Raw genomic sequence first — 57,671 nt, 5'->3', positions numbered from 1 at the left:
GCGAGCGCAGGCCGCTCTTGAGCACCGCACGATCGTCGAGGTGCCGGCCCGTGAGGGTGCCGCTGCTGCGCAGCCCCTCCACCGTGCCCTCGAAACAGACCGTACCTCCGGCGGTGCCGGCACCCGGCCCGAGGTCGACCGCATGATCGGCGATCCCGATCAGCTCGGGTTTGTGCTCCACCACGAGCACGGTGTTGCCCTTGTCGCGAAGCCGCAGCAGGAGGTAGTTCATGCGTTGGATGTCGTGCGGGTGCAGACCGATCGTCGGCTCGTCGAACACGTAGGTGATGTCGGTGAGCGAGGAGCCGAGGTGGCGGATCATCTTGGTCCGCTGCGACTCACCGCCGGACAGGGTCCCGGACGGCCGGTCGAGGCTGAGGTAGCCCAGTCCGATCTCGACGAAGGAGTCGAGGGTCTCCCCCAGTGCCGTCAGGAGGGGCGCGACGGACGGCTCGGCCAGGCCGCGCACCCAGGTGGCGAGGTCGCTGATCTGCATCCGGCACGCGTCGGCGATGCTCACGCCGTCGATTTTGGAGGACCGTGCCGCGTCGCTGAGGCGGGTGCCGTCGCACTCCGGGCAGGTGGTGAACGTGACGGCGCGGTCCACGAACGCCCGGATGTGTGGCTGCATGGACTCGCGGTCCTTTGCTAGCATCGACTTCTGGATCTTGGGGACGAGGCCCTCGTAGGTGATGTTGATGCCGTCGACCTTGATCTTGGTCGGTTCCTTGTAGAGGAGGTCCTGCAGTTCGCGCTCCGTGAAGTCCCGGATCGGCGTGTCCGCGTCGAAGTATCCGCACCCGCCGAAAATCCGCCCGTACCAGCCCTCCATGCTGTAGCCGGGGATGGTGAGCGCACCCGCGTTGAGGGACTTCGTCTCGTCGTAGAGCTGGGTGAGGTCGATGTCGGTCACCGAGCCCATGCCCTCGCACCGCGGGCACATGCCGCCGGTGATCATGAAGCTGCGACGTTCCTTGACCGTGGTGCCGCCGCGCTCGATGGTCACCGCTCCCGCACCGCTGATGGACGCCACGTTGAAGGAGAAGGCCTGCGGCGACCCGATGTGCGGCCTGCCGAGGCGGGAGAAGACGATCCTCAGCATCGCGTTGACGTCGGTCGCCGTGCCGACGGTGGAGCGGGGATTGGCTCCCATGCGCTCCTGGTCCACGATGATCGCCGTCGTCAGCCCCTCCAGCACGTCGACGTCGGGCCGCGCGAGTGTGGGCATGAAGCCCTGCAGGAAGGCGCTGTAGGTCTCGTTGATCATGCGCTGGGACTCCGCGGCGATGGTGTCGAAGACGAGAGAGCTCTTGCCCGACCCGGAGACTCCCGTGAAGACCGTCAGCCTTCGCTTGGGGATGTCGATCGTGACGTCCTTCAGATTGTTCTCCCGCGCGCCCCGCACCCTGATGAGATCGTGGTGGTCGGCGGCGTGCCCGCGCGTCCGGCCCGCCTCCTGCTGGTCGTTCGCCGTGGCCGTGCTCATCGCGTCTCCCTCGTGACTGTCGCTCGGCGGCCCGTCCCGCCCGTTCCCTGCCCTCACGTCATCGACCCGTCCAGGATCGGCTCGTCCGATTGTCCAGCGTCGCGGGCCCACCGGCAATGGCGCCGCACCCGGACCTGTCCGCGATTGTGGTTGTGTGGAGGCATGAGCATCTCGGATCACCACCCCCGACACGGCAGCGCGCGACTGTCCGCCGATGCGATGGTCGACCTCGTCGAGACCGTCATCGCGGGGGACCTGCCGCCGATCGTGACGGCAGGACACCCGGTCCTGCGGACCCCCGCGCAGGAGTTCGACGGACAGCTCGACGACGACCTCCTCGGGCGGCTGATCGCCTGTATGCGGAGCGTGATGCATGCTGCTCCCGGCGTCGGACTGGCGGGGCCGCAGATCGCCGTCCCCCTGAGGATCGCGGTCCTCGAGGACCAGGGGGCCGGGGACGACGCCGTGGCCGCTGCGCGCTCCCGCCGCCCCCTCCCCTTCACGGCGCTCGTCAATCCGAGCTACCGGGCCTCCGGCGATGCGATGGCTGCCTTCTACGAGGGCTGCCTCTCCGTGCCGGGCTATCAGGCCGTCGTCGAGCGACATCACGCCGTCGAGGCCACCTACACGCAGCCGGACGGCGTCAGCGCCACACGGATCTTCGAGGGCTGGCCGGCGCGCATCGTCCAGCACGAGACCGATCACCTGAACGGGCGCCTCTACCTGGACCGGGCGCTGCTGCGCTCCCTGTCCGCCGACCGGGAGCACGGGCGCTGGGCCCAGCCGACCGTCGAGGAGGCGCGGCGCGGCCTGGGCTTCTGATCCGCCGCGCCTCCCGGCCGCACGCCTGCTACCGGACCGACGGGTCCGACGGGTTGGCCGCCGTCGGCAGGTACCGCGCCCACCAGCGCAGGATGTGCTCGAACCGCTGCCTGCGGTGCCAGGGGGAGCCGGAGCGTGAGAGCTCGTGCGTCTCGCCCGGGAAGACCAGCAGCTCGGTCTCGACGCCCTGCTTCTTGAGCGCCGTGTAGTACCGCTGGGCCTGCTCGATGGGGCAGCGCAGATCCTCCTCCGAATGGATCACGAAGGCCGGCGTGCGTACGTCGCCGATCTTCGCGAACGGGTTCTGTGCCTGAACATGTGCAGGGTCGGTGCCGGTGTACTCCTCAGAGAAGAACCAGCCGATGTCGGAGGAACCCACGAAGGACGGCGGATCGAGGTACCCGCGCTCCACGATGGCCGCCCGGAAGCGGTGGTCGTGCGCGATGGTCCACGCCGTCAGGTAGCCGCCGTAGGAACCACCCATGACGCCCAGCCGGTCGCCGTCCATGGCGTCGAACTCGGCGACGGCGCCGTCCAGGTAGGCCAGCACGTCGTCGAGGTCCACCGTGCCCATCGCCTCCTTGATGACCCGCCCGTGGGCCTGGCCGTACCCGGCGGCGCCACGGGGATTGCACAGCAGCACGGCGTAGCCCGCGGCAGCGTACACCTGGGCCTCGTCGAAGTAGCCCCAGCCGTACTGTGCGAAGGGCCCACCGTGGATGACCAGCAGGACAGGGTGCGGTCCCTCTCCCTCGGGCAGGACGACCCAGCCGTGGACGGGGGTGCCGTCCGGTGCCGGATAGGTGCGCTCCTGGGGCTCCCCGACGCGGGTCTCCGCGCGGAGGCCGGCCGAGAAGTCGGAGAGAGTCCGGAGCCCGGCATCCTCGACCACGGCGATGTCGCCCGAGGTCGAGGGGCCGGTGTAGGACACCACGACGGCGTCACCGGCCGTGTCCGCCCCGGTGACGACCGTGGCGCCCGTGACCAGGACCTCGGTCTCCCCCGTGGACGAGATCCTCAGCAGCTCGCCCGCGCCGCGGGTCCGGTTGAAGGCGAGGACCGCGTCCGGTCCGGCCGCCACGAGGTCCTGCACGTCACCGAAGTCCACCGTCTCGGGGTCGCTGAGCCTGCGCACAGTGGTCGGGTCGTGGAGATCCAGCACGTAGAGGGCCGTGTTGCGTGCTACGAAGTCGAGCCCGGACGCCGAGAGATCGGAGGCGAGGAAGAAGACGGAGGTTCCGTCGGTGCTCGGGCGGGGTGACCCGCAACCGAGCAGCGTGGTCCCGCCCTGGTTCGTGAGCTGTCGGTGGCCGCCGCCGTCCAGCGCGATCGAGTGGATATCGGAGACCAGCGTCACATCGGCGTCCTCGCCCAGCGCCGCCGTGAAGAGGATGCGCTGTCCGTCGGCGGAGAAGGTCGGCTCCAGGTGGTCGGCGTCCGCCGCCGTCACCTGCGTGGCGCGTGGGACGGCTCCCTGCTCCTCGAGCTCACCCGGCCCCGCGACGGATGTCTCCTTCATACGGCCCACCGGGCTGATGAAGGGCTCGTCGTCGAGATCCGGGATCGCGACGGTGAAGACCTGCGACCTTTTGTCCGTCGTGTACCCGAGCCCGTTCATGCGGTACTTGTACTGGGTGACGAGCCGGGGATCCTCGAGCCCGGGGCCCACGCCGTCGATGGTCCCGTACCGCCCGTGCTCGGGTACGCGGGCCGCGAAGACGACGGTGGAGGAATCCGGCGAGATATCGAAGTGGGCGACGCCGAGGGGTTGGTCCGTGAGCTGGACCGGCTCCCCGCCCGTGGCACGCATGGCGAAGAGCTGTGGCTTTCCGGCCGGCGCGGCGCGCAGGAACACGAGGAGGCTGCCGTCGGGCGCGAAGCGGGGCGAGGTGTCCCGGAAGCCGCGCGTGAGCCGCCGCCGTCCGCCGTCGAGCGTCAGCTCCCACAGCTGGCCGACATAGCTGTCGGCACGGAGATCGGGACGGGTGGCGGCGACGACGAGACGGGAACCGTCCGGATGGAGGGTCGGTGCGCCCGTGGTGGTCAGGAGTTCGATCTGGTCTGGTTTCACCCTCCCGATCAGACCCGAAACAGTGGCCTGAGTCAACGGTGGGCGGAGGGACGATCGCCAGGGATCCCTAGGATGGGACGATGCCCGCCCTTCCCCGCGCCGCCCTCACCTGCCCCGTCTGCTCGGCGACCCTGGGACTGGAGGGGCGCAACCTCGCCTGCGGGCGGGGGCATCGCTTCGATGCGGCGCGCCAGGGCTACGTGAACCTGCTGACAGGTAAGGGCTCCCCGTTCGACGGCGATACACCGGAGATGGTCGAGGCCCGCGAGGAGTTCCTCGGATCCGGTCAGTACGCGCCACTGCGCGAGGCGGTCGTCGCCGCGGCCGTCCGCCACGCACCGCAGCGCGGCCTCGTCCTCGACGCCGGTGCGGGTACGGGCTACTACCTCGCGGGCCTGGCGGCGGAGCTGCCGGACCTCTTCCCGATCGCCCTCGACGTCTCGAAGGTCGCCCTGAGACGTGCTGCACGGCGCCTACCCGAGGGTGTCAGCGTGGTGTGGGACATCTGGCGCCCACTGCCGCTGGCCGATGCCACGGTGGATGTCCTCCTGAACATCTTCGCGCCGCGTAACGCCGCGGAGTTTGTGCGGGTACTCGCGCCGGGCGGTTGCATCATCGTGGTGACGCCCCGGCCGGGACACCTCGCGGGACTCGACGCCGTGGGACCCCTGCTGTCCGTGCCGCCGCAGAAGGCCGACGACGTTCTCGCGGCCTTCGACGGCCGCCTCACGGAGCTCGAGCGGACGGACATCGACTACACCATGTCCCTGCCGTTCGCGCTGGCGCGGTCGGCGCTCGTGATGGGTCCGGCGGCGCGGCACACGGCGGCGACCGGTGTCGGCGTCGACCTCGACCATGGAGGAGACACGCCGCTCGAGGTCGACGCCCGCTTCACTCTCCAGGTCCTCACGCGGATGTGACGGGAGCGGGCCGTTTCCTGCCGGTACGCCCACCCGCGGCCGGCTGCGCAACCACCCTGCAGCCAGCCCGCAACCACTCCGCAGCCACCTGTATACTTAGGTGTTTACCCGGTGCTCTGCAGGAACATTCCTGCGACCCTGGGTGTTGTACAGACGACTTCCCCCGCGCCCGGTCGCGGGAGGCACAGCACAAGAGCGGCAAGAAACCCTCGTTCGTCGAGGGTCACGGTGACAAGGAGAACAACATGAGCGATCGCAGCCTGCGCGGCATGCGCCTCGGAGCACAATCGATGGAAACCGAATCCGGCGTCGAGCCCGCTCCCCGCCAGCGGGTCGAGTACCGCTGCGAGGACGGCGAGCGGGTCTTCGTGACGTTCTCGTCCGAGGCCGACATCCCCGCGACCTGGGTCTCGAAGACCGGTAAGGAAGCGCTCCTCGTCGACGGCGAGAAGCCCGACACCTCGAACGACAAGCCGGTGCGGACCCACTGGGACATGCTCCTCGAGCGCCGTTCCGTCGAGGAGCTTGAGCAGATCCTCCAGGATCGCCTGACGATCCTCCGGGAGCGTCGCGGAGAGCGCCGCTCCGCCTGAACTACGAGGCCCGCAGTGACAGAAGGCACCCGCCGACGGCGGGTGCCTTCTGTCGTCGAGAGCGGTCAGGAACGGCCGGTGAGGGTTCTCCAGCGAGCCGACAGTCCCCAGCGGGTGACATTGGCGATGGCCTCGAGAACGATGTTGCCGCTCATTTTCGAGGCGCCCAGTTCGCGCTCCACGAACGTGATGGGAACTTCCACGATCGTGAGGCCGAGGCGTGCCACCCGGAAGGTCATGTCCACCTGGAAGCCGTAGCCGACGGACTCGACGGCGGAGAGGTCCAGCGTCTCGAGCGTGGATCGGCGGAAGGCGCGGAAGCCGGCCGTGATGTCGCGGACGGGCAGCCCCAGCATGAGTCGGGAGTAGGTGCTGCCGGCTCGGGACAGGAGCTTCCGGTGCGCAGGCCAGTTCACCACGCTCCCCCCGCTGACCCAACGGCTGCCGATCACGAGGTCCGCACGGTCCACGGCGTCGAGGAGGCTCTGCAGCTGCTCCGGTTTGTGCGATCCGTCGGCGTCCATCTCCACGAGCACCTCGTAGTCGCGCTCGAGCCCCCAGCGGAACCCGGCGATGTACGCCGCCCCGAGGCCCTCCTTGCCGGTCCGGTGGAGGACATGCACCTGAGGATCCGCCGCCGCGGCGCGGTCGGCCAGGTCCCCGGTACCGTCCGGGCTGTTGTCGTCGACGATCAGGACATCGGACGCGGGGACAGCCGCGCGCAGCCGCGCCAGGGTCAGCGGGAGCGACTCGATCTCGTTGTACGTGGGGATGATCGTGACGACTCGCACGCAGGTGGGCCTTTCCATCGGGAATGCGCATCGCGCAGGGACTGCCCCGCACGCGGAGCCAGTTTGCAAGTATAGGCGAAGGGCCTGATCGCGGTCCGGCCGTCGGCCGCCCGGGCCGTGCCCCGACGGGCCTCAGGCAGGTCCACGCACCTTCGTACCGGTGCCGGCACGGATGCAGACACCGTTTTCTACTGATGCGCGGACCTGCCCTTGTGAGTGCCGGCCCCACCGTGACGGGCAACGCGCGCCATTGAAGAAGGCCGATGCGCTGCGCTTGTGGAGACCAGCCAGGTTCCCTCCCGCGGGAGTTCCTCTAACCCGTAGGGCAAAAGCTTACGTGCTGTGGAGTGGGTGTCAACGGGCCCCTGACCTGCACAAACGCCCTTCGGTGCAGGTCAGCGGGTGGTTTGTTCGCCCACAGAACTTAACCTGTCCGGCGTCGCCCCGCGGTCTCCACCCGGTCCGGATTCTCCTGCTGCTCAGGCAGCCGCGAACCCCTCCGCCGCGAACAGCTGCACCCCACCGTGCACGGTCTGGAGGCATCGCGGAGCGTTCTCGGTGTCGAGCGCGGGGAGCAGTGGCGTGCCCGCCCGCGGGTCGGTGCTCCACGACTGCACCCGGTTGTCCGGTGTCTGCACCATCAGCTCGTCGACCTGCCACACGGCGAACGACGCCGGGGTCCCCGGAGCCAGCTGACCCATCATCGGGCTGCCGCCGGACAACCGCCAACTCGCCCGAGTGTGGGCGATGAACGCTGCCCGGGCCGAGATGTTCTCCGCCCCGCTGCTGTGCTGCAGGCAGGCCCGGACCGATGCCCAGGGGTCCAGCGGCGTGACGGGGCTGTCCGACCCGAGTGCCACCAGGACGCCCGCCGAGAGGAGGGAGGCGAAGCGGTTCATCCCCGCGCGCCGCTCCCCCAACCGCTGCTCGTACAGTCCTCCCTCGACACCCCACAGAGCATCGAACACGGGCTGGCCGCTGACGGCCACCCCGAAGTGCACGAGCGCTGCGATCGCGGCGTCGTCGGCCATCTCGACGTGCTCCAGCCGGTGGCGCGCCCGGCGCACCTCCTCGATCCCCAACTCCCGGGCAGTTCGCTCCAAGCCCCGCAACACGACGTCGAGTCCGGCGTCACCGATGACGTGGAAGCCCGCCTGCACGGTCTCGGCGGTCGCGGCCATCAGATGGGCCGCGACGTCCTCCTCGGTCAGGTACAGCGTGCCGCGCGACTCCTGGTCGTCCGCATAGGGCTCCCGCAGGGCGGCTGTGCGGGAGCCGATCGAGCCGTCGACGTTGAGATCTCCGGCGAGCCCGGCGAGTCTGCCGTCGAATCCCTGCATGAGCGCTCCGACCTCCGCCCTCGTGGACGTCAGCTCGGCCCAGTAGGGAATCACCTCCGGCAGCGGGAGTGCCCCGCCGGGTCCATCGACCGAGAGCAGCGTCTCGAGGTCCTCGCGTGGCGCGATGTGGGGCGCAGCCATCTCGGTGACCGCGACATATCCGCGCGACGCGGCGTGCAGCAGGGCGGCCTGCTGATAGGAACGGCGCTGCTCCGCGTCGAGGCGCCGGGTGGCCTGGCGTGCCGCGACGTGTGCGGCGCGCACCACGAAGCCGTCCGTCCAGCCGTCCACCGCGGCCAGGCCCAGTCCCGCCGCCAGGGTTCCCGAGACGACCGCCGAATGGATGTCCGCGCGCACGAGGTACACGAGCGCGCCCCGACTGGCGCGATCGAGCTCCGCCGCCGTCGGGATCCGCTTCCCGGGCCACTGCGACTCGTCCCAGCCGAAACCGAGGATCGTCGTCGCCCCGGCGTCGGCCGCCGCGGCCACGGCGTCCAGGAGGTCCCCCAGCGACCGGCAGGACGTCAGGTCGAGCGAGCCGAGCGCTATCCCGGTCTCCGTCACGTGGGCGTGTGCGTCGACGAACCCGGGGGTGACGAGTGCACCGTCGAGATCCACGCTTCGGACGTCGGGGCCCGCGAGATTCGTGGCGGCATGCTCGGTGCCGACCCAGGCAAGGGTGTCGCCGTCGACCAGCATGGCGGTCGCGAAGGGATCCGCCGGACTGTAGACCGAGCCGTTGCGGTAGAGGACGGGGCGCTGTGGAGTGGGCATCGCGATGCTGGAGGGCTTTCCGTAGGGGATGGTCGGAGGGGTGCTGGGAGGGCGTGCGGCAGGCCTGAATCGGCCGCTATTCACTGATGTTCGAGTATGCCACCACGCCCCGGCGAACCAGCCTGATGGCACGCACGCACGACTGCTGCAGACCCGCGGGCAGGTCCGGGACCTTCGCCAGCTGATCGAGGAGATCGATCACCTGCTTCGTCCAGCGCACGAAATCTCCTGCCGCGAGTTCCGTGCCGCTGAGCGCCGCCTGCAGGGAACGGCCCTGCGCCCACTTGAACATCGGCCAGACGAGGGAGAGTTCCGGCTCCCCCGTGACAGGAAGCCGGTGCTGCTCCTCCACGTCGTTGAGCTGCGACCACTGGCGGACGATGGTCTCGACGGAGCCCTCCAGGGCGATGCTCGGCATCACCGGCCGCACTCCACGCTCCTCGCGCTTGGCCTGGTAGACCAGCACCGTGGTGAGCGCCGCGAGCTCGGCGGCGTCGAGCTCGGTGAAGGCCCCCGCCTCGATGCACAGGGCGATCAGGAGGTCCTTCTCACCATAGATCCTGCGCAGTTTCTGGCCGGCCGCGCTGACCACCACGGCATCCTCCCGGCGCTCGAGGTAGCCGTAGTGCGCCAGGACCTCGGACACCCGGTCGAAGGTCTTGGCGATGGTGTTGGTGCGGCCGCGGATCTGGCCTGCGAGCTTGTCAGTCTCGCGGCGCAGCTTCCACCATCGTTCGGCCCATCGGGCGTGCTGTTCGCGTTCGCTGCACCCGTGGCAGGGGTGGGCCCGCAGGCGACGGCGGAGTTCGGTGATGGCCCGCTCCTCCGCGGCGGCGGATGCCGAGTAGCCTGCCGCGATCCGGTCCGCGCCGTTGCGGGGCGGCCGGTTGTCGCGCAGTGCGTCGCGGAGGGACGAGGTGAGGTCCCGCCGGTCCTTCGGGCTCCGCGCGCTGAAGTGCTTCGGGATGCGGATCCTCGACAGCACCTGGACCGGTCCGTCGAGGTCCTGCACACCGACGCGCCGAATCTGCGTCTCGAGCGTCAGGACCGTGGGCCGGGGCTCGCGCGACGTGTCGCTGTCCAGGACCACGGCGAATCCCTGGCTCCGCCCGCCCGGAACGTCGATGACGTCTCCCGGCCGCAACGACTCGAGGGATGCCTCTGCCGCGGACCGAAGGGTCCGGGAGCGATCGCGGGACGCATTCGACTCGAGGTCGGAGAGCTCCCTCCGCAGATTCGCGTACTCGCGGAAGTCGCCGAGGTGGCAGGTCATCGACTTCTCGTAGCCCCGGAGGGACTCCTCGCGGCTGCGCACCTGCTTCGCGAGCCCGACGACGGAGCGGTCCGCCTGGAACTGCGCGAAGGAGGTCTCGAGGATCTCCCGCGATCGGGCCTGCCCGAACTGCCCCACGAGGTTGATGCTCATGTTGTAGGTGGGGCGGAAACTCGAGTTCAGCGGGTACGTCCGGCGTGATGCCAGGCCCGCGACGGCACCGGGATCCGTGCCGGGCGGCCAGAGCACGACGGCGTGGCCCTCGACGTCGATACCCCGTCGTCCGGCCCTGCCTGTCAGCTGCGTGTACTCCCCCGCCGTCACGTTGACGTGCGCCTCGCCGTTGAACTTGTCGAGCTTCTCGAGGACGACGGTGCGGGCGGGCATGTTCACACCGAGAGCGAGCGTCTCGGTCGCGAAGACCGCCTTCACGAGTCCCGCCGCGAACAGGCGCTCCACGATCTCCTTGAAGGTGGGCAGCATCCCGGCGTGGTGGGCCGTGAAGCCCCGGATGAGGCCCTCCCGCCAGGTCCAGAAACCGAGGATCTCGAGGTCGTCCCGTGGGATGTCCATCGTCGCGGCATCGATCGTCGCGCTGATCTCGTCCCGCTCGTCCTCCGTGGTCAGCCAGAGCCCGGCGTGCAGGCACTGGGACACGGCGCCCTCGCACCCGGCGCGGGAGAAGATGAAGGTGATCGCGGGGAGCAGATCCGCGCGGTCCAGCACGCTGATCACCTGCGGTCTCGTGGCGCGCCGCACGACGGTCTGCTGCGGCGGCCCGCCGCGGCCGCCGTTCCGCGACTTGCCGCGACGTCCACCGGCACCCCAGTTGGCACGCTGGTTGAGTCTGATCTCGTTGCTCGCGAGGTCGAGCAGTTCGGGATTGACGTCGTACTGGTCGCGGGCTCCGGCCTCGGCGCCCGCCGGTGCGGCCTCGTCGAACGCGATGTCGCCGGCGAAGAGATCGATCAGGTTCTGGCCGACCATGACGTGCTGCCAGAGGGGAACGGGACGGTGTTCGGACACGACGACGTCCGTATCGCCCCGGACCGTGTCGAGCCACGCACCGAACTCCTCCGCGTTGGAGACGGTCGCACTGAGCGACACGAGCTTCACCTCGGTGGGGAGGTGGATGATGACCTCCTCCCACACGGCACCGCGGAAGCGGTCGGCGAGGTAGTGCACCTCGTCCATGACGACGTACCCGAGGTTGTCGAGGGCGTCGGAGTCCGCGTACAGCATGTTGCGCAGCACCTCGGTGGTCATGACGATGACGTCTGCGTCCGCGTTGATGCTCGTGTCGCCGGTCAACAGACCGACCCGTTCGCTGCCGTGGACCGCGGCGAGCTCCGAGTACTTCTGGTTGCTGAGGGCCTTGATGGGTGTGGTGTAGAACGCCTTGAGGCCGCGCTGCAGTGCCATGAAGACGGCGAACTCACCGACAACCGTCTTGCCCGCGCCGGTCGGAGCCGCGACGAGCACTCCCCTGCCGTTCTCGAGCGACGTGCAGGCTTCCGTCTGGAACGGGTCGAGCTCGAAGTCGACTGTCTGCTCGAACCTGGACAGCTGGGTCCGGGAGTGCGTCGAACGGGCCTTCGCAGCTGCATATCTCTCCGCGGGGGTGCTCATTTCTCCACCCTAGACGCATCGCGGGGCCGGGTATGCCGTGTACGCGCAGAGCGTGGGGACTGCCCGTGGGAGGCCGTCCGCGTTACAGGTCCTCGAGCCTGGTGGCCCGGTCCGCACCCGCCTCGACGGCTTCTTCCCGTGCGGCGTTCCGGCGGGCGCGCCGCCTGTCGTTGAGCAGGCACAGGCCGATCGCGACGAAGAACAATAGGAGCAGGGGCACAGCCAGGTAGAACATGCTCAGCGCATCGCCGCCGGGGGCCGCCATCGCGGCGAACAGGCACACGAGGAACACCGTGATCCGCCACGCTTTCAGGATCTGTCGTCCGGAGAGGAGTCCCACCAGATTGAGACCGAACAGGATCACGGGCAACAGGAACGCGATCCCGAACGCCAGCATCAGTCGCAGCACGAACGCGAAATAGACGGTGACGCTGATCAGGTTGGAGAACTGGTCGGGGGTGAAATCCGTCAGGACCCGCACCGCGTTGGGCAGGATCAGCCAGGCGAGGTAGATACCGGCGAGGAACAGCGGGACGGCGACGGCGATGAACCCGAGCGCGGTGCGGCGTTCCTTGGTTCTCAGCCCCGGGGTGATGAACGCCCACAGCTGGTAGAGCCAGACCGGGCTGGAGATCACGACACCCAGGAAGATGGACACCTGGATGAGCAGGTCGAAGGGGGAGGCCGCCGTGTCGAAGTTCAGGGACGCGGTCCGGCCGTCCTGCCGGTCGATCGCCACGATCGGAGCCCCGAGGGCTTCCAGGACCGGGTCATAGAGGAAGAAGCCGGCCACCGTGCCGACGAGCACGGCCAGGGCGGACTTGAACAGACGGTTGCGGGCCTCGCGCAGGTGCTCCTTGAGGGCCATCCTGCCCTCCGGGTTCGCCTTCCTGCCGCGTGCGCCTGCTTGTGCGGGTGACACGGGAACGGACTCCGGCTACTGGTTGGTGTGCGACGAACCGCTCTGCTGGGACGGACCCGGCTGCGACGGACCGGGCTGGGACGTCGGGCTGTCGGCTCGTCCGTCGCCCTGATAGCGCGGAGGCTCCTGGTGGGCGGGTTGCCCGGGCGCCGGGGACGTCGGCGTATACGTCTGCGGTGCGGGGTTGGAGACCACACGGCCCTCGACGGGGTCCGTGCCGGTCTCGCCGGTGTTGTTCTCGTCCTTCATCTGCTTCACCTCGGACTTGAAGATCCGCAGCGACTGGCCGACGCTGCGGGCGAGGCCCGGGAGCTTCGGCGCTCCGAAGAGAACGATCGCAAGAACGATGATGATGACGATGTGCCAGCCTTCGAGCCTCATGCCCAATTCCTCTCGTTGATCCCCTGCACAGTTTAGGTCACAGGTGGGGCATGTCCTGCAGGAGCTGTGGCTGTCCGAGCCTGTCACGCGTCCGGACGCGCCTGCTGCGGCGATCGTCCCTGCGGCGCGTCGCGGCCAGCTCGCGCGCGCCACGCACGTCCTCGGGCGCGGAGAAGACTGCGGGAATCGGGATGCCGGTCAGCGTGGACGGGGTACGCGCAGCCCCCGCCGATGGTGGGACGTTCACCTCCAGGCGATCCATGGCTTCCCCGAATTCACCGAGTGTTCGCATCCCGCGTCGGAACACGCGGTAGCCCACCACCACCAGGAAAATGGCACTTACGGCCACCACCGCGACCCAGAGTACGATCCACATCCACCACAGCATGGGATCAGTCTAGGCCAGCCTCTGGTGCGCCCGGGCTGCCTGCAGCCACCGGAGGGTCTCCTCGCGGAGGTCCTCCGGGCCGACGACGGCGGCTCCACCGCCCAGCCCTGCCACCAGGCCGGGGATCCAGGAGGTCGAGGCGACCCTCAACCGTGCCGCCAGCCGGTCCTCACCCAGTTCCTCGACAGCGTCCGCGTTGTACTGGTCCGCGATCCAGCGGGCCCTCGGCTCGAGGACCAGCGTCACCGCATGGTCCGAGGAACCTGAGCGGTAGGGCGACGCCGACCGGCGGCCGCGCGCCAGCGACGCCTCGTCCACGTTCGCCGTCGCCGGCTGGTCCGTCAGCGAGGCACTCTGGATTCGGTCGAGACGGAAGTTGCGCAGCCCGTCCGAGTCGACGCACCAGGCCTCGAGGTACCACGTGTCCTGGTGCAGGAAGATCCTGATCGGTTCCAGCAGACGGTGCGTGATCTCGTCACGCGTCGGGACGAAGTAGTCCACTTCGACGCGGACGCCGGTCTGCAGCGCAGCCTGCAGGACCTCGAGCGTCGGGTCGATGTCGTCCTCGGTCAGCTTGGTCGCCACGGCCGTGCCGATGTGGGCGGCGTCCCCGGCTGCCGCCGTGAGCTTCGTCTGGGCACTGACGATTGCCTCGTTGTTCCGCATGCCGGGGAGTTCCCGGAGCGCCTGCAGACCGACGATCAGTGAGCAGGCCTCGTCCATGCTCAGCTTGACCGGCTCCGCGAGATCGCGTGCGTTGGTCAGGTAGATCCTGCCGTCCTCGATGTTCACGTCCATGAGGGCGTCGGGGTAGTGCCGCGGCCCACTGACGAACAGGAGGTCGAGGTCCTTGGTGAGCTGGCTCTCCGTGACGTCGAACTTCCGTGCGGTCTCCCCCACTTCGGACCCTGGGTGGGCCAGCAGATAGGGCACGAGGTCGAGCAGGCGCAGCAGATGGTCCTGGGAGGACGACTTCCGCCGCGGAACCGGTCGGATCCCCTCCGTGATCTCGAGCCCGTGCGGCGCGGCGAGGGCTGCCTCGTAGGCGCTCTCCAGCAGGCGTGCCACCTGGGCCGCGAGGTCCTGGGGCTCCTCGACCCGGGCGTTGACGCCGAGGCCCGCGATGGTCGCCGCCATCGGACTCGATGCGGCGTACGGCACGCGGAGGGTGTCCCACTCCTCGCCCGTCTGCAGGACCTCCGCGTCCTTGCGGACCCTCAGCACCTGGCAGGAGCCGGGACGCAGGGCGACGACGGCGGTGCGGTCCGGCTCGCTGCGTGACAGGGAGGAGAGCGTCGCGTTCATGTCGAAGGACGCCGGGACGTCGAAGGTCCCCTTCAGTACTGCCGGTTCGCCCGTCATGCGCGACAGCCGGAAGAATCGCTCGGCCTCGCGGAGGGTGTCGTACCCCACCACGTACCAGTGGCCGAACCGCGCGCCCATGCCCCAGGGGTGGATGGTCCGCACCTCCTCACGGCCCGTGCTCGCCGCCCGGTAGGGGAAGCGCAGGGGGCTGCGCGACGTCAGGGCGAGCCACACGACGTCCCAGTAGGGAGCGTCCGTGGTGATGCGCGGCTGGATGAGCGGCGTGAGTTCCGTTCCGCCGTCGGAGCTGCGGGAGCTGAGCTTCCGCAGCGCCCGGGAGGCCGCCGAGTCGAGCGATCCCTGATCCCAGACACCGGCGGCCAGGTTGAGGACGGCGTACTCCTCCGGGAGGAACGTCACTCCGCCGAGCCGGTAGTCCTCGGCGCTGATGCGGTAGCGCTGGACCGTGTTGTCGTTGTCGAAGAGGGTGTCCTCGCTGAAGGCTTCGAGGGGGATCCCCTGCTCCCGGAGTGCGGCCTTGTCCCGGTCGAAGAGCTTCTCCCGGGCCGCGACGGACGTTGCCTCCCGGTACAGATCGATCTCCTCGAACAATTCCTCCTTGGTAAACCCGCGGCGGCTCGACAGGAGCATGATCACGAGGGTGAGCAGGCGTTCGGTACGTTTTGCAGACACGGGGAAACCCTACCCTCGCCGACGTGGCGGAAGGGACGCGGGCCGGGCAGCCCGCGTCCCTTCCGGAAATGTCCAGGGCAGGACCTGCCCTGGTGCGGATTCGTCCTAGCGGACGCCCAGCAGATCCACGACGAAGATCAGCGCCTCGTTCGGGCCGATCGCCGACCCTGCTCCGGCGGCGCCGTAGGCGAGGTTCGACGGGATCTCCAGCCGACGCCGACCGCCGACCTTCATCCCGAGCAGACCCTGGTCCCAGCCCTGGATGACCTGGCCCACGCCCACCTTGAAATCGAGCGGGGTGCCCCGGTTCCAGGACGCGTCGAACTCCTCGCCGGTGGAGAAGGCGACGCCCACATAGTGGGTCGAGACGGTCTGACCCGCCTTGGCCTCCTCACCCTTGCCCTCGATCAGGTCCTCGATCACGAGATCGGTGGGGGCGTCGTGGCCGGGGAAGTCGATCTCCGGCTTCTGGCGGTCGAAATCGCGCTGACCGAATGACATGGGTTCTCCTCTGGTGCGGTGGATGGAACTGCTGGTGTGCGCCCTACTGGGCGGGGTCGACCTTCTCGGTGATCTCGACGAAGAAGACGAGCGTGCCGGAGGGGCGGCCCTCTTGCGCGGGGTCCCCGTAGGCCCACGGCGCGGGGATGACGAGGAGCACCTGCGAGCCCACCTTCAGGCCGCTCAGGCCCTTCGTCCAGCCCTCGATCACGCCGGTGAGCGGGAACTCGGAGGCTTCTCCGCGCTCGAAGCTCGAATCGAACTGCTCGCCGTCCTCCCAGCGCCAGCCACTGTAGTTCGCCTTGATGGTGTCGGCCTCGGTGATCACCTCGCCGGTGCCCTCCTTGAGGACCTTGACCACGAGGTCGTCCGACGGCTCGTTGTCCGGGATGCTGACCTCGGGTGCGCCGTCCTCGGTGAAGGTGAACGTGGGCAGGCGGCCTTCGTCGTCGAGCGTCTGCACGTCCTCGGGTGAGAGGACCTCCGGCTCGGGCGGCGGCTGCTCGGCCGAGAGGACCTTGAGGACGAGGATCTGCTCGGGTGTGTCCGCTGCTCCCTCGGCGGCCTCGGGGGCCGGGGAGGAGAAGGCGACCTGGGCCCCGACCTTGGAACCGATGAGGACCTCGAACAGCTCGGGGAACTCCTGCTTGAACGTGTCGTCGAGGGGCAGGACCTGTGGTTCGCCCTGGCTGTAGGTCTCGCCGAGGACCGAGCCGTCCTCCGCGTTCAGCGCGACCAGCTTGACGCCGATCTGCTGCCCGGCTTCGATCTCGTCGCCGTCGCCCTCGGCGACGGTCTTGGCGGCGGCTTCTCTGGTGTCGATGGGCGCGTCGAACTCGACGGTGGGTGCCTCGTCGTCGGACCCGCCGCTGACGGTCACCGAGTCGAAGATCTCGCCTGCACCTGCTGCGTTGCCGGCGTCGCGGCCGGTCAGGTTGTCCGTCGTGGGCCCGCCACAGGCGGTGAGGACCACCAGCAGCGGAAGGAGGATTGTGAGTACTTTTCGCACGGGACTACTTTCGGGTTGGTATCCGGTCCGGACCGCCTGCAGAGCAATGGGCCTCGACAAGCCTAACGGGTGCGGCCGCGCTGGTGCTCCCGGGAAGAAGGGGTTGCACGGCGGGGACGTTCAGAGGGCACCTGCCGGTCACAGCTGCTGCAACAACGCCTCGACGCGCTCGTCGACGGACGTGAACGGGTCCTTGCAGAGGATGGTCTGCTGGGCGCGGTCGTTGAGCTTGAGGTGCACCCAGTCGACCGTGTAGTCGCGGTTCGCTTCCTTGGCCCGTCGGACGAACTCGCCCCGCAGCCTGGCGCGCGTGGTCTGCGGTGGGAGGTCGACGGCCTCCTTGACGGTGGTCTCCTCGACCACCCGCGCGGCCTCCCCGCGCGCCTGCAACAGGAAGAAGAGACCTCGGGATCGCGAGATGTCGTGGTAGGTCAGGTCCAGCTGCGCTGCCTTGGCGGAATCGAGGTCCCCGCCCGAGCGCAGCAGGTAGCGGTCGATCAGCTTCTTCTTGATGGCCCAGTCGATCTCGGTGTCGACGGCCGAGGTGTTGCCGGTCTCCACCGCATCCAGGACCCGCTGCCAGAGGTCCAGGACCGCGGGCACGTGCTCGTTGTGGACGCCGTTCTGCTCGACGAAGGCGGAGACCCGGGCCAGGTACTCGCGCTGCATCTCGAGCGCCGTCATCTGCCGCCCGTTCGCCAGCTTCAGCAGCTGGCGACCGCTGAGGTCGTGGGAGATCTCCCGGATGCTCCGGATCGGGTTCTCCAGCCGGAAGTCGCGCATCAGCTCCCCGGCCTCGACCATGCGCAGCAGCAGGTCCACCGAGCCGATCTTCAGCAGCGTGGTGGTCTCGGACATGTTCGAGTCGCCGGCGATCACGTGGAGGCGCCGGTAGTGCTCTGCGTCAGCGTGCGGTTCATCCCGGGTGTTGATGATGGGACGGGAGCGGGTGGTGGCCGAGGAGATTCCCTCCCACAGGTGGTCGGCACGCTGGGAGAAGGCGTAGAGGGCGCCGGTCTGTGTCTTCAGCACCTTGCCGGCGCCGACGAGCAGCTGGCGCGTGACGAGGAACGGGATCAGGATGTCTGCGAGCCGCGCGAATTCGAGCTTGCGCGGGATCAGATAGTTCTCATGGCTCCCGTAGGAGTTACCCGCGGAGTCCGTGTTGTTCTTGAACAGGTAGATCCGGCCGTCGTAACCCTCCTGGGCGAGCTTCCGCTGCGCCTCCCCGACGAGATCCTCCAGGATCAGCTCCCCGGCGCGGTCGTGGGCGATGAGCTGCGCGAGGTCGTCGCACTCCGCCGTCGCGTACTCGGGATGGGAGCCGACGTCCAGGTAGAGGCGGGAGCCGTTCGTGAGGAAGACGTTGGACGACCGGCCCCAGCTGACCACCTTGCGGAAGAGGTAGCGTGCGACCTCCTCGGGGGACAGCGGGCGCGAGTTGGGCCCCGAGTAGGAGATCCCGAACTCGGTCTCGACACCGAAGATGCGGCGTTCCATCAGGCGTCCTCCCCCTGCTCGAGCAGGTGCTCCAGCTCCGGGCCGCCGATCCGGCGGAAGGCTCGGCGGCTCCCACGCAGGGTGTCCGGGTCGCGTTCGAGGAAGGCGACCTCGAGGAGCGTCGGGTCCACGGGCTGCGAGGAGGGCTGCGGGTCACCCGCGCCCGGCGTGGCCAGGCCGTCGTGGCGCAGTGACCGGGCTGCGGCACGGACCGCCTCCGGGAGGCTGAGCTCCGCGCTCCAGTTTTCCCGCAGACCGTCCACGACGGCGTCCGCGGCACCCCCCATGACCACGAAGCCCGTCTCGTCGGCGATGGAGCCGTCGAACGTGAGGCGGTACAGGTGGTCGCTGTTCTGGGTGCGTCCCACCTCCGCCACCACGAGTTCCACCTCGAAGGGCTTGCTCTCGGCCGTGAAGACGGCGCCCAGGCTCTGCGCGTAGACGCTCGCGAGGCCGCGGGCCGTGACGTCCTCACGCGCGTAGGAGTATCCGCGGACGTCGGCGTAGCGCACCCCGGCCTGCCGGAGGCTCTCGAACTCGTTGTACTTGCCGACCGCGGCGAAGGCGATGCGGTCGTAGATCTCGCCGAGCTTGTGCAGGGACGGCGACGGATTCTCGGCGACGAGGGCGATACCGTCGCGGCAGCTCATCACCACCACGGACCGGCCCCGCCCGATGCCCTTCCGCGCGAAGTCCGCGCGGTCCTTCATCAGCTGTTCGGGCGAGACGTAGAACTGCTGGGTCATGACCTATGCCTCTCTTCCCGCGGACGACCGCGCCCCGATGATGGCGTGCGCCACGAGTTCCAGGTCGCGCTCCGGGATACGCCGTGCTCCTGCGCCGTCGACGACATAGACCACAGGCCAGAGACCACGCACGGTGTCGGGTCCGCCGGTCGCGGAATCGTCGTCGGCCGCGTCGTAGAGCGCCTCGACCGCGACGCGCACCGCCGAGGCCTCGTCCAGGCGCGGACTCCACAGTTTCTTCAGGGCACCCCTGGCGAACACCGAGCCGGAGCCCACCGAGTGATGCTCGTGCTCCTCGTACCGCCCACCCGTGACGTCGAAGGAGAAGAGACGGCCCACGTGACGGTCGGTGTCGAACCCTGCGAAGAGGGGGACGACGGCGAGTCCCTGCATGGCCATGGGCAGATTCTGCCGGACCATGGCCGCGAGGCGGTTCGCCTTGCCGTCGAGACTCATCATGGTGGCCTCGATCTTCTCGTAGTGCTCGAGCTCCACCTGGAAGAGGCGTGTCAGGTCCAGGCCGATACCGGCGCTACCGGCGATGCCGAGGACGGAGAAGTGGTCGGCGGGGAACACCTTCTCGATGTGCCGGCTCGCGATCACATTGCCCATCGTCGCCCGGCGGTCGCCGGCCATCAGCACTCCCCCGGGGAACGTCAGTGACACGATCGTGGTGGCATGCGGGGCGAGATGGGAGGCATCGGTGGAGGCCGTCACGGGGCCGAGCGTCCGATTGGTCGGCAGCAGGCCCGGATGGTGCTCACCGAGGTAGGCGGTGAAGGAGGCCGAGGCGGCCCGGGGAACCGCAGCCGCTGCATCGTCCGGGAGCATCCGCTACTGGCCGCCCTTCTGCACGAACCCGCGCACGAACTCCTCGGCATTGGACTCGAGGACGCCGTCGATCTCATCGAGCAGATCGTCCACGCCCTGCGTCTGGGCGGACTCCTGGGCGGCGGGCGCGGCCGGCGCGGGTTCGGGGAGTTCCTCCGCCGATTCCGAGGACGAGCCGCCGGTGGAGATGCGGTCCTGTGAAGCCATGATGGCCACCCTTTCGTGGTCGCGATGCGTGCGCTGACGTGCTTCGTGCGGTGCTTCCTGCTGCGCTTCCTATGGTGCCACGCGTCGATCCGGGCCGCTCAGTAATCGGGCCAGGAAGTCCTCGGCATCGGCAGCTGCGTCGAACAACTCCGCGGTGAGCTCCGCCGTGCCCCGCAGCGGCTCGCGGGTCTGCACCCGCTGCAACCGGCGCTCGCCTGCCAGCTCGAAGATGAGCGAATCCCAACTGGCGCCGACCACCTGCGCGGGATACTCGGCGATACAGCGCCCCCGGAAGTAGGCGCGTGTGTCGCGGGGAGGTTCGACGGCGGCCCGGGCGACGTCCGCGGCAGCGACGAGCAGTTCGACGTCGCCGCGCCGGGCCAGGCGCTGGTAGATCCCCTTCTCGGGGCGCAGATCCGCGTACTGCAGGTCGACGAGCGCGAGCCGGGCATCGGTCCAGGCGAGCCCGTCCCGCTGCCGGTAGGCCTCGAGGACCTTCAGTTTCGCGATCCAGTCGACCTGCCGGGCCGCGTCCATCGGATCCCGCCGGAGCGTCGTGAGCAGGGACTGCCAGCGCTCGACGACGTCGCGCGTCTGCTCGTCGGCGTCCGGGGGAAGCGCAGCCGTCACCGCCTCGCAGTACACCTCCTGCAGATCGAGCCCGCTCAGGGACCTGCCGTCCATCAGCCTGACGGTCGCCCTGAGGGACGGGTCGTGACTGATCGCCTGCAGGGCCCCCACGGGATCCTCGAGGGCGGGGACCGGGGCGAGCCCCTGCTCGATCAGCGCGAGGACCAGCGCCGTGGTTCCCGTCTTCAGGTAGTTGGACACCTCGTGGAGATTCGCGTCGCCGATGATGACGTGCAGCCGACGGTACTTCTCCGCAACGGCATGCGGCTCGTCCCGTGTGTTGATGATGGGGCGCCGCACCGTGGTCTCCAGGCCTATCTCGTTCTCGAAGAAGTCGGCGCGCTGGCTGATCTGGAAGCCCGGTTCCTGGTTGAGGGGCCCGATTCCCACCCGGCCGGCGCCGCAGATGACTTGCCGTGACACGAAGAACGGGATGAGTCCCTCCGCGAGCCCGGAGAACGGCACGCTCCGCGGGACGAGGTAGTTCTCGTGGGATCCGTAGGAGACGCTCTTGTTGTCCGTGTTGTTCTTGTAGAGGATCACCGGTGAGAATCCGGGTGTCGCGGCGATCCGCTCCATCGCGGCCACGGCGACACTGTCTCCCGCCCGGTCCCACAGGACGGCGTCGAGCGGGTTGGTCACCTCGGGAGAGGAGTACTCGGGGTGCGCGTGGTCGACGTAGAGCCGCGCACCGTTGTTCAGGACGAGATTCATGAGGACCGCCGCCTCGGTGGGCTCGCCGCGTTCTAGGGCGATCTGCTCGGCGGTCAGTTCCACCGGCTCGTCGGTCAGCTGGCTGGGGTGCGCCCGGTCCCGGTCCATCCTGAAACCCCGCGCGTCGGTCAGCGGGGTCTCGTCGGTGTAGTCCCAGCGGGTGCCCGCGAGATTGCCCAGGCCTTCACGCAGCGTCGCGGCGTAGGCGTTGACCACCTGCGAGGCGAGCAGGGTGGGATTGGCGGACGGGGCGCCGGGCGCGATGATCCCGTATTCGGTCTCCGTCCCCATGACCCGATGGACGGAGATGCCTTCACCGACGGGCGGGAGCCCGGCCCGGGAGCCCTCGCGCCGTCCACCCGTGTCCATCACAGATACTGGCCCGTATTCGCCGTGGTCTCGATGGACTTGCCCGGCTCCTGCCCGGCCTTGCCCTGCACGATGGTCCTGATGTAAGTGATCCGCTCGCCCTTCTTGCCGGAGATCCGGGCCCAGTCGTCCGGGTTGGTGGTGTTCGGCATGTCCTCGTGCTCGCGGAACTCGTCCACCACGGCACGCATCAGGTGCTCGATCCGCAGCCCCTTGCTCCCGTCCAGCAGCAGGTCCTTGATCGCGTACTTCTTCGCACGGTCCACGACGTTCTGGATGACGGCCCCGGAGTTGAAATCCTTGAAGTAGAGCATCTCGGTGTCGCCGTTGGCGTAGGTCACCTCGAGGTACTCGTTGGACTTGTCCGTCGAGTACATCTGCTCCACGGTGCGTCGGATCATCTCGGAGATGGTCGTCCGCGTGTCTCCCCCGTTCTCGGCGAGGTCGTCCGCGTGCAGCGGGAGGTCCGGGGTGATGTACTTCGCGAAGATCTCGGCCGCGCCCTCGGCATCGGGCCGCTGGATCTTGATCTTCACGTCCAGGCGACCGGGGCGCAGGATGGCGGGGTCGATCATGTCCTCGCGGTTCGAGGCGCCGATGACGATCACGTTCTCGAGCTTCTCGACGCCGTCGATCTCGCTCAGTAGCTGCGGCACGATCGTGGTCTCCACGTCGGAGGACACACCGGTGCCGCGCGTGCGGAACAGCGAGTCCATCTCGTCGAAGAACACGACGACCGGACTCCCGTCCGAGGCCTTCTCACGCGCACGGGCGAAGATGAGGCGGATGTGGCGCTCGGTCTCGCCGACGTACTTGTCCAGCAGCTCCGGCCCCTTGATGTTGAGGAAGTAGCTGCGGATCTGCTCGAGGCCGGCGCGTTCTGCGGCACGTGCGGCGAGGGAGTTGGCCACGGCCTTCGCGATCAGGGTCTTCCCGCAGCCGGGAGGGCCGTAGAGGAGGATCCCCTTGGGTGGTTTGAGGCCGTGTTCGCGGTACAGGTCCGGGTGCAGGAAGGGCAGTTCGACGGCGTCGCGGATCTGTTCGATCTGCGGACCCAGGCCGCCGATGTCGCCGTACGCGATGTCCGGCACCTCCTCCAGCACGAGGTTCTCGACCTCGCTGCGGGGCACCTTCTCGAGTCCGTAGCCTGATTTCGTGTCGACCGCGAGGGCGTCGCCCACGCGGATTTTCGCGGCCTGCAACGGTCCGCTGAGCCTGATGACGCGCTCGTCGTCGGTCCGTCCCACCACGAGGGCGCGGTCCGTCCCCATGAGCTCCTTGACCGTGACCAGTTCACCCGCCCGCTCGTAGCCGAGTGCCGCCACGATCGTGAGGGACTCGTTCAGGAGGACTTCCTGGCCGGCGGCGAGCTGCCGCACGCTGATGAGGGGACTGACCGTCACACGGAGCTTGCGTCCGGACTGGAGGATGTCCGCCGTGTCCTGCACCGTCGCCTCGGTGGTGGTGCCCGGTTCGCTGGGCCGCTTCGGATTGACCTGCATCACGGTCGCGAAACTGAAGGGTGCCGCCCCCTCCTTCTCGAGCGCCGCCTTCAGCCGGACGATCTCCGTCCGTGCGGCCTCGAGGGCGCTGACGAGTTTCCCGTTGTTCTGGGTGGCCGCGGCCAGTTGCCGATCGATGTGGCGCAGCTTGTCGCGCAGGACGTTCAGCTGACGCTGGGCCATCGCCGCGTCGGCTGACGCCGCCGGCGTGGTGCCCCGCTGGTCAGCGGCGGACGTGTTGTCGTCGGATTCCGGCATTGCTGCTCGCCACCTCTTGATCGTTCCGTCGGCTGTCTTTCGACCTTAGCGCAGACCCCACCCCACGGAGCCCACGGGCAGCCCGCGTGACGTCCGGGGGTTGACGACGCCGCCCGCCGCCCCTCCGGCGACAGCCACAGCACGCGTCGCCGCTACTCGACCGTGCCGCCCTCCGCAAGGGCGTCGCGTCGCGCCTGTGCCTCCTCAGGAGGAAGCGAGCCGCGCTGGATGGTCGAGGCGGCGTCGCGTGCCACCCGGCGGAGACGCTTGTCGGAGACCTCGCGCTCGCCGACGGCCTGCGGCGTCCACGCGTTGAGGTCCTCCTCGCTGAAGCCGGTCTTGGAGGGACGGCGCTTCGGGGTGAACCCGACCGCACCGTCGGCGAGCCGCCGCGTGGTCAGCAGGAAGCCCGTGTGGGCGACCATCCGGTGGTCCGGGCGGACCGCGAGCCCCTCCAGGTGCCAGCCGCGCACCATGGACTCCCAGCCCTCCGGCTCGGTGAACCGTCCGTCGGCTCGGATGGCCTCCGCTGTCCTCGAGAGCTGAGTGACGGTCGCGACGTAACTGATCCAGACCCCACCCGGGGCGAGGACGGTGGCTACGGCGTCGAGGCACTCCCAGGGCGCGAGCATGTCGAGGACCACGCGGTCCACCGATCCGGGCTCCTCGTGCTCCACGACCTGCTCCTGGAAGTCGCCGAGGGTGATCTGCCAGGCCGGGTGCGGACCGCCGAAGATGGTCTCGACGTTGCCGCGGGCGATGTCGGCGAACTCCTCGCGGCGCTCGAAGGAGTGGAGGTAGCCGGAGTCGCCGACGGCGCGCAGCAGCGAGATCGACAACGCGCCGGACCCGACGCCTGCCTCGACCACGCGCGAGCCGGGATAGATGTCTGCCATCGTGACGATCTGGCCGGCATCCTTGGGGTAGACGACTGCGGCTCCGCGCGGCATGGACAGCACGAAGTCGGACAGCAGCGGTCGGAGGGCCTGGTACAGCTGACCGCTCGTGTTCTCGAGGATGGTCCCCTCGGCCGTGCCGATGATGGCGTCGTGCTGCAGGAAGCCCTTGTGGGTGTGGAACGCTCCTCCAGGCGTGAGGGTGACGGTGTTCATCCGGCCCTTCTCGTCCGTGAGCTGCACGCGCTCGCCGGGTCGGAAGGGCCCGCGACGGGCCGCTGCTCCGTGCGGAGCCGGTCCGGCAGCGGGGGTCGGGATCGGTCGGGTGGTCGGCGTATCGCTCATGGGGATCCTTCGGCAGGCGCCGGGCGAACCGGCATGGATGAGACAGGTGTGTGAGGCAGGTGTATGAGGTGGTGGAGGTTCAGCGGATGGAGAGGTCGGAGGGCCGGTCGCGCCTGGGTGCTACCAGCGACATCAGGCGCCCGGGGCGTTCTTCCCGGTGATGGCCCGGACCACCGTGCGCTGATGCAGCACACCGGTGACGACGCCCCGCCGATCGACCACGGCGTACTCGTTCCCTTCGAGGCGGGCGAGGAACTGGACCAGTTCCTGGCCCTCCGCCGACTCCGGAACGTAGGCGCCCGCGGCGAGTCGACGGGCAGCAGCGTCGACGGACGTGGAGCCCGCGACCTCCTCGGGGACGGCGCGGAGGGCAGGCTCGTCGACGACGGCCTCGGGAATCCCCGATGGTCCGGTGAGCACGACGGCCGCGCCCGGCTGCTCACGCAGCAGCCGCCGCGCCGCGAGGACCGTCGTCCCTGCGGGCAGCCCGACGGCGCGCTGCTGCAGCCGCCCGGCGCTGATCCTCGGCAGGCGCAGTCGCATCTTCGCATTCTCGATCGCGGCCGTGGCTCCCATCCAGAGGAAGGCTCCCATGACCACGGCAAGGAGGATCACGGTGAGATCCGGACCACGGCCCTGGGCCAGTGGGAGCCCGATCACCAGTCCGAGGAGCAGGATCACGATGATCCGGCCGGCCCATCCCGCCGCAACCGTCCCCTTCTCCTGGCTGCCCGTCGCCTTCCACACGGCGCTCTCCACGAGGCGGCCACCGTCGAGGGGCAGCCCCGGGAGGACGTTGAAGACCGCGACGAGCAGATTGGCCCACACCAGGATCGTGGCGAGGAGGTAGGTGACGGTTCCCGGGGTCATGGTCTGCAGGAGTCCCCACCCGAGGGCAGCGAGCACGAAGTTGGCGGCCGGCCCGGCCAGCGCCACCAGGAGGGACCGCCCGGGCGAGGCGTTGAAACTGGCGAACTGCGTGTGGCCGCCCCACAGGTTCAGGACGATCCTCGTGGTCGGCCACCCGAACGAGCGCGCCGTGAGTGCGTGGGCGAGTTCGTGGATGAGCACGGACGCGGCGAGCAGGAGCGCATACCCCAGCGCGACGGCGTAGGCACCCAGGCCGATCCCGGGGAAGGCATTGGTGACGCGGGGACCGAAGACCAGCACGATGAACACCGTGACGACGAACCAGGACCAGGCGAGGACCACGGGGATCCCGGCGATCCGGCCCAGTGACAGTCCCGGGCTCCGCTCGGCCCTGGCCGGAGGGGTGGCGGTCACGCGCGCCGCTCCAGCAGGGCGGCGAGGTCCAGCGCCGTCCGGCCCTGCAGGGTCTCCCAGTCGGTGCGGCGTTCATCGGCCGGCAGAGCGACGAAATGGGGCACCGCGAGGGTCACCAGACCGGCTCCCAGGGCCGACGTCACGCCCGGCAGGGAGTCCTCGATGGCGATCACGCGGTCCTTCCGGAGACCGGGTACCTCCGACGCCAGCAGGTCGAATCCCAGCTGGTAGGCCTCAGGGTCCGGCTTGCCCGAGCGCACGCGATCCCCGGTGACGAGGTGCGAGAACGTGCCCTCCGGGAGTCGCGACGCGACGGCGGTGGCGAGCAGGGGCTCGGACATCGTGACCATCGCGCAGGGCACCTCCCTGCGTCGCAGGTCGGCGAGCAGCTCGCGGGCTCCCGGGCGCCAGGGGACGGCCTGCGCGACGGCGGCTGCCACGCGGCCCGTCAGGTGTTCGATGATCGAACGGATCCCGAGGTCCACCCCCGCCTCCTGGAGCAGCCCTGCGGAGAAGTCGAGCGCCTGACCCACGAGGGCCGTGGCCTGCTCGGTGCTCCAGGTACCGCCGTGCTCCTCCACGAGATCCTTCTCCGCCCGGATCCAGTACGGCTCCGTGTCCACGATCGTGCCGTCCATGTCCCACAGCACGCCCTGCAGTCCGTGAAGGTTCCCGCCGGTCGGATCGGTGGCGGGGAGCGGCGCCGTTCGGGCAAGAGTCTGGACGCTTCCGAGAGGGTGGTTGGCCATATCCCCAAGTCTACGTTCCCCCCTTGACAGGGGATGGACGACAAGGGATGGACGCCCGTTCTGCCCTGTCGGTGGAGCGGGCGCCGGCAGGGCAGCCGTGCATCGCATCAGCTCTCCGCGTAGCCGGCCAAGCCTTCCTGACATGCCCGAGCGGCGGGGTCTAGGGTGAGAACGTGGACAGCTTCGAGGAACAGCAGCCGACCGGCGTTCAGGATCTCTTCCAGGACGCGGCCGAGCCAGAGCGGCGGATCACCGTCATGCTCGCAGCCTTCGAGGGCTGGAACGACGCCGGCGAGGCTGCGAGTGACGCCCTGAAGTACATGGGCCGGTTCTTCGGCAGCGAACGCATCTCCACGATCGATGCGGACGAGTTCTACGACTTCCAGTTCACGCGTCCCATGATCAAGCGGAACTCCTCGGGGCAGCGCCGCATCAAGTGGCCCAACACCAGGATCAGCAAGGCCGTGGTGCCGGGTTCCACCGTCGACCTGATCCTCGTCAACGGCGTGGAACCCTCGTACAAGTGGCGCGCGTACACCGCGGAGCTGGTGGCACTCGCGAAGGAGCTCAGTGTCGACTGCATCGTGCTGGTCGGCGCACTCCTTGCAGACGTGCCGCATTCGAGGCCCATCCCGGTGACCGTGACATCGGACGACGACCTGGTGCGGGAGAGCCTCGACGTCGAGCCCTCCACGTACGAGGGCCCGATCGGGATCGTGGGCGTCCTGGCGGAGATGGGACTGCTCGCGGACATCCCGACCATGTCGCTGTGGGCCGCGGTCCCGCATTACGTGGGGCAGTCGCCGTCGCCGAAGGCGCAGCTCGCGCTCCTCAACCGACTCGAGGAACTCCTGCAGATCTCCGTGGAAACTCACGTCCTGACCGAGGAATCGGAGGCCTGGGAGCGCGGCGTCGACGAACTCGCCACCGAGGACCCCGAGGTGGCCGCCTATGTGCGGCAGCTGGAGGAGGCGAAGGACACGGTGGACCTTCCCGAAGCCAGCGGCGAGTCGATCGCGCGCGAGTTCGAGCGGTACCTCAAGAAACGGCGGCGCGAGCAGTAGCAGCCTTGCCGCGTCACCCCGCGTAGCGGCCCCGGGCTCAGGAGCTGCCTTGCCCTGTACGGGCCCGGTCTCCACGCAGGCGCAGGGGCTCCGCCCTCGGACGGGGGCGGGCTCCGCTACAGCCGGACGCCGAGCAGTGCGTCCAGGGCGTCCGCCACGGCCCGCGTGTGAGTGCCCGTGCCGCCACGTGCAGCGGCGCCCTCCGCCCAGGTGTCGACCGCCGCGAGTGCGGACGGTGCGTCGAGGTCGGCACCGAGGTGGTCCCGCACCCCCTGCACGACGACGGCGGCGTCGCTCTCCCCCGCGCACGCGGCGGCCGCACGCCACGCGGCGAGTCTCGTCGTCGCGCGCTCCAGGGCGTCGTCCGTCCAGGACCAGTCCGAACGGTAGTGGTGGGCGAGGATCGCGAGCCGGATCGCCGCAGGATCCACGCCTGACCGCCGCAGCGTCGAGACGAGGACGAGGTTCCCCCGCGACTTGCTCATCTTCCCGCCGTCATACCCCACCATCCCCGCATGGGCGTAGTGCTGGGCGAGGGGCGTGCCGCCTGCCGCCCAGGCGTGCGACGCGCTCATCTCGTGGTGGGGGAAGACGAGGTCCGATCCCCCGCCCTGCACGGTGAACGGCGCCGGGAGGAAACGCCGGGCTATCACGGCGCATTCGATGTGCCACCCGGGCCGGCCGTCGCCGAGGGATGCTCCCGACCAGCTGGGCTCGCCCTCCCGGGCCGTCCGCCAGAGCAGTGGATCGAGCGCGTTACGCTTGTGCGGGCGCGTCGGATCGCCCCCGCGTTCGGCGGACAGGGCGAGCATGGTCTGCGCCTCGAGGTGGGAGACCTGCCCCAGGAACCACCGTGCGTCGTCGCCCTCGTCGAGCCGGGCGACCGCATCGAGGGAGAAGTAGATGTCGCCGTCGGGTTCGCTCCCCGCACCGGGGACCGGGTACGCAAGACCGCGCGCCACCAGCGCCTCGACCGCCGGGACGATCCAGTCGATGGCCTCGACGGCTCCGATGTAGTGATCCGGCGGCAGGACGTTCAGCGCTTCCATGTCCTCGCGGAACAGGGCGATCTGGTGGGCGGCGAGCTCCTGCCACGGAACGCCGGTCGCCGTCGCCCGTTCCAGCAGCGGATCGTCGACGTCGGTGACGTTCTGAACGTAGGCAACCGTGGCACCGGCATCACGCCAGGTGCGGTTCAGGAGGTCGAAGGCGACGTAGGTGGCAGCGTGGCCGAGATGCGTGGCGTCATAGGGGGTGATGCCGCACACATAGAGGCTGCGCTGCCCGCCCGGCTCGAACCGGACCGTGTCCTGCCGGGCGGTGTCGAAGAGGCTGACGCCCGAACGGGTGCCGACGAGGTCCGGCACAGGGGCTGCATTCCAGGAAATCACACGTTCCAGCTTACGGCGCGGCGTCAGGCGCTGATGACACCCAATCCGAGGAGCACGTAGAGAGCCAGCCCGAGGGCTATCCGGTACCCCACGAAGAGGCCGTAGCCGCGCGTGGTCACGAATTTGAGGAACCACCCGATGATCGCGAAGCCGACCACGAAGGCCACGACGGTGGCGAGCGCCGTCTCGGGTAGGGCGTAGGGGCCGGGTTCGTCGTAGCTCTTGACGAGCTGGAACACGCCGCTGCCGAACACGGCCGGGATCGCCAGGAGGAACGAATAGCGAGCCGCTGCTTCGCGGGTGTAGCCCATGAGCAGGCCGGCCGTGATGGTTCCACCGGAGCGCGACACGCCCGGGACGAGCGCCAGCGCCTGCGCGAATCCGTACAGGATGCCGTGGCGGTAGGTGAGACTGCGGAGGTCGCGCGTCTGCCGTCCGACGTGGTCCGCGACCCCGAGGATCAGCCCGAACACGATCAGCATGGTCGCCACGATCCACATGCTGCGGAACGTGCTCTCGATCTGGTCCTGGAAGAGGAGGCCCAGCACCACGATCGGGATACTGCCGAGGATCACCAGCCACCCCATGCGGGCATCGGGATCATCGCGGGGCACCGTCCCCCGCAGGGCCCCGAACCAGGCCCTGATGATGCGCACGATATCCCGCCAGAAGAAGACGACGACGGCGGTCTCCGTACCCAGCTGGGTGATCGCGGTGAAGGCCGCACCAGGATCCTGGGCGTTCGGCAGGAGTTCGCCGACGATCCGCAGATGCGCGCTCGACGAGATGGGGAGGAACTCCGTGAGGCCCTGGACGAGTCCCAGGATGATCGCTTCTATCCAATGCACGCTCTCGACCCTAAGGCATCCGGCCGGGGACAGGCCCTAGGCTTGGCACCATGCAACGGCGAAATGTGGGAGAGAGCGGCCTGTCCGTCTCCGCTCTGGGACTCGGGACCATGAACTGGGGCCAGGAGGTCAACGAGGAGGCAGCCCGGGAGCAGCTGCGCCTCTTCGTCGAGGCCGGCGGCACCCTCGTCGAGAGCGCTGCACGCTACGGCGAGGGCCAGGCCGAAGCTCTGCTCGGCGGCTTCATCAATGACACCGTCGCGCGGTCCGAGCTGGTACTCGTGGTGCAGGGCGGGACCACCCGATCCGGAAGCAGGCGCCTGGACGGGTCACGCCGTGGACTCCTCGACTCCCTGGATGCGTCGCTGTCCCTGCTGGGGACGGACCACGTCGACGTCTGGCTCGCCCCTTCGCCCGATCCGATCGTTCCGCTGCACGAGACCCTGAGCGCCCTCGAGGCCGCGTACTCGAGCGGGCGCGCGCGGTACGTGGGCGTCTCCAACTACTCCGGGTGGGAATTCGCGCGCGCTGCAGCGACGGCCGGCTTCCCCCTGGTGGTCAACGACGTCGAGTACTCCCTCCTGAACCGGGGTGCCGAGCGCGAGGTGGTTCCAGCCGCGGCTGCCTCGGGTGCCGCCATCCTGGCGTGGGGTGCACTGGGCCGGGGTGTGCTCACCGGGAAGTACCGCGGGCGGATTCCCTCCGAATCCCGGGGCGCGTCCGACGTCTGGTCCCCGTACATCGAGCCGTACCTGAGCGGCAAGCCGCAGCGCATCACGGAAGCAGTCTGCACGGCCTCGCGGGGGCTGGATCTGCAGCCGCACGAACTGGCGCTGCGCTGGATGCTGCACCGACCCGGGGTGGCGTCGGCCATCGTCGGCGCCCGGACGCCGCAGCAGCTCAAGGAGATCCTCCAGTCGGGCAGCGCGCCCATGGCCGGACCCATCGCCGAGGTCCTCGACGAGGTGTCGGCGATCGCGCCCTGACAGCCGGTCCCACCCCTCGCGTCGGGGCAGCGTCGGGGAAACGTGCCGCTCGAAGGCGCCTAGTGCTCGACCTCCGCGTCGACGAGGTCCGACGCGTAATCCGCGTCGTCATTATCGTCGTCATCGTCGTCGCCGTCCGTCTCTTCGTAGATCTCGAGCGGAGTGACCTCGCCGAAGGCGTCGTACAGGGCTTCTTCGTAGACTTCGAAGGCATCGACGATCCCGACGTAGGCCGCCTCGACCGCGGGGTCGTCCTCCCGGCGTCGCGACGCCGAGGCTGCGAGATGCTCCTCGAGGGCTGTCACGAGGGACTGGAGCGCGACACGCGGATCTATGCTCATGGCCTAGACGTTATCGGTAAAGTGATCCGAATTGGAGGGAAATGCGAGAACAATTTCTGAATGCGACTGCCGTCCGGAAGCGCGACTACGGGCGCCAGTACGAGTACCTGGTCCTCACGGTCAATGCCGGTGAACCCCTACCCGCAGCGCGGAAACTCGTCACCGAGCACGCCGAGTACGGCAAGTGGGAACTCGAGCGGAGCTGCATCTATCTGGGGGGCAGCAGGCGCTACTGGCTGCGTCGGAAGGTGCTGCGCGTGGAGCGCACCGCCTAGCGTCGTTCCGCCTTCTTCACCGGCCGCGCTTCGTCGCCTGCCGGTGCTCCGGCCTCCTCAGGAGGACGGCGCACCCAGGAGGGACGTGGCCACAGAGGCTCGTGCGGATTCCTCGGTCGAGGGGTGGAACTGACCGGCAAGCGCGTCCCTCGAGAGGCGCACCGCCTCCGAAGACGCCGAGAAGCCCGATCCTCCCCCGACGTGCAGCGCGATGTTCGTCGCTTCCACCGCCGCCTCGACCGCGTGGGTCTTCAGCGTGACGAGGCGCGGGAACCACGCCGACCCCGCCTCGATACCTCCGTCGAGGTCGCGCACGACCCCGGAGAGTTCTGCCTCCGCGCCCGTCCGGCGCATCGCTGCCGCCGCCAGCCGGTTGCGCAGCACCGGGTCGTCGGCCAGCGGACGGCCCGCGGTGTGGCTCCGCCGACGCAGGAGAGCCTCGGCGGCGAGCTCGAGCGCACGGTCGGCGATCCCCAGGTAGACCGAGGCGATCAGGGTCTCGAACGCCGCGAAGATGCCGAACACCAGGAGATCCCTGTTCGGTCCGACCGGGAGGCTGCGGAAGACGGCGTCGGGGGGAACCCGGACGTCCGTGAGCCGCGTGGTGTTGGACTGCGTGGCCCGCATGCCGTGAGGGTTCCAGTCGGTGAGCGTCTCCACGCCGGCCGTGCCTCGCGGGACGAAGGCGTGGAGGATGGCGTCGTCGGCGCCGTCGTCCGCCTGCAGTTTGCCGAAGATCCCCAGGCGCGTCCAGACCGGTGAGAGGCTGGTGAACACCTTCGTGCCGGTGTAGCTGTAGCCTCCGCCCGGGATCTGCTCCACGCGGGTCAGCGAATCGAACAGGACGGCGTCGTTCCCGGGCTCGGAGACCCCGAAGGCGAAGACCTCCCCCCGCTCCGCCTCGTCGAGCACGAAGCCCAGGGAAGGGTCGCCGCGCTGCGCCAGCAGCCCTGCCACCGCCGTCCACACGAGGTGCATGGAGCTGCCCAGCGCCGTCGCCGGTGCAGCCGATGCCAGGCGCCGCTGCGACGCGGCAGCCCGGGCCATACCGCCGGCGTCGCCGGGCGGGCACTCTACGAGCATGCGCAGGTAGGAACCCGCCTGCAGCTCGTCGAAATCCTCGGTGAAGAAGATGTTCGCGGCGTCGTACTCGGCAGCCCGGCTCCGGAAGCGCCCGAGCAGGTCGTCCGTCAAAAGCGGGTGTGCGGCCCACGGCGTCGTCGTCATCTCGCCTCTCCCGTGACCGGTGCGCCGCGTCAGTACGTGGTGAGGAGACGGGCGAGCACCTTGGCGCCGAAGCGGAGCGAGTCCGTCGGCACCCGCTCGTCGACACCGTGGAACATGCCGGTGAAGTCGAGCTCGTCCGGAAGCTGCAGGGGTGCGAAGCCGTAGCCGGTGATGCCGAGCCTGCTCAGCGACTTGTTGTCCGTGCCACCGGAAAGCGTATAGGGCAGCACCTTCGCCCCGGGGTCCTCCGCGTGCAGAGCGTCGATCATCGAGTCCACGAGGTTGCCGGAGAACGGTACCTCGAGCGAGGTGTCCTTGTGTTCGTACGTCACGTCGACGCCGTCGCCCGCGAGTCCCCGGATGATCTCGAGGACCTGGTCCTGCTGGCCGGGCAGCGTCCGTACGTCGATCAGCGCCTCGGCGGTGCCGGGAATGACGTTGTGCTTGTACCCGCTCTTGAGGACCGTCGGGTTCGCGGTGTTCTGCAGGGTGGCTCCCACGAACCGGGAGACGGTGCCGAGCTCCCTGAGCAGGACGTCGGGGTTGTCGGGGTCGAACTCGACGCCGGTGAGCTCCGTGACGCCGTCCAGGAACTGCCGCGTGGTCGGTGTGAGTTCGATCGGCCACGCGTGGTCGCCGATCCTTGTGACGGCCCGTGCGAGCGCGGTCACGGCGTTGTCCGTGTTGATCTGCGACCCGTGCCCGGCGCGTCCGTGGGCCACCAGGCGGAGCCAGGAGATCCCCTTCTCGGCCGTCTGCAGCAGGTAGGTGCGCTGCCCGCCGATGGTCGCGGAGAACCCGCCCACCTCGGAGATGGCCTCGGTGGCCCCCTCGAAGATCTCCGGCTTGTTGTCCACGAGCCAGGACGCACCGTAGGAGCCTCCTGCCTCCTCGTCGGCGAAGAAGCCGAAGATGAGGTCCCGCCGGGGCTTGACACCGTCTCGCTGCATCGAGCGCAGGACCGACAGGATCATGGCATCCATGTCCTTCATGTCCACGGCGCCGCGGCCCCAGATCAGGCCGTCCTTCTCCTCGCCGCCGAACGGGTCGACGGTCCAGTCCTCCTTCTGGGCGGGGACGACATCGAGGTGGCCGTGCACCACGAGCGCGGGGAGGGAGGAATCGGTACCCTCCATCCGGGCGACGACGGAGGTTCGCCCGGGCGCGGCCTCGAACAGGCGAGTGGTGAGGCCCACCTCCTCGATGAGCCCGGCGGTGTACTCGGCGGCGGTCCGCTCCCCGGGGCCGGCGTTATCCCCGAAGTTCGAGGTGTCGATCCGGATCAGTTCCTGGCAGATCCTGACGACTTCATCTTCGGGTGTGATGCCCACGTGGTCCTCCTGGGTAGTGGTTGCTTCCCCAGCCTACTCAGAGCGGCCGGGTGCCGCCCGCACCGACGTGGTCACCGCTTGCGGAGGAGCGCGACGAGGCGGTCGATCCCGACGACGACCACGAGGGCTGCGCCCACGACGAACATCAGCGCGAGCCAGAGTTCCGGGGGGCCGTCGGAACTGACGCCCACTCCGAGGCGGCGGGCGGCGATGACCAGGGCGAGCAGGGATGCTCCGATGATGAACATGATGATTCGTCGGTCCCGTCGCATAGGACGAGGGTAGTCGACCCGACCAGACGGGTCAGGCGACGGCGGACGGGCCGGGCGACCCGTTCCAGCATGGCGGGTGCGCTTGCGCCCGTTAGACCCGAGCGTTCGGGCCGGATCAGCGGGAGACCCGTGGAACGGCGGGTCTCCCGGAACTCCCAGGTGGAGCGCCTAGGTAACCGGTGGCCCGATCGTCCGGCTGCCCGGAGCAAGCCGCAGCAGCCCCGCGACCCGATCCGTGAGCGGCTGGGCAGCAGCTGCAGCCCGCGCGCCGGCGGTCACCTGCAAGGTTGCAGGGTCGACGACGGCACCGCCGATCAGCTCCGTGTCGGCTTTTCCTTGCCCGGTCGCGTTCCGGAAACCTTCCAGTGCGGTGAAGACGGCCGGGTTCCCGGTTCCGCGTGACCAGACGACGAGCCAGGTCGGGGAGGACGGTGTGGCCCGGTGGAAGACGTTCCCCGCCGACGTGACGCCCATCGCTTCCGCCGAGAAGGTGCCCGAATAGTCCTCGACGCACAGCAGGCAATTCCCCGTGGTGCCGGAGATGACGTTGTTGCGAACGGCCACCGGCCCGTTGATCCAGGTCATGGACGCATCGGGGAAGGATTGCCGCGGATCGTGACCCGGCGTGCTGCGATCCGAGGCTCGTCGAGCGTCCTGCACGATGTTGATCGGACGCCCGTTGCCGATGAACGAGTTGTTCCAGACCTCGACGTCGCTCGTGTCGTTGATCTTCAACCCGTTTCCCCTGTTCCCGGCGATCACATTGCCGGCGATCAGGGCGCGGGCGGAGATCTCGACCGAGATCCCGTGACTGCTGTTCCCGGTGATCCTGTTACCGGTGGCAGTTGCGTCGTGGACCGATTCGTCGAACCACAGTCCGGTGCCGCTGTTCCCCGCGAACGTGCTGTCATGCACCAGTACAGTCCGGGTTCGGCCGATCTTGAAGCCGCCTGCCACCGGGGCACTGTTGAAGCCCTCGGTGTTGTTGTCCGCCACCTTGAGGTTGACGGCGGTCAGACGGTCCGCATAGGTGGCCGACGCGCCGAGCATGCCGTTGCGGGTGAGGGTGATGTCCGCCAACCTCACGTCGGTCCCGGAGACGGCGAGTCCTGTCGTCGAGGTCTGATCGATGACGACGTTCTCGACCGTGATGTTGCTGCTCTCGAGCGTCACGGCGCCCATATGGGGTACCGACGGGGAGAAGCGGCGGACACCGATACCTCTGATCGTCGATCCGGCGGACTGCACGGAGATGGCTTTCGCGATGGAACTGGCTCTCACCTGCCTACCCGCCGGGTCCGATCCGAGGAAGAGTCTGTCACTGCTGTAGTCGACGAAGAAGGAGCCCGCCACCAACTCGCCGACGGATCCCACCTGCCGTTGGGCAACGCCGTCGACCCACACCTGGTCGGGGTGCGATGCCAGGGGGCGGCTCGCATTGACAAAGGACCACCCTGGTTCGGTTCCGTCCGCCTTCCCCCACGAATACGTCGGGCTGGCGTCGAACTCCGCCGTCCATCCGTTGACGACGAAGGCACCTGCCTCAGGCGTGAAGCCCGAGACCGCGACACTCCCGTCGAGCCACACCTCCTCCCTGGGGAAGGACTGGAGCGTGATGCGCTTCGTCGCAGGAATTCGTACCGCCTCGAGGTAGGAGCCACCCCGGAGCACGACCGTCTGCCCGCTGCTGGCCTTCGCGATGGCCGCCTTGATCGTTCTCAGCGGGGAGTCACTGGTCCCGCGGCCGGTATCGCTTCCGTTCCCTGCGACGAAGAGGGCATCCGAGGGTACGGGATAGGACGTCGTGCCGATCGGCGCGGAACCGCCCGACCGGGCAGCGGGAACCGCCACGGGAGGCGTGGGAACGGCAGGAGCCGGCATGGGTGGCGCGCTGACGGTGGGAGCCGGCGCCGGCGTCGTCGGAGCAGTGGTCGGTGTCGGCGCCACTACCGGGGCGGTCGTGGGCTTCGGCGCGGCCACAGCTGTCGTCGGTGTCGGTGCAGGCGCGGCAGTGGTCGGCGTCGGTATCGGAGCAGCGGTTGGCTTCGGCGCAGGCGGCGCGATCGTCGGCGTCGGAGCAGCGGTCGGCTTCGGCGCAGGCGCCGCGGTCGTCGGCGTCGGAGCAGCGGTCGGCTTCGGCGCAGGCGCCGCAGTGCTGGGGGTGGGCGCCGGTACCGCTACCGGCGCGACAGGGGCCCGGGCCCAGAACTTCGCGCCCTCGTCCTGCCAGCCGGCGGCCTTGAGTTTCGCCTGATCGCTCGGGGATGCTGAGAAGCGGTGCATCGACCCTTTCAGGTAACGGCGCACCTCGAGCCCGCAGCTGATCTTCGTCGCTGAGGCGTAGAACTCGACCTTTTCGCTGGCGTATCCGTAGCGGCTCTTCGCGTTCTCGTATTCCCCGATGCCCGTGGTGTCGGGGACGAACAGGAAGTCGCCCTTCTTGTACATCCGGTACACGGGAACAAGTCCCGCTTTGGCTGTCGCGGACGCCGAGAGAACTGCACCGCGCCTGTCGGTGAAGCCGTGCTTGGTGGCGGCACTGACCACTTCGGTCGTCGACGCGGTCAGCAGGGACGCGCCGGACGTCGGATTGACACTCTGCAGGATCGGCCGGGTCATCGAGTCGCAGGGGGTCGCCGCCGAAGCCGGTAGCGCGGTACCCACGAGGAGCGGGCCGACGGCTGCGGCGACAGCGGCGGAGGCCAGGGTGCGGCGGAGCTGCTTGGTGAACACTCTCGGTCCTTCGAACGGGCAGGTGATCTGCGTTCCGGGTGCTACTGAGGCCGGGCTGTCCCTGGTCTCTAAAGTACCCGTGTGCGGCTCACTGTCGGAAGGTGGAGTGGAGCCGTTAGTATTCCGACGCCGCCATTCTCACGTACGCCGTCAGCCTCAGGCGGGCGGGTGTGCCACCGATCCGTCCGAAGGGTGCGCGCCGGCTCGAGGGACCACGTGGTCGAGGGCACAAAAAAACCCCGGCGAACCGGGGTTTTCTTTGTGCGCGGAGGGGGACTTGAACCCCCACCCTCAATAAGAGGACTAGCACCTCAAGCTAGCGCGTCTGCCATTCCGCCACCCGCGCGGGTGGTATTTTCGCGGTCGAAACCGGCGAAAGCAACGAGAAAGACTCTAACACGACTTCGCCCCGCTCCGTGAATCGGCGTCCTCCCCTGCGACCCGTTCCGCGCGGCAGGCTCTCTACAGGGCATCCGGAATGCGAGGCAAGCGCGGCAGGTGCATCCGACGGAATGCGGGTTCTGCGTATGCTGATTTGACCGCCACACAGCGCCGGACCAGCGCCGTGTGTCTCGAGTGCATGGAAGGCATGACGTGGACGAGCCGGACCCCGATCAGCAGCAGTTCGCCCTGACGTTCGATGCGATGAAGCGCGTCAACATCTCCGTGGGTGACCTGTGGCTGCACTACTTCAGCATGGGCGGGGGTGTGGACGAGTACGAGGTCAATGCCTATCTCCACGGGCTGATCGACCTCCCCGACTACGAGCGGGACTGCGTCGCGCAGGCTGTGAACGAACTCTACGACGATCTGTGCCGCCAGCGCGGCGCTCCCTACAGTTCGGGCCGCGCGCGGCACGGCGAGAGCTGACCTCCGGACGGAGCGGCCGCGTACGCCGCGCCTAGACGACGACGAGCGAGATGAGGGGGCGGAGGGACAGGACCAGCGCCAATGAGATGACGACGGCGAACAGCGCCAGCCAGACGGCCGCCGGGACCCCTGTGGAGGTTGCCAGGAGGTGGGCGTCGGAGGAGTCGAGCCGTCGCCCACGCGTGTGGACCCGAGTCACCTTCACCCAGTCGCGGCAGGCTCCGACCAGCAGGGCGATCCCGAGGACCACGCATGCGTAGCAAGCCGGTTCCTCTCCCCCGAACCAGACCAGTCCCAGGGCGACGGCGGCACTGCCACCGAGAATGAGCACACCCTGTCCGTTGCGGATCAGGAGCAGCGCCGCGACCAGGACCAGGGCGCCGACGGACAGGGCCGCACCCGCCCAGCCGTGGGCCGCGCTCCACGGGAGGGCCGCGCCGACGACGGCAGGGGCCGGATAGCCCGAGAAGGTCGTCACCCGGGAGCGCCAGTCACGGCGCCCCATGCTCGTGGTCGTCCCGGAATGATCGAGCCGGAGGGTAAGCCCGGTGACGCGCTGGAGTGTCAGCAGTGACGCCGCCACGTGTCCGAGCTCGTGCACCACCGTGACGAAGAGCCCGAAGTACCGCCACGAGCGCCGCGGTATCGACAGGGCGACGGCGGCCACGACGATGCCGATGAGGCCGGGGAGGCCGATCACCGGCGGAACGCCCTGCGCGAGACCGTCGACGATGCGCTCCCACAGCTCAGCGGTGAAGGACTGCACGGATTCCTGCCGCACTCCGCTCAGGTCGTCACGGCGCCCGTGGACGAGGGCGCCCCTGCTGCGGCGGCGAGCCGACGGGCGATCGCATCGACCGCCAGCGCGACCTCCCCGAAGGAGGTGGTCAGGGGTGAGAGGCCCAGGCGGATACCGTTCGGGTTCCGGTAGTCGGGGATGACCCCGTCGGCCCAGAGCTCGGGCACCATGCGGGCGAACCCGTGATGGTCGATCGTGATGTGCCCACCGCGCTCGGCGGGCGTCCGCGGCGAGGCGACCACCACTCCGTACTGCGCCAGCTGCTCGTCGACGGCTTCGACGGCGAACGCGGTCAGCTGCTCCGACTTCTGGCGTACGGCGGGCATACCCACTTCCTCGAGGAGGTCCAGCATGTCCCGCATCGCCAGCATGCCGAGGATGGGTGGCGTGCCGGATACGAGCCGGCGGATACCGTCCGCGGGCCGGTACGCGCCACCCATCGCGAAGGGGTCGGCGCTGCCCAGCCAGCCCGGGATGGGCTGGTCGAGCGTCGGCAGGTGGCGCTCGGCCACGTACGCCCAGGCCGGGGCGCCGGGGCCCCCGTTGAGGTACTTGTAGCTGCAGCCCGCAGCGAAGTCGACTCCCCACGCATCGAGCTCCGCCGGGACGGACCCCACCGAATGGCTGAGGTCCCACAGGACAAGTGCCCCCGCCTCGTGGGCGGCGCGGGTGATGCCGGGGACATCGGCGATGTGGGCGGAGCGGTAGGCCACGTGACTGAGCAGCACCAGGGCGGTCTGCGGTCCGAGGACAGCGGTGACGTCGGCGGTCGTCGCACCGGCGTCGTACGCCACGTCGAGCCACCGCACGGTGAGGTTCCGCTCGCGCGCTATGCCCTCGACGATGAACCTGTCCGTGGGGAAGTTGTCGCGGTCGATCACGATCTCGGTGCGCTCGGGACGGGCGGCCACGGCGGCCCGCGCCAGCTTGTACAGGAGGACGCTCGTCGAGTCGGCGACGATGCACTGCCCCGCCGCCGCACCGAGGGCCACCCGCCCGATCCGGTCGCCGATCTGCTGGGGTAGCTCCAGCCAGCCCTCGTCCCAGCCCCGGATGAGCCTCCCCGCCCACTGGCCCTCGACGAACGACGTGAGGCTGCCCAGCGTCGTCGTGAGCGGCCGGCCGAGCGAATTGCCGTCCAGGTAGGAGAGCACGGAATCGTCCCCGGTCCCGAGGAAGAGCGTGCGATAGCGCGCGAGCGGGTCGGCGGCGTCGAGCTCGGCCGCCCTGTCAGCGATGGTGGTGCCGGTCATCGCCCCAGTCTAGGACCGCGGGTGCGCCGCGCCGGCCGTCCGGCGGGGACGGCAGGAGAGGGCTGGTCTCCGTAGGGAACAGCCTCTCCTGCCCACCGGCTCTCTGGGCAGGGCCCTTCCTGTACACGACTATTCCGCGCGGACCCAGCCCGTGAAGTGCGGCCGGCGGCGTTTCGCGTCCCACCCGACGACGTCGGTCCGGGGTCCCGCGGCCCCGCCGCCGTCCAGCCCGCCGCCGTCCATCCCGCCGGGCACGGCGAGGAACGCCGTCGTCACGGATCCGGGCAGGAGCACCGGTGTTGCGAAGTCGATCCGCCAGGACAGGGCACCCGTCGGAGCGGGCACGGCCTCGTCCACCATGCGCGCGGCGAGATACATGCCGTGGGCGATCGCCCCTTTCATGCCCAACGCCCTGGCCGACGGCCCGCTCAGGTGGATCGGGTTCCAGTCCCCCGACACGGCCGCGTAGTGCCTGCCCGTTGCCGCATCGAGACGCCACACGCCCGTCCGCACGGGAGGAACGAACGCCGGGCGGTCCTCCCCTGCAGGGCGCGAGTGCGACGGCTCGAGGCGGATACCCCGGGCCAGGTACACGGAGCGCCCACACCAGACCCGGTGCCCACCGACGCTGATCTCGGTCACGAGGTCGAATTGAGCGCCCGCCGCGTGCGGCCGGAGGTCCTCGCTCCAGGCCACGACGTCGAGCAGCTCGGAAGCCCCGACCTGGCGGTCCTGGTGCACCTCGTTGCGGAGGTGCACCAGGCCGAGCAGTGGCATCGGGAAGTCGGGCCGTGCGAGCACGCTCATCGCCACGGGGAACGCGATCGTGTGCAGATAGGCCGAGGGCACGCGGTCGAGCACCGCGGAGCCGAGGAACTGCTGGAACCGGGTCAGGTCCGCCAGGTCCACCCGCACGCCGGTCACGCCGTGCCGTGCGTCCGGGAGGGTCGGCGGCACGGTTCGGCGGGTCACGCGACGGCGCAGGGCCAGGCCGATCGCCCGGCGGTAGAGGCCCCCGAGATCGGGCACATCCGTCAGCTGCACGAGGCCGGCTGCGTCCCCGCTCACGCGCCGACCAGGTTTTGGCCGCACACGCGGACCACCTGCCCGTTGATGCCGGCAGCGGCAGCGGCGGCGAGGAAGGCGACGGTCTCCGCGACATCCACGGGGAGGCCGCCCTGCTGGAGGCTGCTGAGGCGCCGCGCCACCTGGCGCGTGAGTGGCGGGATCCTGGCCGTCATGTCGGTCTCGATGAACCCGGGGGCCACCGCGTTGATGGTACGACCGGTGCCCTCGAAGCCGGCCGCTTGGGCACGCACCATGCCGATCACGCCCGCCTTGGACGCCGCATAGTTGCTCTGCCCACGGTTGCCGGCGATCCCGCTCGTCGAGGCCAGGCTGATGATCCGGCCCGTGTCCGAGAAGGCGTCAGAGGCGAGGAACTGCTCGTTCATCCGAAGCTGCGAGGCGATGTTGACCGCGATCACCGAGTCCCAGCGGGCCGCGTCCATGTTGGCGAGCAGCTTGTCGCGGGTGATTCCGGCGTTGTGCACCACGATGTCGAGGACCCCGAAGCGCTCCCGGACATGGTCGAGGATGCGCGCAGCGGCCTCCGGCGCCGTGATGTCGAGCTGCAGCGCGGTCCCACGGACACTGTTGGCGACCGCAGCGAGCTGCTCACCGGCGGCTGGGACATCGACGGCGACGACGCGCGCCCCCTCCCGGGCCAGCACGCGTGCAATCTCGGCCCCGATACCGCGGGCCGCCCCCGTGACCACCGCGGTCTTCCCGGCCAGGGGCTGATCGGACACGCCCTCGCCGGCCGCAGCGGTGGCGGCGGCCAGGTCCGTGACGCTCCCTGTCGGGACCGCGGACACCTCGATGAACTGGCCGTCTACGTACGCGCTCCTGCCCGAGAGGAAGAAGCGCAGGGCCGCGAGGGTGGCGGCGTCCGTCGTCGTTGCCTCTCCCCGCAGGATGATGCCGTTCGCCGTCGCGCCTGCGCGCAGCTCGTGCGCGACGGATCGGAGCGCCCCGTCGATCCCCTGCCGGGCTGCGGCCTCCGCGGGACCGGACGCGTCCGCGACCGAGCGGAGGACGCCGACCACGCGTCCGCCGGGCACCAGCAGCCGCACGGCCTGTCCCAGTTCGAGCATGGGAGCGGCGAGCTCGGCGGGCTCTGTCGCTGCGTCCAGGACGACGACGGCTGCGCTCAGCGCCTCCCCGGGCAGCACGTGGCGCCGCACCTCGATGTCCCAGCCGAGCAGCACCTCGGCGAGCGCATCGGCCCCCGCCCCTGCTCCGGCGACGAGGACGGGGTGCGGTGCGAGGACTTCTCCCTCGGTGTACCGGCGGAGCACGGAGGGCCGGGGAAGCCCGAGCGCCTTGGCGATCCTCGCGGGCAGGGGTGAGTTGACCAGGTTCAGGTAGGTATCGGCCATCAGTTCCTCGCCTCGAGAATCGCCACGACGCCCTGCCCACCGGCGGCGCAGACGGAGATCAGCCCGCGGCCACCCTGTTCGGAGAGCGTCTTCCCGAGGGACGCGACGATCCGTCCACCCGTCGCCGCGAAGGGATGTCCGGTGGCGAGGGATGAGCCGTGGACGTTGAGCCTGGACCGGTCGATGCTCCCGAGCGCGCCGTCGAGACCGAGGACGCGCGTGCAGTAGTCCTCGTCCTCCCACGCGGCGATCGAGCTGAGGACGGTGCCGGCGAAGGCCTCGTGGATCTCGAAGAAGTCGAAGTCGTCGAAGGTCAGGCCATTGCGCTCGAGGAGGCGTGGCATCGCATGGACCGGCGCCATGAGCAGGCCCTCCTCCCCGTGCACGAAGTCCACGGCTGCCGCTTCGGCGTCCACGACGTTCGCCAGCATGGGCAGGTTGTTGGTCCGCGCATACTCCTCACTGCCGAGCAGGACGACGGCGGCGCCGTCCGTCAGCGGCGTCGAGTTGCCGGCCGTCATGGTCGCCGGGGTGTCGAGGCCCGTGCCGAAGACGGGCTTCAGGGTCGCCAGCTTCTCGAGCGATGTGTCGGCGCGGAGATTCGCGTCGCGCGTGAGTCCGCGATACGGCGTCATGAGATCCGAGAAGAAGTCCCGCTCGAAGGCCGCCGCGAGGTTCTGGTGGCTGCGGTAGGCGAGGTCGTCCTGCGCTTCGCGCGTGATCTGCCAGGCGGCGGTGGTGATGGCCTGGTGCTCCCCCATGGAGAGACCCGTGCGGGGCTCGCCCGTTCCCGGGGCGTTGGGCGAGAGGTCCCTCGGACGGAGCTTGCTGAGGATACGGATCTTCTGCTGGGTGGTCTTCGCGCGTGAGAGATCGAGGAGCGCGCGGCGCAGGCCCTCGCTCACGGCGATCGGTGCATCCGAGGCGGAATCGACGCCGCCCGCGATCCCGGACTCTATCTGCCCGAGCTTGATCTTGTTGGACAGCCCCACGACGGTCTCGAGTCCCGTGGCACAGGCCTGCTGGAGGTCGTAGGCGGGTGTCGCCGGAGACAGCGCGGAACCGAGCACGGCCTCGCGGGTCAGGTTGAAGTCCCGGGAGTGCTTGAGCACGGCGCCCGCGGCGACTTCACCGATCCGCTCCCCCTGCAGCCCGAAGCGCGCCACAAGCCCGTCGAGCGCTGCGATGAGCATGTCCCGGTTGGACGAGTAGGCGTACGCGCCGCCTGCCCGGGCGAAGGGGATGCGGTTGCCGCCGATGACGACTGCCGTGCGGGGTGACGGGGCAGCATTCTGCGTGCCGGCCTGATCTGCCATGGAACAACTCCTGGTCCGAGAGGGTGGATTACCGATACCTACCGTACCTGATACGCTGGGTATCATGAAGCTCGCCGCTGCCCTGAAGGGCGTCTCCCGCCAGGAGTCCGACGGCGCGCCGTCCGTCGCCGACGGACGGTCCAGCCGCTGGGAGGAGCACCGCGCGGAGCGGCGCAGGGCTCTCATCCGGACCGCGAGGCGTGCCATCGACGCCCTCGGTCCCGGTGCCTCGATGGAGGACATCGCTGCCGCGGCCGATACGTCCAAATCCGTGTACTACCGCTACTTCGGTGACAAGACGGGGCTGCAGCGGGCCGTGGCCGAGGTGGTCATCCTCCAGATGCAGCAGAAGGTGCTGGACGCCGCGAAGGCAGCCACCACTCCCCGCGAGGGCCTGCAGTCCATGGTCCTCGCCTACCTGCAGATGGCACGGACCTCCCCGAACGTCTATGCCTTCGTCACGCGGGTCGGTATCACCGAGTCGGGCGCGCACGACGACGGCGCCCAGGACACACTCGCCCACTTCCTGTCCGCCGTCACCGAGATGGTGTCCCGCCCCATGCGCGCCTACCTCCTCTCCCCCGAGCGGCCCGCGGGCCCTGACGACGCCGCTCCCGAGTACTGGCCCGCGGCCGCCATCGGCATGGTCCGTGCAGCCGGCGAACACTGGCTCGCCACCCCGGACACTCCCGGCAAGCCGACCGAGGAGCAGATGGCCCGCCACATCACGGCCTGGCTCTTCGACGGCATCAGCCGCTACGAGACGATCACTCCCTCCACTCCTCCGACTCCCGCCCGGACCCGCCGACCAGCGAAGGACACACCATGACCCAGACCATCTCCAGGCCCCAGCAGATTCCCGCCACGGTGGACATCGAGGACAACGAACGGGCAGCCGTGGATACAGCGGAACTCGGCGAACTGCTCCTCGGCAAGTGGGCGGACGTGCGTCGCGTGGCCCGCGAACTCGCCGGCCGCCCGGAGCTGCACAAGATCGAGGGCCTCACGCACCACGATCATCGTCTGCGCTGCTTCGACCAGCTGCACTACCTGGTGGAACAGCAGGCCGTGCACCGTGCCTTCCCGGTCGCGTTCGGCGGCAACGACGACCACGGCGGAAACATCGCCGGTTTCGAGGAGCTGGTCGTCGCCGACCCCTCACTGCAGATCAAGGCAGGGGTCCAGTGGGGCCTGTTCGGGTCCGCCGTCATGCACCTGGGGACCGCCAGGCACCACGAGGCATGGCTCCCGGGCATCATGAACATGGAGATCCCGGGCTGCTTCGCGATGACGGAGACCGGCCACGGGAGCGATGTCGCAAGCATCGCCACGACAGCGACGTTCGACGCCTCGACCGACGAGTTCGTCATCGACACTCCGTTCCGCGCCGCCTGGAAGGACTACATCGGCAACGGCGCCATCGACGGACGCGCCGCCGTCGTCTTCGCCCAGCTCATCACCAACGGCGTGAACCACGGAGTGCACGGTCTCTACGTGGAGCTGCGGAACGCGGACGGCTCGTTCAGGCCCGGCGTGGGCGGCGAGGACGACGGCATCAAGGGCGGGCTCAACGGGATCGACAACGGCCGCCTGCACTTCACCAACGTGCGGGTCCCGCGCACCAACCTGCTGAACCGCTACGGCGACGTCGCCGAAGACGGTTCCTACACGTCGCCCATCGCCTCCCCCGGCCGGCGCTTCTTCACCATGCTCGGCACGCTGGTGCAGGGTCGCGTCTCCCTGGACGGCGCCGCGGTGGCCGCGAGCAAGCTCGCGCTGACGGCGGCCATCACCTACTCGACGCAGCGCCGCCAGTTCAATGCGTCCTCGGACCTCAAGGAAGAGGTGCTGATGGACTACCAGCGGCACCAGCGCCGGCTGCTGCCGCGCCTCGCCGCGACCTATGCGGCAGCCTTCGCGCATGAGGAACTCCTCGAGAAGTTCGACGACGTCTTCTCGGGCGCCCATGACTCCGACGAGGACCGCCAGGACCTGGAGACGCTTGCCGCAGCTCTCAAGCCCCTGAGCACCTGGCTCGCCCTGGACACCCTGCAGGAGTGCAGGGAGGCCACCGGCGGTCAGGGCTTCCTCATCGAGAACCGGTTCGCCTCACTGCGCGCCGACCTCGACGTGTACGTGACCTTCGAGGGCGACAACACGGTGCTGCTGCAGCTCGTCGCCAAGCGTCTCCTGACGGACTACGCGAAGGAGTTCAAGGGGGTCGACTTCGGTGTCCTCGCCCGCTACGCGGTGTCCAAGGCCGCCGGGAAGACCCTGCACCGTTCAGGGCTCCGCAGGGTGGCCCAGACCGTCGCGGACTCCGGGTCGGGCAAGAAATCGGCGATCGCCCTGCGAGACGAGTCCACCCAGCACGACCTGCTGTCGGATCGCGTACAGACCCGCGTGGCCGAGCTCGCCGCCGTGCTCCGTGGAGCGAAGGGCATGTCGCAGGAGAAAGCAGCGGCGCTCTTCAACCAGCACCAGAACGAGCTCATCGAGGTGGCCCACGCGCACGCCGAGCTGCTGCAGTGGGAGGCCTTCACGCGGGGCCTGAAGGGCATCGGGGACGCGGGGACGCGGGAGGTCCTGACACGCCTCCGGGATCTCTTCGGTCTCTGCCTCATCGAGAAGGACCTCGCCTGGTTCCTCATGAACGGGCGCCTGTCGTCCCAGCGCGCCCGAACCCTCGACGGCTACATCAACCGGCTCCTGGTGAAAATCACGCCGCACGCCCTCGATCTCGTCGAGGCCTTCGGCTACGGCCAGGAGCACCTCCGTTCAGCCATCGCCACGGGTGTCGAGGACCGACGCCAGGAGGAGGCCGCCGAGTACATGCGCCGCCGGCGAGCCTCCGGTGCTGCGCCGATCGACGAGAAGACCCTCCTGGCGCGCGCAGCGAAGGACAGGAAGGCGAAGAAGGCCAAGAGGGCCGCCCGCGCGTCCTAGTCGTCGGACCCCCGGGGGCGGGAAGGGCCACCACGGCCTTCTCCGCCCCTCCGGGCCCTGCTACGGTGCTGGCATGAAAGCGACAGCCGTCACCGTCTGCCTCCCCGTTCGCGACCTCGATGCTGCCGTCGTCTGGTACCGTTCGGCGCTCTCGCTCGCAGAGCCCGTCCAGGTGCCGGTGGAGGGACTCGTCGAATTCGACCTGGGGCCCTTCTGGCTCCAGCTCACCCACGATCCGGAGCAGGCCGGCCAGGCAGGCATCACCGTCGCCGTGAGCGTGGAGGACGCAGCCGCCGAGCGGGCCGCACTCGCTGACAAGGGGCTCACCGTGTCCGAGGTGCAGCGCTTCGAGGGCGCCGTCGACTTCTTCGAGCTCACCGATCCTGACGGGAATGTCCTGGGTTTCGTCACCGAGCTGACGTGAGGGGCCCCGTCCCGCGGTGTCCGCCTAGAGGACGCTCCGGTAGACGCCGAGGGTCGTCTCCGCGATGGACCCCCAGTCGAAGTGGCGTTCGGCCCTTTCCCGACCGGCGACACCCATCGCCGAGGCCCTCGCGGGATCACCGACCAGCGCGTTCAGCGCGGCGGCGAAGTCGCTCACGAACCGCTCGGGATCGAGCGGCGTCCCCGTCCCGTCCTGCACCTGCTCGAGCGGAACGAGGGTGCCGGTGACGCCGTCGTCGATGACCTCGGGGATGCCGCCGGTGGCAGAGGCCACCACCGCCGCACCGCACGCCATCGCCTCGAGGTTGACGATCCCGAGGGGTTCGTAGATCGAGGGGCAGGCGAAGACGGTGGCGTGGCTCAGGATCTGGACGACCTCGCGCCGGGGCAGCATCCTCTCGATGAGGATGACCGATCGGTCCTCGCCGCGCTGCTCCCGCAGTGCGGCGATGAGGACCTCGGTCTCTGCAGCAAGTTCGGGCGTGTCCGCTGCGCCCAGGCAGAGCACCAGCTGGACCTCGGACGGCAGCCGGGCGGCCGCGCGCAGGAGGTACGGCACGCCCTTCTGGCGGGTGTTGCGCCCCACGAACACGACGCTGGGCCGGTTCGGGTCGATCCCGTGGGCGCGCAGGGCGTCGTCGTCCTCGTCGCGTGACCACTGGGCCACATCGATGCCGTTGTGCACCACGTGGACCTTCCCCGGGTCCACCTCGGGGTAGCTGCGGAGGATGTCGGCGCGCATCCCGGCGGACACGGCGATCACGGCGGCCGCGGCCTCGTAGGAGGTCTTCTCCACCCAGGAGGAGAGCGCGTACCCGCCGCCGAGCTGCTCGGCCTTCCAGGGGCGGAGCGGCTCCAGGCTGTGCGCGCTCAGGACGTGAGGGATCCCGTGCAGGAGGGAGGACAGGTGGCCCGCCATGTTCGCGTACCAGGTGTGCGAGTGGACGAGGTCCGCCCCGCCGATGGCCTCGAGCATCTGCAGATCGGTGCCCAGCGTCTGGACGGCCGCGTTGGCCTGCGCGAGACCTTCGGGGACCCCGTAGGAGAGCACGGACGCCCCGTAGTATTCCTCCGGACGCGGCCTGCCGAACGCGTGGACGCGGAGGTCGACCTGCGGGGCGAGGACCCTGCTGAGTTCGGCGACGTGCACCCCCGCGCCACCATAGATCTCGGGCGGGAACTCCTTGGTCACAATGTCTACTCGCACCCACCCAACGTAGTGCAGTGCGTCGGAGTCCTCTAGTGTGAAGTGACCGGAAGGGTTCCGGATGTGTGGACCTACGCCTGAGCGACCGAGGGTCGTGACGCAGAACACTCAACGAAGAGCGGGGGGTCAGAAGTGGCACCGAAGAAAGTACTGGCCGTGGTGTTGGCGGGCGGCGAGGGCAAGCGGCTGATGCCGCTGACCGCGGACAGGGCCAAGCCGGCCGTACCGTTCGCGGGAAGCTACCGGCTCATCGACTTCGCCCTGTCGAATCTCGTGAACTCCGGCTACCTCCAGATCGTGGTGCTGACGCAGTACAAGTCCCACAGTCTCGACCGCCACATCTCCGAGACGTGGCGCATGTCCACCCAGCTGCAGAACTACATCGCATCCGTGCCTGCACAGCAGCGGCGCGGCAAGAGCTGGTTCCTCGGGAGTGCGAACGCGATCTACCAGTCCCTCAACCTGATCCACGACGCCCAGCCCGACATCGTCGTCGTGATCGGCGCGGACCACGTCTACCGCATGGACTTCGAGCAGATGGTCGACGACCACGTGAAGAGCGGGGCGTCCGTCAGCGTTGCGGCGGTCCGGCAGCCCATGCACCTCGTGGACCAGTTCGGCGTCATCGAGACGGCCGCCGACGATCCGGGAAGGATCGCGGCCTTCGTCGAGAAGCCGAGTTCCACGCCCGGCCTGCCCGATGACCCCGACAGCTTCCTGGCGTCGATGGGCAACTACGTCTTCACGACCGATGCCCTCCTCAAGGCCCTCGAGGACGACGCCGCGCGCCTGGACACCAAACACGACATGGGCGGGGACATCATCCCCTACTTCGTGGAGCGCAACGACGCCGCCGTGTACGACTTCACGACGAACGACATCCCGGGCGCCACCGAGCGCGACCGCCAGTACTGGCGCGACGTCGGCACCATGGACTCGTACTACGACGCGAACATGGACCTGATCTCGCCCCTTCCGCTCTTCAATCTCTACAACCTGCAGTGGCCTATCTACACCCGGCAGAGCGTGTCCCCTCCCGCGAAGTTCGTGCGCAGTTCCTCGGGGCAGTCGGGTGAGGCCCACGACTCGATCGTGTCCGCGGGCGTGGTCGTCTCAGGTGGGGCGGTGCAGAGCTCGATCCTCGCGACCGACGTGTTCATCGCGGAATCCGCCGAGGTCACGGGATGCGTTCTGCTCGACAAGGTGAACGTGGGCGCCGGGGCCGTGGTGCGTCGGGCCATCATCGACAAGAACGTGCGGATCCCGGCTGGGGCCCGTATCGGGGTGGACCCCGATCTCGACCGTGAGCGGGGTTTCTCGGTCACCGACTCGGGGCTGACCATCGTCAGCAAGGGGCAGGTCATCCCGGCCTGATCCACGTCCGAGCCACCACGACGAAGGCCCCTGCACACGCCGGGGCCTTCGTCGTCCCACCGGCGGAACCGCGGGCGCGGCGTTCCGCCACGAGCCGTACGTCAAGCGACGCGCGTGATGGAGACGGTCACGTTCAGCGTGGAGCCTCCGCCCCCGGACAGGATTCCCTTCAGGGGTGAGACGTCGCGGTAGTCCCGGCCCCGTGCAACGGAGACGTGGAAGTCGCTGACGGGCCCGCTGTTGGTCGGATCCCATCCCCGCCACTCGCCGTCGTACCATTCCACCCACGCGTGGGACTGGCCGGCCACGGCCTCGCCGATCCCCGCACTGCGTCGGGGATGCAGATAGCCGGAGATGTACCGGGCGGGGATGCCGAGACTGCGCAGGGCGCCGATCGCGACGTGCGCGAGATCCTGGCAGACACCCTTGCGCGCAGCCCAGGCGTCCCGTGCATCGGTCTGCACGCCGGTGGCGCCCTGCACGTAGTCCATCTGGGCACGGAGCGCATCGAAGACCGCGCGTGCGGCCTCGTGCGGGTTCCGGTCCCGCGCCGCGTCGGCCGCGAGGGCGACGACCTCGCGGTCGGGTTCGCTGAGGGCGGTCTGGCCGAGGGAGTCCGCGAAGTCGTTGGTGAGGTTCGACGCTGCGAGGTCCTCCCAGGTGAGGATCTCCTCCGGGGCCGGCACGCGCTCCAGCCGGCTGACCTCCACGGTGGACACCGCGGTGACCTCGAGGTGCTCGTGCGGCTCATGGACGTCGAAGGAGGTCACCCGCGTGCCCCAGTAGTCGCGGTAGGTGGACACCGCCGCACTGGACGGCGTCACCTTGAGCGAGGACTCGAGGACCACCTGCTGCGGGTCGGTGAGCGGCGTCATGCGTGCCTCGTTGTAGGACAGCGAGACCCGGCGCAGGTAGTCGTAGCCGGTGCGGTGCTCGATCAGCAGGCGTGTCATGAGACCTCTCCCACCCAGGAGAGTTCGTCCGCCTGGGAAAAATATGTGCGGGACACGGCGTCGGACGCCTTGGCGCAGGCCTTCTGCACGCGGTCCATGTGTTCGGGTAGCTCGGACATGAGGTCCTGGGTCTGGTGGAACTCCAGGAACGTCCTGGCCTGTCCGACGATCCGGCTGGCATCGTTGATGAACCCGACGCGCTGGTACGCCGGGTTGAGCTGCGTGAGGCACTTCTCGGCGTCGCTCAGGGCGTAGACGATCGATCGCGGGAACAGGCGGTCCAGGAGGAGGAATTCGGCTGCCTGCTGGTCGCCGAAGGACGCCCGGCGTGTGCGCAGGAAGGACTCGTAGGCCCCGGCGCAGCGGAGCATGTTCACCCAGGACAGGCCGGCGGCGTGCACGTCGTGCGTCGAGAGCATGCGCGCCGTCATGTCGGCCCGCTCGAGGCTGCGGCCGAGCACCAGGAACTGCCACGATTCGTCGTGGCTCATGGTGGTGTCCGAGAGCCCCCGCACCATCGCTGTCCGCTCCACGACCCAGTGGCAGAAGCGGTAGGTCCCGACGACGTCCTTCCGGTGCTGCGTGAGCCCGTACCAGGTGGTGTTCAGGCTCTCCCAGACGCTGCTGGAGACCGTCTCCCGGGCACGCCGCGCGTTCTCCCGTGCGGCGCCGAGAGCACCCGCGATCGACGTCGCGCTCGTCCTGTTGTAGGCGAGCTCCTGGAGGAGGTCCGAGAGATCGATCTCGTCCTTCTCCGGCCGGCTCCCCATGACCCCCAGCAACTGGCGCGACGTCTCACGCTGCTGGGGCAGCGGCATCTGGTTGAGCCGCTCGAGGTGCACGTCGAGGATGCGGGCGGTGCCATCGGCCCGCTCCACGTAGCGGCCGATCCAGAAGAGTGATTCAGCGATGCGGCTGAGCATGGGGCCTACCTTCCCGGGTGGATGCTGGTGACGGTGGTGACGCGGAGCGGGGCCATCTCATTGCTGCTGCTGCTCCGACTGCTTGTCCTGCCAGTTGGTCTCGACGGGCCACACACTGACCCGCTCGCGCACCGGGATCGGGGAGCGTTCCCCGGTCCCTTGGCCGTCGGCCGTGCGGCGGACCTCGCCGTCGACCACCCAGGTGTCCTTGCTGCCGCCACCCTGGCTCGAGTTCACGATCAGCGAGCCCTCCTTCATGGCGACGCGCGTGAGCCCGCCGGGCAGCACCCAGACGTCCTCGCCGTCGTTCACCGCGAACGGGCGCAGGTCCACGTGGCGGGGGCTGAACTGGCCGCCGGACATCGTCGGCACCGTCGAGAGCTGCAGGACCGGCTGGGCGATCCAGCCGCGCGGGTCCGCGAGGACACGCGCGCGGAGCGCCTCGAGTTCGGCCTTCGAGGCGTCGGGGCCGATCACCAGGCCCTTGCCGCCCGAGCCGTCCACGGGTTTGACGACGAGCTCGTCGAGGCGGTCGAGCACCTCCTCGCGCGCGGGAGCGTCCTCCAGCCGGTAGGTGTCCACGTTGGCGATGATCGGATCCTCGCCCAGGTAGTAGCGGATGAGATCGGGTACATAGGTGTAGACGAGCTTGTCGTCGGCTACCCCGTTGCCGACGGCGTTGGCGATGGTCACCATGCCGGCCCGGGCCGCGTTGACAATGCCGGGGCAGCCGAGCACCGAGTCCGCGCGGAACTGCAGGGGATCCAGGAACTCGTCGTCGATCCGCTTGTAGATGACGTCCACGCGCTGCTCGCCCGCGGTGGTGCGCATGTACACGCGGTTGCCGCGACAGATGAGGTCGCGCCCCTCGACCAGCTCGACGCCCATGAGGCCCGCCAGCAGGGTGTGCTCGAAGTACGCGGAGTTGAACACGCCCGGTGTCAGGACGACGACGGTCGGGTCATCGGTGCCTGGAGGCGCGGTCTTCCGCAGGGCCGCGAGGAGCCTCCGCGGATACTCCTCGACCGGTCGGATGTGCTGCTGGCCGAAGGCCTCCGGCAGGCCCTTGGCCATGGCCCGGCGGTTCTCGAGCACGTAGCTGACACCGCTCGGCACCCTGACGTTGTCCTCGAGCACCCGGAACGTCCCCTGCTGGTCCCGGACGACGTCGATGCCGGAGATGTGCACGCGGACTCCCCCGGCCGGCGCGAACCCCGCGACCTCGCGGTGGAAATGCGCACTGGAGGTGATGAGCCGGCGCGGGATCACGCCGTCGGACACCACGGCCATCTTGTCGTACACATCGCCGAGGAACGCCTCGAGGGCGCGGACGCGCTGGGCCACACCGCGCTCCAGGACGTCCCAGTCGTCACCGGCGATGACCCGCGGAACGATGTCGAGCGGGAAGGGACGCTCCTCGCCGGCGAAATCGAAGGTCACGCCGCGGTCGAGGAACGTCCTCGCCATGGAGTCCGCCCGCGCCGTGACATCCGCGAGGTTCAGTTCGTCCAGGGCTGCCGCCACCTGCCCGTACTCGGTGCGCGGCAGATGTGCGGCGTCGAACATCTCGTCGAACGCGGGCGTCTTGCGGGCGGCGGCTGCATAGTCAGCGAAGAGCTCGGACATGGGTCAACAGTGCCATGGATGTCCCCGCCGAACACAGCCGTACACGCCGCCGCAGCCGCCGTTAACCTCCCGGAAACAGGCGCGGGAACCGCCGTCGGGCGCATGGTTGAATGGCCGGATGGAGAACGAGAACCTGAGCCGGGACGAGGCGGCCGCCCGATCGGCGCTGCTGCGGACCGAGACCTACGCCGTCGAACTGGACCTCTCGGAAGCGCGCGACGCCCGGGAAAGGACCTACCGGACCACCACCACCGTGGTCTTCACCTGCCGGGAACCGGGAGCCTCGACCTTCCTCGACTTCATCGGCGACGTCACCGCGGTGGAGCTCAACGGAACGGCCCTCGACACCTCCGCGGTCCGGGAGGGAGCCCGGATCCGCCTCGAGGCACTCGCCGGGCGGAACACGGTGACGGTCACCGGCGAGGCGCTCTACAGCTCCAGTGGCGAAGGGCTCCATCGATTCGTCGATCCCGCCGACGGGGAGACCTACCTCTACACGCAGTACGAGCCCGCAGACGCGCGCCGCGTCTTCGCCACCTTCGAGCAGCCGGACCTGAAGGCGTCCTTCTCGTTCAGCGTCCTGGCGCCCAGCGACTGGACGGTCGCCTCCAACGGGATCGAGAGCGCCAGGGAGCAGGTTTCGGGCACGGCATCGCGCTGGACCTTCGCACCGACCGAGCGCATCTCCACCTACATCACCACCATCCTTGCCGGCCCGTACCACTGCGAGACCGACTCGTGGACCGGTGCGCCCGGGACGGCCGGAGAAGGCCTCGAGGTCCCCCTGGCCCTCTTCTGCCGCCGCTCCCTCGCGCCGTCCTTCGATGCGCCGGAGATCTTCGACACCACGAAACGCGGCCTCGACTTCTTCCACGACCTTTTCGACTATCCCTACCCCTTCGGCAAGTACGACCAGGCATTCGTCCCGGAATACAACCTCGGCGCCATGGAGAACCCCGGACTCGTCACGTTCACGGAGTCCTACGTGTTCCAGTCGGCGGCCACGGACGCGCAGCGCGAGGCGCGCGCGAACACCATCATGCACGAGATGGCGCACATGTGGTTCGGCGACCTGGTCACCATGACGTGGTGGGACGACCTCTGGCTGAAGGAGTCCTTCGCCGATTACATGGGCGCGCTCGCGGTCGCGGAGGCCACGCGGTGGAGCACCTCGTGGGTCAGTTTCGCCAACCGGCGCAAGTCCTGGGCCTACGTCCAGGACCAGCTGCCGACGACGCACCCCATCGTCGCGGACATCCCCGATCTCGAGGCGGCGAAGCAGAACTTCGACGGCATCACCTACGCGAAAGGCGCATCGGTCCTGAAGCAGCTGGTGGCCTTCGTGGGTCGGGACGCCTTCACGGCGGCCGCCCGCCGGTACTTCCGGAAGCACGAATACGGGAACACCACGCTGGCCGACCTCCTCGAGGTGCTGACCGAGGCGACGGGGCAGGACCTGACGGCCTGGTCCGAATCATGGCTGCGGACCTCCGGCGTCCCCGCGCTGCGCGCCGAGGTGACCGTGGAGGACGGCGTCCTCCGGGACGTGAGCCTGGTGCAGGACGCCTCGGATCCCGTCACGGGACTCGATCAGCCGCGGCCCCACCGGGTCCGCGTGGGTCTCTACACCGTCGACGATGCCGGTTGGCTCGTCCGCACCGGATCGGAGGCCGTGACCGTGGACGGACGTTCCACCCCGGTGCCGGCGCTGACGGGTGTGCGGCAACCCGATCTGCTCCTGGTGAACGACGACGACCTCACCTACGCCAAGCTCTCCTTCGATCCGCACTCCCTCCGGACCCTTCTGACGTCGATCCACCGCCTGCAGGATCCGCTGGCCCGCGCGACCTGCCTGACCGCGCTGTGGTCGAGCACGAGGGACGCCGCCCTTCCCGTCGCCGACTTCGTCGCCGCCGCGATGCTCGCCGCGCCCGCCGAGACCGGAGTGGGAGTGCTCCAGGTCCTGCTCGCCAATCTCCGCACCGCGACCGAGAGCTTCGCGCCCGCCGGGCAGCGGCCCGTGCTCCGCCGGCAGATGGCCGACTTCCTGTGGAACGGGCTCCAGGGTGCAGAAGCGGCCTCCGATCTGCAGCTCGCCTGGGCGCGTGCGCTCGCAGCTGCCGCTCGGACCTCGCCCGAGGCGGCGGACCATGTCCGGCTGCTCCTGGACGGGAGCGAGACCGTTGCCGGCCTCCGCCTCGACGCGGAACTGCGCTGGCTCATCCTGCAGGGCCTCGCAGCGCAGCAGCGCGTGCTGCCCGGCGAGCTGGAGGCCGAGAGGAGCGCCGACGCGACGGCATCGGGACGGGTCCGCTTCACGCTCGCCTCGGCCGCGATCCCGGACCCCGGCATCAAGCGGGCGACCTGGAACGAGGCGGTCGGCGGTGACCGGCTCTCGAACGAGCTGCTGAGCGCCGCCATCGAAGGGTTCATGCTCGGTTCCCGGGATCTCCTCGAGGAGTACGAGGAGCCGTACTTCGCCATGCTCCGCCAGGTCTGGGCGACCCGGGGCATCGAGATGGCCAGCCGGATCGTCCGCGGGCTGTACCCCGGCCAGCAGGACGTCGACGGCGAGCCGGACTCCCATCCTGTCATCGGGCAGACCGACCGGTGGCTCGTCGCCAACCCGGAGGCGCCGGCAGCGCTGCGCCGGATCATCGTGGAGGAGCGCGACCACCTGCTGCGGTCGCTGCGAGCCCAGGCTCAGGGCACGCGGTAGAGCCAGTCCTCCGTGCCGAACTTCTTCTCCACGAGCTCCTCGGCACGGCGGAGGTCGTCCTCGGAGAGCGTCGCGTCCACCGCACCGTAGCGCTGCCGGAAGGTCGCGATCATCACGCCGATGATCTCCTCACGCGTGATGCCGGTCTGGCGTCGGAGCGGATCCACCCGTTTCTTCGCGCTGCGCGTTCCCTTGTCGGACATCTTCTCCTTGCCGATGCGCAGCACCTCGAGCATCTTGTCGGCGTCGATGTCGTAGCTCATGGTGACGTGGTGCAGCATGCCGCCGTTCGCGAGTCTTTTCTGCGCGGCACCGCCGATCTTCCCGAGATCGGTCGCGATGTCGTTGAGGGGCTGGTACCAGGCCCTGATGCCCAGTTTCTCGAGCGCCTCCATGACCCAGGCGTCCAGGAACGGGTAGGAGTCGGCGAAGCTCATGCCGTCGACGATGGATTGCGGGACGTACAGCGAGTATGTGATGGCATTGCCGTGTTCCATGAACATGGCCCCTCCCCCGCTGATCCGCCGGACCACGGTCACGCCGTGGCGCTCCGCACCCTCGGGATCCACCTCGTTGCGCATCGACTGGAAGCTGCCGATCACCACGGAGGGTGACTGCCACTCCCAGAACCGCAGGGTGGGATTCCGGCGCCCGGCACCGACATCCTGCGTGAGCACCTCGTCCATCGCCACGTGCATCGCCGTGGAGAGCGGCGTCGGGGAGATGATCTCCCACGGGTGATCGGCGAAACCCGTCGCACGGCCGAGCGCCCGGCGGACGGCTGTGGCGATGGCTTCCGGGGAGAAGCCGAAGAGGACGGCGGACGGATCCAGGTGCGCCCTCACGGCGGCGGCGATCTCGCCGGGTGCGGTGTCCGCGGGGAGTCCCTCCAGGGCCGCATTGATGTCGAGCAGCGCTTCGTCCGGCTCGAGGAAGAAGTCCCCGTTGACCGAGACGTCGGCCAGTCGCCCCTCGCGGACGGTCAGGTCCACGGCGGTAAGCTTCCCGCCGGGCGTCTTGAACTCGCCGTGCAGGCGAGCGGTGCTCGGGTGCTGTGACACGACTGTCTCCTCCATGTGGATGATGCGGGCGACCCGCACGGGTCATGTGACCGCGGTGGTCAGGCGGTGGTTAACCGGAAGAAGCCACGCCGGGACGGCGTGGCTTCTCCTGAAGGACGAGGGGCATCGGCCCGCACTGTCCTGTGTCCCGGGGGACGGGTGCTACTTCTTGCCGCCGAAGCCCTTGAAGCGGGCGTTGAAGCGCTCGACGCGGCCGGCGGAGTCCATGATGCGCTGCTTGCCCGTGTAGAACGGGTGCGACTCCGAGGAGATCTCGACCTCGATGAGGGGGTAGGTGTTGCCGTCCTCCCACTCGATGGTCTTGGCGGAGCCGACCGTCGA

At 69.2% G+C, this 57,671-nt stretch carries 48 protein-coding genes, 1 tRNA gene and 2 pseudogenes (2 of these 51 cut by a window edge); 12 read left to right on the top strand and 39 right to left on the bottom strand.

Annotated elements, in window-relative coordinates; genetic code table 11:
- On the bottom strand, window positions 1-1,486 hold the 5' portion of the coding sequence (locus tag FJV46_RS13200; protein ID WP_087026873.1) for an ATP-binding cassette domain-containing protein. 914 nt of this gene lie to the left of the window's left edge; 1,486 of the gene's 2,400 nt are visible here — the first part of the coding sequence; it begins with the start codon at window positions 1,484-1,486; its stop codon lies beyond the left edge, outside the window.
- A gap of 162 nt (window positions 1,487-1,648) precedes the next feature.
- Here FJV46_RS13200 and FJV46_RS13195 point away from each other — a divergent pair, with 162 nt between their 5' ends.
- A complete protein-coding gene (locus FJV46_RS13195; protein WP_197715713.1) occupies window positions 1,649-2,308 on the top strand; it encodes a peptide deformylase in 660 nt (219 codons plus the stop codon).
- Window positions 2,309-2,336: 28 nt separating this feature from the next.
- On the opposite strand, the gene FJV46_RS13190 is transcribed toward FJV46_RS13195, so the two are convergent.
- Window positions 2,337-4,379 (bottom strand): S9 family peptidase, encoded by a 2,043-nt coding sequence (locus tag FJV46_RS13190; protein ID WP_087026874.1) that lies wholly within the window; start codon window positions 4,377-4,379, stop codon window positions 2,337-2,339.
- 80 nt (window positions 4,380-4,459) lie between these two features.
- Between FJV46_RS13190 and FJV46_RS13185 the strand changes: the two genes are divergently transcribed.
- A complete protein-coding gene (locus FJV46_RS13185; protein ID WP_087026876.1) occupies window positions 4,460-5,299 on the top strand; it encodes a putative RNA methyltransferase in 840 nt (279 codons plus the stop codon).
- A 245-nt stretch (window positions 5,300-5,544) separates the two neighbouring features.
- The gene (locus FJV46_RS13180) at window positions 5,545-5,892 is read left to right on the top strand and encodes an RNA polymerase-binding protein RbpA (RefSeq protein WP_043445375.1); all 348 of its coding nucleotides are present in this window, start codon (window positions 5,545-5,547) and stop codon (window positions 5,890-5,892) included.
- A gap of 65 nt (window positions 5,893-5,957) precedes the next feature.
- On the opposite strand, the gene FJV46_RS13175 is transcribed toward FJV46_RS13180, so the two are convergent.
- From FJV46_RS13175 to FJV46_RS13090, 18 genes and pseudogenes are all read right to left on the bottom strand, one after another.
- The gene (locus tag FJV46_RS13175; protein ID WP_087026877.1) at window positions 5,958-6,683 is read right to left on the bottom strand and encodes a polyprenol monophosphomannose synthase; all 726 of its coding nucleotides are present in this window, start codon (window positions 6,681-6,683) and stop codon (window positions 5,958-5,960) included.
- A gap of 479 nt (window positions 6,684-7,162) precedes the next feature.
- Complete coding sequence (locus FJV46_RS13170) at window positions 7,163-8,797, bottom strand: amidohydrolase (protein WP_087026879.1); 1,635 nt, start codon at window positions 8,795-8,797, stop codon at window positions 7,163-7,165.
- A 76-nt stretch (window positions 8,798-8,873) separates the two neighbouring features.
- A complete protein-coding gene (locus tag FJV46_RS13165; RefSeq protein WP_087026881.1) occupies window positions 8,874-11,699 on the bottom strand; it encodes a DEAD/DEAH box helicase in 2,826 nt (941 codons plus the stop codon).
- Window positions 11,700-11,781: 82 nt separating this feature from the next.
- Complete coding sequence (gene tatC / locus FJV46_RS13160) at window positions 11,782-12,567, bottom strand: twin-arginine translocase subunit TatC (protein ID WP_087026883.1); 786 nt, start codon at window positions 12,565-12,567, stop codon at window positions 11,782-11,784.
- A 69-nt stretch (window positions 12,568-12,636) separates the two neighbouring features.
- Window positions 12,637-13,002, bottom strand: a complete 366-nt coding sequence (gene tatA, locus FJV46_RS13155; protein WP_087026884.1) for a Sec-independent protein translocase subunit TatA — start codon at window positions 13,000-13,002, stop codon at window positions 12,637-12,639.
- A 37-nt stretch (window positions 13,003-13,039) separates the two neighbouring features.
- Window positions 13,040-13,390, bottom strand: a complete 351-nt coding sequence (locus tag FJV46_RS13150) for a hypothetical protein (RefSeq protein ID WP_087026886.1) — start codon at window positions 13,388-13,390, stop codon at window positions 13,040-13,042.
- Window positions 13,391-13,399: 9 nt separating this feature from the next.
- Window positions 13,400-15,388 carry a helix-turn-helix transcriptional regulator gene (locus FJV46_RS13145; protein ID WP_087026888.1) on the bottom strand — a complete coding sequence of 663 codons (1,989 nt, stop codon included), beginning with the start codon at window positions 15,386-15,388 and terminating at the stop codon, window positions 13,400-13,402.
- Window positions 15,389-15,493: 105 nt separating this feature from the next.
- Entirely contained in the window at window positions 15,494-15,889 is a 396-nt protein-coding gene (locus FJV46_RS13140) for an FKBP-type peptidyl-prolyl cis-trans isomerase (protein WP_087026890.1), read from the bottom strand.
- Window positions 15,890-15,932: 43 nt separating this feature from the next.
- Window positions 15,933-16,898 (bottom strand): FKBP-type peptidyl-prolyl cis-trans isomerase, encoded by a 966-nt coding sequence (locus FJV46_RS13135; protein ID WP_158250101.1) that lies wholly within the window; start codon window positions 16,896-16,898, stop codon window positions 15,933-15,935.
- Window positions 16,899-17,036: 138 nt separating this feature from the next.
- The gene (gene pafA, locus FJV46_RS13130; protein ID WP_087026894.1) at window positions 17,037-18,398 is read right to left on the bottom strand and encodes a Pup--protein ligase; all 1,362 of its coding nucleotides are present in this window, start codon (window positions 18,396-18,398) and stop codon (window positions 17,037-17,039) included.
- Window positions 18,398-19,144 (bottom strand): proteasome subunit alpha, encoded by a 747-nt coding sequence (gene prcA / locus FJV46_RS13125; RefSeq protein WP_087026895.1) that lies wholly within the window; start codon window positions 19,142-19,144, stop codon window positions 18,398-18,400. The genes pafA and prcA overlap by 1 nt, the downstream gene beginning before the upstream one ends.
- Window positions 19,145-19,147: 3 nt before the next feature.
- The gene (gene prcB / locus FJV46_RS13120; RefSeq protein ID WP_087026897.1) at window positions 19,148-19,975 is read right to left on the bottom strand and encodes a proteasome subunit beta; all 828 of its coding nucleotides are present in this window, start codon (window positions 19,973-19,975) and stop codon (window positions 19,148-19,150) included.
- Window positions 19,976-19,978: 3 nt separating this feature from the next.
- Complete coding sequence (locus FJV46_RS13115) at window positions 19,979-20,182, bottom strand: ubiquitin-like protein Pup (protein ID WP_087027136.1); 204 nt, start codon at window positions 20,180-20,182, stop codon at window positions 19,979-19,981.
- A 69-nt stretch (window positions 20,183-20,251) separates the two neighbouring features.
- Complete coding sequence (gene dop, locus FJV46_RS13110) at window positions 20,252-21,895, bottom strand: depupylase/deamidase Dop (protein WP_370684664.1); 1,644 nt, start codon at window positions 21,893-21,895, stop codon at window positions 20,252-20,254.
- A pseudogene (arc, locus tag FJV46_RS13105) lies at window positions 21,895-23,577 on the bottom strand (proteasome ATPase); the annotation flags it as partial. The gene dop and the pseudogene arc, both read right to left, overlap by 1 nt.
- Window positions 23,578-23,807: 230 nt before the next feature.
- Window positions 23,808-24,896 carry a tRNA (adenine-N1)-methyltransferase gene (locus FJV46_RS13100; protein ID WP_087026900.1) on the bottom strand — a complete coding sequence of 363 codons (1,089 nt, stop codon included), beginning with the start codon at window positions 24,894-24,896 and terminating at the stop codon, window positions 23,808-23,810.
- A gap of 132 nt (window positions 24,897-25,028) precedes the next feature.
- Window positions 25,029-26,180 carry a site-2 protease family protein gene (locus FJV46_RS13095; protein ID WP_087026903.1) on the bottom strand — a complete coding sequence of 384 codons (1,152 nt, stop codon included), beginning with the start codon at window positions 26,178-26,180 and terminating at the stop codon, window positions 25,029-25,031.
- Window positions 26,177-26,929: an HAD family hydrolase gene (locus tag FJV46_RS13090; RefSeq protein WP_087026905.1), complete on the bottom strand. Its 753-nt coding sequence runs from the start codon at window positions 26,927-26,929 to the stop codon at window positions 26,177-26,179. Before FJV46_RS13090 ends, FJV46_RS13095 begins: the two co-directional genes overlap by 4 nt.
- 173 nt (window positions 26,930-27,102) lie before the next feature.
- On the opposite strand from FJV46_RS13090, the gene FJV46_RS13085 reads away from it, so the two are divergent.
- Entirely contained in the window at window positions 27,103-27,993 is an 891-nt protein-coding gene (locus FJV46_RS13085) for a PAC2 family protein (protein ID WP_232008645.1), read from the top strand.
- A gap of 116 nt (window positions 27,994-28,109) precedes the next feature.
- On the opposite strand, the gene mshC is transcribed toward FJV46_RS13085, so the two are convergent.
- Together mshC and FJV46_RS13075 are read right to left on the bottom strand one after the other, a co-directional pair.
- Window positions 28,110-29,384, bottom strand: coding sequence for a cysteine--1-D-myo-inosityl 2-amino-2-deoxy-alpha-D-glucopyranoside ligase (mshC, locus tag FJV46_RS13080; protein ID WP_087026907.1), 1,275 nt, complete (start codon window positions 29,382-29,384; stop codon window positions 28,110-28,112).
- 23 nt (window positions 29,385-29,407) lie between these two features.
- A complete protein-coding gene (locus tag FJV46_RS13075) occupies window positions 29,408-30,232 on the bottom strand; it encodes an undecaprenyl-diphosphate phosphatase (RefSeq protein WP_087026909.1) in 825 nt (274 codons plus the stop codon).
- 50 nt (window positions 30,233-30,282) lie between these two features.
- On the opposite strand from FJV46_RS13075, the gene FJV46_RS13070 reads away from it, so the two are divergent.
- On the top strand, window positions 30,283-31,218 hold the full coding sequence (locus tag FJV46_RS13070) for an aldo/keto reductase (RefSeq protein ID WP_087026911.1): 936 nt from the start codon (window positions 30,283-30,285) through the stop codon (window positions 31,216-31,218).
- Window positions 31,219-31,277: 59 nt separating this feature from the next.
- On the opposite strand, the gene FJV46_RS13065 is transcribed toward FJV46_RS13070, so the two are convergent.
- Window positions 31,278-31,559 carry a hypothetical protein gene (locus FJV46_RS13065; protein ID WP_087026913.1) on the bottom strand — a complete coding sequence of 94 codons (282 nt, stop codon included), beginning with the start codon at window positions 31,557-31,559 and terminating at the stop codon, window positions 31,278-31,280.
- 41 nt (window positions 31,560-31,600) lie between these two features.
- Here FJV46_RS13065 and FJV46_RS13060 point away from each other — a divergent pair, with 41 nt between their 5' ends.
- A complete protein-coding gene (locus tag FJV46_RS13060; RefSeq protein WP_087026915.1) occupies window positions 31,601-31,834 on the top strand; it encodes a DUF5703 family protein in 234 nt (77 codons plus the stop codon).
- Between the two features lie 57 nt (window positions 31,835-31,891).
- Here the strand turns inward: FJV46_RS13060 and FJV46_RS13055 are convergent, their stop codons facing one another.
- The 5 genes and pseudogenes from FJV46_RS13055 to FJV46_RS13035 all read right to left on the bottom strand — a co-directional run bounded on the left by FJV46_RS13055 (window position 31,892) and on the right by FJV46_RS13035 (window position 37,743).
- Window positions 31,892-33,061, bottom strand: coding sequence for an acyl-CoA dehydrogenase family protein (locus FJV46_RS13055; RefSeq protein WP_087026917.1), 1,170 nt, complete (start codon window positions 33,059-33,061; stop codon window positions 31,892-31,894).
- Between the two features lie 29 nt (window positions 33,062-33,090).
- Window positions 33,091-34,395: pseudogene (locus FJV46_RS13050) on the bottom strand (M20/M25/M40 family metallo-hydrolase); the annotation flags it as partial.
- 68 nt (window positions 34,396-34,463) lie between these two features.
- Entirely contained in the window at window positions 34,464-34,664 is a 201-nt protein-coding gene (locus FJV46_RS13045) for a hypothetical protein (protein WP_140995580.1), read from the bottom strand.
- Window positions 34,665-34,832: 168 nt separating this feature from the next.
- A complete protein-coding gene (locus tag FJV46_RS13040; RefSeq protein ID WP_087026921.1) occupies window positions 34,833-37,397 on the bottom strand; it encodes a right-handed parallel beta-helix repeat-containing protein in 2,565 nt (854 codons plus the stop codon).
- A gap of 262 nt (window positions 37,398-37,659) precedes the next feature.
- Window positions 37,660-37,743, bottom strand: a tRNA-Leu gene (locus tag FJV46_RS13035).
- A 248-nt stretch (window positions 37,744-37,991) separates the two neighbouring features.
- Here FJV46_RS13035 and FJV46_RS13030 point away from each other — a divergent pair.
- Window positions 37,992-38,267 carry a hypothetical protein gene (locus FJV46_RS13030; RefSeq protein WP_087026923.1) on the top strand — a complete coding sequence of 92 codons (276 nt, stop codon included), beginning with the start codon at window positions 37,992-37,994 and terminating at the stop codon, window positions 38,265-38,267.
- A gap of 31 nt (window positions 38,268-38,298) precedes the next feature.
- Here FJV46_RS13030 and FJV46_RS13025 read toward each other — a convergent pair whose 3' ends face one another.
- The 5 genes from FJV46_RS13025 to FJV46_RS13005 all read right to left on the bottom strand — a co-directional run bounded on the left by FJV46_RS13025 (window position 38,299) and on the right by FJV46_RS13005 (window position 44,076).
- On the bottom strand, window positions 38,299-39,033 hold the full coding sequence (locus tag FJV46_RS13025; RefSeq protein ID WP_232008644.1) for a M50 family metallopeptidase: 735 nt from the start codon (window positions 39,031-39,033) through the stop codon (window positions 38,299-38,301).
- 20 nt (window positions 39,034-39,053) lie between these two features.
- On the bottom strand, window positions 39,054-40,319 hold the full coding sequence (locus tag FJV46_RS13020; RefSeq protein ID WP_087026927.1) for a kynureninase: 1,266 nt from the start codon (window positions 40,317-40,319) through the stop codon (window positions 39,054-39,056).
- A 129-nt stretch (window positions 40,320-40,448) separates the two neighbouring features.
- Entirely contained in the window at window positions 40,449-41,387 is a 939-nt protein-coding gene (locus FJV46_RS13015) for a MaoC family dehydratase (protein ID WP_087026929.1), read from the bottom strand.
- Entirely contained in the window at window positions 41,384-42,760 is a 1,377-nt protein-coding gene (locus tag FJV46_RS13010) for a 3-oxoacyl-ACP reductase (protein ID WP_087026931.1), read from the bottom strand. Before FJV46_RS13010 ends, FJV46_RS13015 begins: the two co-directional genes overlap by 4 nt.
- Window positions 42,760-44,076 carry an acetyl-CoA C-acetyltransferase gene (locus FJV46_RS13005; RefSeq protein ID WP_087026933.1) on the bottom strand — a complete coding sequence of 439 codons (1,317 nt, stop codon included), beginning with the start codon at window positions 44,074-44,076 and terminating at the stop codon, window positions 42,760-42,762. The genes FJV46_RS13010 and FJV46_RS13005 overlap by 1 nt, the downstream gene beginning before the upstream one ends.
- 64 nt (window positions 44,077-44,140) lie before the next feature.
- Between FJV46_RS13005 and FJV46_RS13000 the strand changes: the two genes are divergently transcribed.
- The 3 genes from FJV46_RS13000 to FJV46_RS12990 all read left to right on the top strand — a co-directional run bounded on the left by FJV46_RS13000 (window position 44,141) and on the right by FJV46_RS12990 (window position 47,446).
- Entirely contained in the window at window positions 44,141-44,905 is a 765-nt protein-coding gene (locus FJV46_RS13000; protein WP_087026935.1) for a TetR/AcrR family transcriptional regulator, read from the top strand.
- A complete protein-coding gene (locus FJV46_RS12995) occupies window positions 44,902-47,022 on the top strand; it encodes an acyl-CoA dehydrogenase family protein (RefSeq protein ID WP_087026937.1) in 2,121 nt (706 codons plus the stop codon). Before FJV46_RS13000 ends, FJV46_RS12995 begins: the two co-directional genes overlap by 4 nt.
- A gap of 73 nt (window positions 47,023-47,095) precedes the next feature.
- Complete coding sequence (locus tag FJV46_RS12990) at window positions 47,096-47,446, top strand: VOC family protein (RefSeq protein ID WP_087026940.1); 351 nt, start codon at window positions 47,096-47,098, stop codon at window positions 47,444-47,446.
- A gap of 24 nt (window positions 47,447-47,470) precedes the next feature.
- On the opposite strand, the gene glgA is transcribed toward FJV46_RS12990, so the two are convergent.
- Window positions 47,471-48,673: a glycogen synthase gene (glgA, locus tag FJV46_RS12985; RefSeq protein ID WP_087026943.1), complete on the bottom strand. Its 1,203-nt coding sequence runs from the start codon at window positions 48,671-48,673 to the stop codon at window positions 47,471-47,473.
- Window positions 48,674-48,805: 132 nt separating this feature from the next.
- Here glgA and glgC point away from each other — a divergent pair, with 132 nt between their 5' ends.
- Entirely contained in the window at window positions 48,806-50,047 is a 1,242-nt protein-coding gene (gene glgC, locus FJV46_RS12980) for a glucose-1-phosphate adenylyltransferase (protein ID WP_087026945.1), read from the top strand.
- Between the two features lie 101 nt (window positions 50,048-50,148).
- Here glgC and FJV46_RS12975 read toward each other — a convergent pair whose 3' ends face one another.
- The 3 genes from FJV46_RS12975 to FJV46_RS12965 are packed head-to-tail and all read right to left on the bottom strand — an operon-like array spanning window position 50,149 to window position 53,549.
- Window positions 50,149-51,000 carry a transglutaminase family protein gene (locus FJV46_RS12975; protein WP_087026947.1) on the bottom strand — a complete coding sequence of 284 codons (852 nt, stop codon included), beginning with the start codon at window positions 50,998-51,000 and terminating at the stop codon, window positions 50,149-50,151.
- Window positions 50,997-51,923 carry an alpha-E domain-containing protein gene (locus tag FJV46_RS12970; RefSeq protein ID WP_087026949.1) on the bottom strand — a complete coding sequence of 309 codons (927 nt, stop codon included), beginning with the start codon at window positions 51,921-51,923 and terminating at the stop codon, window positions 50,997-50,999. The genes FJV46_RS12975 and FJV46_RS12970 overlap by 4 nt, the downstream gene beginning before the upstream one ends.
- 57 nt (window positions 51,924-51,980) lie before the next feature.
- Window positions 51,981-53,549, bottom strand: a complete 1,569-nt coding sequence (locus FJV46_RS12965; RefSeq protein WP_087026951.1) for a circularly permuted type 2 ATP-grasp protein — start codon at window positions 53,547-53,549, stop codon at window positions 51,981-51,983.
- Between the two features lie 118 nt (window positions 53,550-53,667).
- Between FJV46_RS12965 and pepN the strand changes: the two genes are divergently transcribed.
- The gene (gene pepN, locus FJV46_RS12960; protein ID WP_087026953.1) at window positions 53,668-56,268 is read left to right on the top strand and encodes an aminopeptidase N; all 2,601 of its coding nucleotides are present in this window, start codon (window positions 53,668-53,670) and stop codon (window positions 56,266-56,268) included.
- Here the strand turns inward: pepN and lplAB are convergent.
- Window positions 56,253-57,344, bottom strand: coding sequence for a lipoate-protein ligase LplAB (gene lplAB, locus FJV46_RS12955; RefSeq protein ID WP_087027141.1), 1,092 nt, complete (start codon window positions 57,342-57,344; stop codon window positions 56,253-56,255). The two genes, pepN and lplAB, sit on opposite strands and share 16 nt — an antisense overlap.
- Window positions 57,345-57,491: 147 nt before the next feature.
- A protein-coding gene (locus tag FJV46_RS12950; RefSeq protein ID WP_055773464.1) for a type B 50S ribosomal protein L31 crosses the window boundary here: on the bottom strand, window positions 57,492-57,671 show its 3' portion. 78 nt of this gene lie beyond the right edge of the window; 180 of the gene's 258 nt are visible here — the last part of the coding sequence; the start codon falls outside the window, past its right edge; the stop codon is at window positions 57,492-57,494.

It is taken from the genome of Arthrobacter agilis, from assembly GCF_006494655.1.
GTDB lineage: Bacteria > Actinomycetota > Actinomycetes > Actinomycetales > Micrococcaceae > Arthrobacter_D > Arthrobacter_D agilis.
This window is presented reverse-complemented; position numbering and strand designations above follow the sequence as displayed.

Coding starts and splice junctions, on each gene's coding strand:
- FJV46_RS13165 (WP_087026881.1), bottom strand. CDS start 11,699: ATGAGCACCCCCGCGGAGAGATATGCAGCTGCGAAGGCCCGTTCGACG.
- tatA (WP_087026884.1), bottom strand. CDS start 13,002: ATGAGGCTCGAAGGCTGGCACATCGTCATCATCATCGTTCTTGCGATC.
- FJV46_RS12995 (WP_087026937.1), top strand. CDS start 44,902: ATGACCCAGACCATCTCCAGGCCCCAGCAGATTCCCGCCACGGTGGAC.
- FJV46_RS13010 (WP_087026931.1), bottom strand. CDS start 42,760: ATGGCCGATACCTACCTGAACCTGGTCAACTCACCCCTGCCCGCGAGG.
- FJV46_RS12970 (WP_087026949.1), bottom strand. CDS start 51,923: ATGCTCAGCCGCATCGCTGAATCACTCTTCTGGATCGGCCGCTACGTG.
- FJV46_RS13090 (WP_087026905.1), bottom strand. CDS start 26,929: ATGGCCAACCACCCTCTCGGAAGCGTCCAGACTCTTGCCCGAACGGCG.
- FJV46_RS13195 (WP_197715713.1), top strand. CDS start 1,649: ATGAGCATCTCGGATCACCACCCCCGACACGGCAGCGCGCGACTGTCC.
- FJV46_RS13170 (WP_087026879.1), bottom strand. CDS start 8,797: ATGCCCACTCCACAGCGCCCCGTCCTCTACCGCAACGGCTCGGTCTAC.
- prcB (WP_087026897.1), bottom strand. CDS start 19,975: ATGCTCCCGGACGATGCAGCGGCTGCGGTTCCCCGGGCCGCCTCGGCC.
- pafA (WP_087026894.1), bottom strand. CDS start 18,398: ATGGAACGCCGCATCTTCGGTGTCGAGACCGAGTTCGGGATCTCCTAC.
- FJV46_RS13065 (WP_087026913.1), bottom strand. CDS start 31,559: ATGAGCATAGATCCGCGTGTCGCGCTCCAGTCCCTCGTGACAGCCCTC.
- prcA (WP_087026895.1), bottom strand. CDS start 19,144: ATGACCCAGCAGTTCTACGTCTCGCCCGAACAGCTGATGAAGGACCGC.
- FJV46_RS12965 (WP_087026951.1), bottom strand. CDS start 53,549: ATGTCCGAGCTCTTCGCTGACTATGCAGCCGCCGCCCGCAAGACGCCC.
- dop (WP_370684664.1), bottom strand. CDS start 21,895: ATGGACACGGGTGGACGGCGCGAGGGCTCCCGGGCCGGGCTCCCGCCC.
- FJV46_RS13115 (WP_087027136.1), bottom strand. CDS start 20,182: ATGGCTTCACAGGACCGCATCTCCACCGGCGGCTCGTCCTCGGAATCG.
- FJV46_RS13070 (WP_087026911.1), top strand. CDS start 30,283: ATGCAACGGCGAAATGTGGGAGAGAGCGGCCTGTCCGTCTCCGCTCTG.
- FJV46_RS13180 (WP_043445375.1), top strand. CDS start 5,545: ATGAGCGATCGCAGCCTGCGCGGCATGCGCCTCGGAGCACAATCGATG.
- pepN (WP_087026953.1), top strand. CDS start 53,668: ATGGAGAACGAGAACCTGAGCCGGGACGAGGCGGCCGCCCGATCGGCG.
- FJV46_RS13150 (WP_087026886.1), bottom strand. CDS start 13,390: ATGCTGTGGTGGATGTGGATCGTACTCTGGGTCGCGGTGGTGGCCGTA.
- FJV46_RS13060 (WP_087026915.1), top strand. CDS start 31,601: ATGCGAGAACAATTTCTGAATGCGACTGCCGTCCGGAAGCGCGACTAC.
- lplAB (WP_087027141.1), bottom strand. CDS start 57,344: ATGGAGGAGACAGTCGTGTCACAGCACCCGAGCACCGCTCGCCTGCAC.
- FJV46_RS13100 (WP_087026900.1), bottom strand. CDS start 24,896: ATGAGCGATACGCCGACCACCCGACCGATCCCGACCCCCGCTGCCGGA.
- FJV46_RS13005 (WP_087026933.1), bottom strand. CDS start 44,076: ATGGCAGATCAGGCCGGCACGCAGAATGCTGCCCCGTCACCCCGCACG.
- FJV46_RS13000 (WP_087026935.1), top strand. CDS start 44,141: ATGAAGCTCGCCGCTGCCCTGAAGGGCGTCTCCCGCCAGGAGTCCGAC.
- FJV46_RS13185 (WP_087026876.1), top strand. CDS start 4,460: ATGCCCGCCCTTCCCCGCGCCGCCCTCACCTGCCCCGTCTGCTCGGCG.
- FJV46_RS12990 (WP_087026940.1), top strand. CDS start 47,096: ATGAAAGCGACAGCCGTCACCGTCTGCCTCCCCGTTCGCGACCTCGAT.
- FJV46_RS12975 (WP_087026947.1), bottom strand. CDS start 51,000: ATGACACGCCTGCTGATCGAGCACCGCACCGGCTACGACTACCTGCGC.
- FJV46_RS13020 (WP_087026927.1), bottom strand. CDS start 40,319: ATGACCGGCACCACCATCGCTGACAGGGCGGCCGAGCTCGACGCCGCC.
- tatC (WP_087026883.1), bottom strand. CDS start 12,567: ATGGCCCTCAAGGAGCACCTGCGCGAGGCCCGCAACCGTCTGTTCAAG.
- FJV46_RS13140 (WP_087026890.1), bottom strand. CDS start 15,889: ATGTCATTCGGTCAGCGCGATTTCGACCGCCAGAAGCCGGAGATCGAC.
- FJV46_RS13045 (WP_140995580.1), bottom strand. CDS start 34,664: ATGCGACGGGACCGACGAATCATCATGTTCATCATCGGAGCATCCCTG.
- FJV46_RS13055 (WP_087026917.1), bottom strand. CDS start 33,061: ATGACGACGACGCCGTGGGCCGCACACCCGCTTTTGACGGACGACCTG.